The sequence below is a fragment of the Nitrosomonas sp. JL21 genome (genome assembly GCF_009833095.1).
In the GTDB taxonomy this organism is placed as follows: Bacteria; Pseudomonadota; Gammaproteobacteria; order Burkholderiales; family Nitrosomonadaceae; genus Nitrosomonas.
In genome coordinates, this window is record NZ_QRCB01000043.1 from 1 (window position 1) to 57671 (window position 57671).

At 46.6% G+C, this 57671-nt stretch carries 61 protein-coding genes (1 of these 61 running past the window's edge); 35 read left to right on the forward strand and 26 right to left on the reverse strand.

Features of this window, described 5'->3' with window-relative positions:
- Positions 1–308 precede the first annotated feature (308 nt).
- Positions 309–1649, reverse strand: a complete 1341-nt coding sequence (msrA, locus tag ABF87_RS12245; protein WP_160829407.1) for a peptide-methionine (S)-S-oxide reductase MsrA — start codon at positions 1647–1649, stop codon at positions 309–311.
- Positions 1650–1932: 283 nt separating this feature from the next.
- Between msrA and ABF87_RS12250 the strand changes: the two genes are divergently transcribed.
- Positions 1933–2427, forward strand: a complete 495-nt coding sequence (locus tag ABF87_RS12250) for a hypothetical protein (protein WP_160829408.1) — start codon at positions 1933–1935, stop codon at positions 2425–2427.
- A gap of 175 nt (positions 2428–2602) precedes the next feature.
- On the opposite strand, the gene ABF87_RS12255 is transcribed toward ABF87_RS12250, so the two are convergent.
- Positions 2603–3187, reverse strand: coding sequence for a hypothetical protein (locus ABF87_RS12255; protein WP_160829409.1), 585 nt, complete (start codon positions 3185–3187; stop codon positions 2603–2605).
- Between the two features lie 2190 nt (positions 3188–5377).
- Positions 5378–5668: a hypothetical protein gene (locus ABF87_RS12260; protein ID WP_160829410.1), complete on the reverse strand. Its 291-nt coding sequence runs from the start codon at positions 5666–5668 to the stop codon at positions 5378–5380.
- A gap of 292 nt (positions 5669–5960) precedes the next feature.
- Between ABF87_RS12260 and ABF87_RS12265 the strand changes: the two genes are divergently transcribed.
- Positions 5961–6194, forward strand: coding sequence for a DUF2934 domain-containing protein (locus ABF87_RS12265; protein WP_160829411.1), 234 nt, complete (start codon positions 5961–5963; stop codon positions 6192–6194).
- 288 nt (positions 6195–6482) lie between these two features.
- Here ABF87_RS12265 and ABF87_RS12270 read toward each other — a convergent pair whose 3' ends face one another.
- From ABF87_RS12270 to ispB, 4 genes are all read right to left on the reverse strand, one after another.
- Positions 6483–7889 carry a sigma-54 dependent transcriptional regulator gene (locus ABF87_RS12270; RefSeq protein ID WP_160829412.1) on the reverse strand — a complete coding sequence of 469 codons (1407 nt, stop codon included), beginning with the start codon at positions 7887–7889 and terminating at the stop codon, positions 6483–6485.
- Complete coding sequence (locus ABF87_RS15425) at positions 7880–9382, reverse strand: ATP-binding protein (RefSeq protein WP_345789913.1); 1503 nt, start codon at positions 9380–9382, stop codon at positions 7880–7882. Before ABF87_RS15425 ends, ABF87_RS12270 begins: the two co-directional genes overlap by 10 nt.
- Before the next feature lie 153 nt (positions 9383–9535).
- Positions 9536–9766, reverse strand: a complete 231-nt coding sequence (locus ABF87_RS15355) for a PP0621 family protein (protein ID WP_275689469.1) — start codon at positions 9764–9766, stop codon at positions 9536–9538.
- 327 nt (positions 9767–10093) lie between these two features.
- Positions 10094–11062, reverse strand: coding sequence for an octaprenyl diphosphate synthase (gene ispB / locus ABF87_RS12280; RefSeq protein ID WP_160829414.1), 969 nt, complete (start codon positions 11060–11062; stop codon positions 10094–10096).
- 154 nt (positions 11063–11216) lie between these two features.
- On the opposite strand from ispB, the gene rplU reads away from it, so the two are divergent.
- The 9 genes from rplU (at position 11217) to ABF87_RS12325 (ending at position 18112) form a co-directional block, all read left to right on the forward strand.
- On the forward strand, positions 11217–11528 hold the full coding sequence (rplU, locus tag ABF87_RS12285) for a 50S ribosomal protein L21 (RefSeq protein ID WP_160829415.1): 312 nt from the start codon (positions 11217–11219) through the stop codon (positions 11526–11528).
- Between the two features lie 13 nt (positions 11529–11541).
- Positions 11542–11799 (forward strand): 50S ribosomal protein L27, encoded by a 258-nt coding sequence (gene rpmA, locus ABF87_RS12290; protein WP_160829416.1) that lies wholly within the window; start codon positions 11542–11544, stop codon positions 11797–11799.
- Between the two features lie 96 nt (positions 11800–11895).
- Positions 11896–12963, forward strand: a complete 1068-nt coding sequence (gene cgtA, locus ABF87_RS12295; RefSeq protein WP_160829417.1) for an Obg family GTPase CgtA — start codon at positions 11896–11898, stop codon at positions 12961–12963.
- Positions 12957–14066, forward strand: coding sequence for a glutamate 5-kinase (proB, locus tag ABF87_RS12300; protein WP_160829418.1), 1110 nt, complete (start codon positions 12957–12959; stop codon positions 14064–14066). Before cgtA ends, proB begins: the two co-directional genes overlap by 7 nt.
- Positions 14067–14103: 37 nt before the next feature.
- Positions 14104–15234, forward strand: coding sequence for a heparan-alpha-glucosaminide N-acetyltransferase domain-containing protein (locus ABF87_RS12305; RefSeq protein ID WP_160829419.1), 1131 nt, complete (start codon positions 14104–14106; stop codon positions 15232–15234).
- A gap of 107 nt (positions 15235–15341) precedes the next feature.
- Positions 15342–15689 (forward strand): hypothetical protein, encoded by a 348-nt coding sequence (locus ABF87_RS12310; protein WP_160829420.1) that lies wholly within the window; start codon positions 15342–15344, stop codon positions 15687–15689.
- A 123-nt stretch (positions 15690–15812) separates the two neighbouring features.
- Positions 15813–16079, forward strand: coding sequence for a PepSY domain-containing protein (locus ABF87_RS12315; RefSeq protein WP_240143669.1), 267 nt, complete (start codon positions 15813–15815; stop codon positions 16077–16079).
- Positions 16080–16091: 12 nt separating this feature from the next.
- On the forward strand, positions 16092–16775 hold the full coding sequence (locus tag ABF87_RS12320) for a response regulator transcription factor (protein WP_160829422.1): 684 nt from the start codon (positions 16092–16094) through the stop codon (positions 16773–16775).
- Positions 16775–18112, forward strand: coding sequence for an ATP-binding protein (locus ABF87_RS12325; protein WP_160829423.1), 1338 nt, complete (start codon positions 16775–16777; stop codon positions 18110–18112). The genes ABF87_RS12320 and ABF87_RS12325 overlap by 1 nt, the downstream gene beginning before the upstream one ends.
- Before the next feature lie 22 nt (positions 18113–18134).
- Here the strand turns inward: ABF87_RS12325 and ABF87_RS12330 are convergent, their stop codons facing one another.
- Positions 18135–18407, reverse strand: a complete 273-nt coding sequence (locus ABF87_RS12330) for a TMEM165/GDT1 family protein (protein WP_160829424.1) — start codon at positions 18405–18407, stop codon at positions 18135–18137.
- A 191-nt stretch (positions 18408–18598) separates the two neighbouring features.
- On the opposite strand from ABF87_RS12330, the gene ABF87_RS12335 reads away from it, so the two are divergent.
- A complete protein-coding gene (locus tag ABF87_RS12335; RefSeq protein ID WP_160829425.1) occupies positions 18599–19783 on the forward strand; it encodes a DNA-binding response regulator in 1185 nt (394 codons plus the stop codon).
- Between the two features lie 154 nt (positions 19784–19937).
- Here the strand turns inward: ABF87_RS12335 and ABF87_RS12340 are convergent, their stop codons facing one another.
- The 4 genes from ABF87_RS12340 to ABF87_RS12355 all read right to left on the reverse strand — a co-directional run bounded on the left by ABF87_RS12340 (position 19938) and on the right by ABF87_RS12355 (position 25109).
- Positions 19938–22265, reverse strand: coding sequence for a nitric oxide reductase activation protein NorD (locus ABF87_RS12340; RefSeq protein WP_160829426.1), 2328 nt, complete (start codon positions 22263–22265; stop codon positions 19938–19940).
- 64 nt (positions 22266–22329) lie between these two features.
- Positions 22330–23136 (reverse strand): CbbQ/NirQ/NorQ/GpvN family protein, encoded by an 807-nt coding sequence (locus ABF87_RS12345; protein ID WP_160829427.1) that lies wholly within the window; start codon positions 23134–23136, stop codon positions 22330–22332.
- A 115-nt stretch (positions 23137–23251) separates the two neighbouring features.
- Positions 23252–23608, reverse strand: a complete 357-nt coding sequence (locus ABF87_RS12350) for a ribulose bisphosphate carboxylase small subunit (protein ID WP_107803688.1) — start codon at positions 23606–23608, stop codon at positions 23252–23254.
- A gap of 79 nt (positions 23609–23687) precedes the next feature.
- Positions 23688–25109, reverse strand: coding sequence for a form I ribulose bisphosphate carboxylase large subunit (locus tag ABF87_RS12355; protein ID WP_160829428.1), 1422 nt, complete (start codon positions 25107–25109; stop codon positions 23688–23690).
- A gap of 192 nt (positions 25110–25301) precedes the next feature.
- On the opposite strand from ABF87_RS12355, the gene ABF87_RS12360 reads away from it, so the two are divergent.
- The 7 genes from ABF87_RS12360 (at position 25302) to ABF87_RS12390 (ending at position 31778) form a co-directional block, all read left to right on the forward strand.
- Positions 25302–26216, forward strand: a complete 915-nt coding sequence (locus ABF87_RS12360) for a LysR family transcriptional regulator (protein ID WP_160829429.1) — start codon at positions 25302–25304, stop codon at positions 26214–26216.
- Positions 26217–26315: 99 nt separating this feature from the next.
- On the forward strand, positions 26316–26984 hold the full coding sequence (locus tag ABF87_RS12365; RefSeq protein ID WP_345789914.1) for a hypothetical protein: 669 nt from the start codon (positions 26316–26318) through the stop codon (positions 26982–26984).
- 32 nt (positions 26985–27016) lie between these two features.
- A complete protein-coding gene (locus tag ABF87_RS12370; protein WP_160829431.1) occupies positions 27017–27241 on the forward strand; it encodes a hypothetical protein in 225 nt (74 codons plus the stop codon).
- 208 nt (positions 27242–27449) lie between these two features.
- Positions 27450–28796 carry a 30S ribosomal protein S12 methylthiotransferase RimO gene (gene rimO / locus ABF87_RS12375; RefSeq protein ID WP_160829432.1) on the forward strand — a complete coding sequence of 449 codons (1347 nt, stop codon included), beginning with the start codon at positions 27450–27452 and terminating at the stop codon, positions 28794–28796.
- A gap of 13 nt (positions 28797–28809) precedes the next feature.
- The gene (gene earP, locus ABF87_RS12380; protein WP_160829433.1) at positions 28810–29946 is read left to right on the forward strand and encodes an elongation factor P maturation arginine rhamnosyltransferase EarP; all 1137 of its coding nucleotides are present in this window, start codon (positions 28810–28812) and stop codon (positions 29944–29946) included.
- A gap of 82 nt (positions 29947–30028) precedes the next feature.
- A complete protein-coding gene (gene efp / locus ABF87_RS12385) occupies positions 30029–30592 on the forward strand; it encodes an elongation factor P (protein ID WP_160829434.1) in 564 nt (187 codons plus the stop codon).
- Between the two features lie 175 nt (positions 30593–30767).
- Positions 30768–31778, forward strand: coding sequence for a kelch repeat-containing protein (locus ABF87_RS12390; protein ID WP_160829435.1), 1011 nt, complete (start codon positions 30768–30770; stop codon positions 31776–31778).
- A gap of 61 nt (positions 31779–31839) precedes the next feature.
- Here the strand turns inward: ABF87_RS12390 and ABF87_RS12395 are convergent, their stop codons facing one another.
- The 8 genes from ABF87_RS12395 to iscR all read right to left on the reverse strand — a co-directional run bounded on the left by ABF87_RS12395 (position 31840) and on the right by iscR (position 38857).
- Entirely contained in the window at positions 31840–32400 is a 561-nt protein-coding gene (locus ABF87_RS12395) for a NifU family protein (RefSeq protein WP_160829436.1), read from the reverse strand.
- Between the two features lie 120 nt (positions 32401–32520).
- On the reverse strand, positions 32521–33000 hold the full coding sequence (sufU, locus tag ABF87_RS12400; protein ID WP_160829437.1) for a Fe-S cluster assembly sulfur transfer protein SufU: 480 nt from the start codon (positions 32998–33000) through the stop codon (positions 32521–32523).
- The gene (locus ABF87_RS12405) at positions 33000–34259 is read right to left on the reverse strand and encodes a cysteine desulfurase (RefSeq protein ID WP_160829438.1); all 1260 of its coding nucleotides are present in this window, start codon (positions 34257–34259) and stop codon (positions 33000–33002) included. Before ABF87_RS12405 ends, sufU begins: the two co-directional genes overlap by 1 nt.
- A gap of 2 nt (positions 34260–34261) precedes the next feature.
- A complete protein-coding gene (gene sufD, locus ABF87_RS12410) occupies positions 34262–35563 on the reverse strand; it encodes a Fe-S cluster assembly protein SufD (RefSeq protein WP_160829439.1) in 1302 nt (433 codons plus the stop codon).
- Positions 35560–36354, reverse strand: a complete 795-nt coding sequence (sufC, locus tag ABF87_RS12415; RefSeq protein ID WP_160829440.1) for a Fe-S cluster assembly ATPase SufC — start codon at positions 36352–36354, stop codon at positions 35560–35562. The genes sufD and sufC overlap by 4 nt, the downstream gene beginning before the upstream one ends.
- A complete protein-coding gene (sufB, locus tag ABF87_RS12420; RefSeq protein WP_160829441.1) occupies positions 36351–37787 on the reverse strand; it encodes a Fe-S cluster assembly protein SufB in 1437 nt (478 codons plus the stop codon). Before sufB ends, sufC begins: the two co-directional genes overlap by 4 nt.
- A gap of 113 nt (positions 37788–37900) precedes the next feature.
- On the reverse strand, positions 37901–38242 hold the full coding sequence (locus ABF87_RS12425; RefSeq protein WP_160829442.1) for an iron-sulfur cluster assembly accessory protein: 342 nt from the start codon (positions 38240–38242) through the stop codon (positions 37901–37903).
- 153 nt (positions 38243–38395) lie between these two features.
- Positions 38396–38857 carry a Fe-S cluster assembly transcriptional regulator IscR gene (iscR, locus tag ABF87_RS12430; RefSeq protein ID WP_160829478.1) on the reverse strand — a complete coding sequence of 154 codons (462 nt, stop codon included), beginning with the start codon at positions 38855–38857 and terminating at the stop codon, positions 38396–38398.
- 339 nt (positions 38858–39196) lie between these two features.
- Between iscR and ABF87_RS12435 the strand changes: the two genes are divergently transcribed.
- The 11 genes from ABF87_RS12435 (at position 39197) to ABF87_RS12485 (ending at position 48139) form a co-directional block, all read left to right on the forward strand.
- Positions 39197–39919, forward strand: a complete 723-nt coding sequence (locus tag ABF87_RS12435; RefSeq protein ID WP_345789915.1) for an ABC transporter ATP-binding protein — start codon at positions 39197–39199, stop codon at positions 39917–39919.
- Between the two features lie 14 nt (positions 39920–39933).
- Positions 39934–40677, forward strand: a complete 744-nt coding sequence (locus ABF87_RS12440; RefSeq protein WP_160829444.1) for an ABC transporter permease subunit — start codon at positions 39934–39936, stop codon at positions 40675–40677.
- Positions 40678–40692: 15 nt separating this feature from the next.
- Positions 40693–42057, forward strand: a complete 1365-nt coding sequence (locus tag ABF87_RS12445; RefSeq protein WP_160829445.1) for a GldG family protein — start codon at positions 40693–40695, stop codon at positions 42055–42057.
- Positions 42054–42896: a DUF4340 domain-containing protein gene (locus tag ABF87_RS12450; RefSeq protein ID WP_160829446.1), complete on the forward strand. Its 843-nt coding sequence runs from the start codon at positions 42054–42056 to the stop codon at positions 42894–42896. The genes ABF87_RS12445 and ABF87_RS12450 overlap by 4 nt, the downstream gene beginning before the upstream one ends.
- A 27-nt stretch (positions 42897–42923) precedes the next feature.
- Positions 42924–43754 carry a bifunctional DNA-formamidopyrimidine glycosylase/DNA-(apurinic or apyrimidinic site) lyase gene (gene mutM, locus ABF87_RS12455; RefSeq protein WP_160829447.1) on the forward strand — a complete coding sequence of 277 codons (831 nt, stop codon included), beginning with the start codon at positions 42924–42926 and terminating at the stop codon, positions 43752–43754.
- A gap of 98 nt (positions 43755–43852) precedes the next feature.
- The gene (proC, locus tag ABF87_RS12460) at positions 43853–44671 is read left to right on the forward strand and encodes a pyrroline-5-carboxylate reductase (RefSeq protein WP_160829448.1); all 819 of its coding nucleotides are present in this window, start codon (positions 43853–43855) and stop codon (positions 44669–44671) included.
- A gap of 51 nt (positions 44672–44722) precedes the next feature.
- Positions 44723–45298, forward strand: a complete 576-nt coding sequence (locus tag ABF87_RS12465; protein ID WP_160829449.1) for a YggT family protein — start codon at positions 44723–44725, stop codon at positions 45296–45298.
- 8 nt (positions 45299–45306) lie between these two features.
- A complete protein-coding gene (locus ABF87_RS12470) occupies positions 45307–45621 on the forward strand; it encodes a DUF167 domain-containing protein (protein WP_160829450.1) in 315 nt (104 codons plus the stop codon).
- 21 nt (positions 45622–45642) lie between these two features.
- On the forward strand, positions 45643–46089 hold the full coding sequence (gene sixA / locus ABF87_RS12475; protein ID WP_160829451.1) for a phosphohistidine phosphatase SixA: 447 nt from the start codon (positions 45643–45645) through the stop codon (positions 46087–46089).
- A gap of 47 nt (positions 46090–46136) precedes the next feature.
- Entirely contained in the window at positions 46137–46730 is a 594-nt protein-coding gene (locus ABF87_RS12480) for a pseudouridine synthase (RefSeq protein ID WP_160829452.1), read from the forward strand.
- A 218-nt stretch (positions 46731–46948) separates the two neighbouring features.
- A complete protein-coding gene (locus ABF87_RS12485; protein WP_193568013.1) occupies positions 46949–48139 on the forward strand; it encodes a fatty acid desaturase in 1191 nt (396 codons plus the stop codon).
- A gap of 85 nt (positions 48140–48224) precedes the next feature.
- Here ABF87_RS12485 and rpmG read toward each other — a convergent pair whose 3' ends face one another.
- The 3 genes from rpmG to radC all read right to left on the reverse strand — a co-directional run bounded on the left by rpmG (position 48225) and on the right by radC (position 49637).
- Positions 48225–48380, reverse strand: coding sequence for a 50S ribosomal protein L33 (rpmG, locus tag ABF87_RS12490; protein ID WP_160829453.1), 156 nt, complete (start codon positions 48378–48380; stop codon positions 48225–48227).
- A gap of 34 nt (positions 48381–48414) precedes the next feature.
- Entirely contained in the window at positions 48415–48651 is a 237-nt protein-coding gene (rpmB, locus tag ABF87_RS12495) for a 50S ribosomal protein L28 (RefSeq protein ID WP_160829454.1), read from the reverse strand.
- A 311-nt stretch (positions 48652–48962) separates the two neighbouring features.
- Positions 48963–49637 carry a DNA repair protein RadC gene (gene radC, locus ABF87_RS12500; RefSeq protein WP_160829455.1) on the reverse strand — a complete coding sequence of 225 codons (675 nt, stop codon included), beginning with the start codon at positions 49635–49637 and terminating at the stop codon, positions 48963–48965.
- 197 nt (positions 49638–49834) lie between these two features.
- Here radC and coaBC point away from each other — a divergent pair, with 197 nt between their 5' ends.
- From coaBC to ABF87_RS12515, 3 genes are read left to right on the forward strand one after another with little or no spacing between them, the layout of a single operon-like run.
- A complete protein-coding gene (coaBC, locus tag ABF87_RS12505; protein WP_160829456.1) occupies positions 49835–51052 on the forward strand; it encodes a bifunctional phosphopantothenoylcysteine decarboxylase/phosphopantothenate--cysteine ligase CoaBC in 1218 nt (405 codons plus the stop codon).
- A 2-nt stretch (positions 51053–51054) separates the two neighbouring features.
- Positions 51055–51504, forward strand: coding sequence for a dUTP diphosphatase (gene dut, locus ABF87_RS12510; protein ID WP_160829457.1), 450 nt, complete (start codon positions 51055–51057; stop codon positions 51502–51504).
- Positions 51504–51950 (forward strand): DUF192 domain-containing protein, encoded by a 447-nt coding sequence (locus ABF87_RS12515; protein ID WP_160829458.1) that lies wholly within the window; start codon positions 51504–51506, stop codon positions 51948–51950. The genes dut and ABF87_RS12515 overlap by 1 nt, the downstream gene beginning before the upstream one ends.
- A 28-nt stretch (positions 51951–51978) precedes the next feature.
- Here the strand turns inward: ABF87_RS12515 and ffh are convergent, their stop codons facing one another.
- Positions 51979–53328, reverse strand: a complete 1350-nt coding sequence (gene ffh / locus ABF87_RS12520) for a signal recognition particle protein (RefSeq protein WP_160829459.1) — start codon at positions 53326–53328, stop codon at positions 51979–51981.
- Positions 53329–53474: 146 nt separating this feature from the next.
- Between ffh and ccsA the strand changes: the two genes are divergently transcribed.
- Both ccsA and ABF87_RS12530 read left to right on the forward strand, forming a co-directional pair.
- Entirely contained in the window at positions 53475–54314 is an 840-nt protein-coding gene (ccsA, locus tag ABF87_RS12525) for a cytochrome c biogenesis protein CcsA (RefSeq protein WP_160829460.1), read from the forward strand.
- Positions 54315–54587: 273 nt separating this feature from the next.
- On the forward strand, positions 54588–55376 hold the full coding sequence (locus tag ABF87_RS12530) for an SH3 domain-containing protein (protein ID WP_160829461.1): 789 nt from the start codon (positions 54588–54590) through the stop codon (positions 55374–55376).
- Between the two features lie 270 nt (positions 55377–55646).
- Here ABF87_RS12530 and ABF87_RS12535 read toward each other — a convergent pair whose 3' ends face one another.
- Complete coding sequence (locus ABF87_RS12535) at positions 55647–57302, reverse strand: diguanylate cyclase (RefSeq protein ID WP_240143670.1); 1656 nt, start codon at positions 57300–57302, stop codon at positions 55647–55649.
- A gap of 148 nt (positions 57303–57450) precedes the next feature.
- Positions 57451–57671, reverse strand: partial view of a group III truncated hemoglobin gene (locus ABF87_RS12540; protein ID WP_160829462.1) — the 3' portion only. Its footprint extends 205 nt past the window's final position; the window shows 221 of its 426 coding nt (coding positions 206–426); its start codon lies beyond the right edge, outside the window; it ends in the stop codon at positions 57451–57453.

Genomic DNA, 57671 nt, shown 5'->3' on the forward strand with positions numbered 1-57671 from the left:
ACTGATGGGAACGGATATCATTCTTTAATATTCGGTTGCTTGTGAAGCTGTAAAAACTGCCCCGCACTGAGAAGTTACCAGTGTGGGGCAGCAACTTAGATCTATCGGTAATCAAAAAAATCGGTATGTCCCATACCGATTCTCCTCAAGTCAGTTTTCAGTCACTCTTCACTTGATCAAAAATCTGCCGCTGAAGATCCACGCTACAATTGATCGGAACATTTCCTGGATGGCTAGGACAAGTTTAGGCTGATCCCTGAGGAATATACTTCCACCCCAGTAAGTGGGTAAGTTTGCGGTGGGTGTGATCAATCCGGAATGAACTTCAGCACATTACCATTGATGCAATAGCGCTTGTAACTTGGGGCCGGGCCGTCGTCAAAGACGTGGCCTAGGTGAATGCCAGAACTCGCGCTGCGCACCTCGGTTCGTTGCATGCCATGCGAAAAATCTTCGTGGAGCGTCACTGCGCCTTCGATAGGATCAAAAAAGCTTGGCCAGCCGGTTTTGCTGTCGAATTTTGCTTTGCTGAGAAAAAGAGTCGCTCCTGTAATCGGGTCGACAAATTTTCCTGGGCGTTTTTCATCGAGATTGGAAGCAGTGAATGGGGGTTCTGTGCCTTGCTGAAAAGCGATTTTTTGTTGCTCAGGCGATAATAACTGAAAGCCCAGCCATTTCCAGAAATTCTCTTTTTCTCCGTGGTATCCGGTGTAGCGACTGACTTCTTTGCCATGTTTGAAAAATACCATGGTAGGTGCAGCAAACAATGGCGTTGCTAATTCCCAGCCGGCAGGAGGCATGATATTCAAAGTTGCAATCACAGGTACGTCCGCTTGCCAATGATTGAGAATATCGTGATCGAACTGTTTGCAGAATTCGCAGTTTTCAGATTCAAAAACAACCAGTTGTTGGGTAAAATTCAGTGCTTTGCCATCAAGTGGGGGCACAGCGTTAGTAATTGAGTTAGCTGGCAGGTTAGATTGCGAAGTTTTATGATTCAATAATGGATATTTGATTCCGGTACCGCCGAGGCCGCAGTAACCGTTTGGGTTTTTCTTAAGATAATCCTGGTGATAGTCTTCTGCGCTCTTATAATTTTTGAGTGGCAGGATTTCCGTCGTGATTCGGCCATAACCGGCATTGTTCAATGCCTGCTGGTAAATCTTTTCGGTCGCCAGGGCGGCGGCTTTTTGGCTTTCATCCTGATAATAGATCGCGCTGCGATAGTTGCTGCCGATATCGTTGCCTTGACGGTCGCCTTGGGTCGGGTTGTGATTTTCCCAGAACTTCGCGAGCACGGTTTCCAAAGCGACGAGCTTTGGATCGAAGGTCACTTTGATGACTTCAGCATGATTCCGTGCGGTTGTTCTGCCGGTGCGGAGCGCCTCTTCATGACTGAGAATCTGCTGATAACCGGCTCCAGCAAGATCTCCACCGGCATAGCCACTTTCCACATCAATGACCCCAGGAAGTTCTCCCATGCGCTTCTCGGCTCCCCAGAAGCAACCCATGCCCAACACGATGGAATCGAACGATGAACTGATTGTCTGGTTTGATTTTTCTTGGCTTGCTCCCACAACGGTCTCCATTGCAACGATTGTCAAAATGATCAATAAACTGATTATTGTTACACGGCTGGCTTGCATCATATCTTCTCACGACTTGAAAATTTTTTATGAAGTGAAGCATTCTCGCAGATCAAGAAGCTTATCCGCATAGACTCCTCATCGTTCAGGGGAGTTCATTATGACCGAATCCGGATTCAATCGGAAAGAAGGGTATTTCGACAGCTCAAGGCGTTGTAAGAAATCCTGAAGATAATCAATTGTATTGAGGGGAAAAGGTATCTTTATTATTGGCTTGGCCCTAAAAATATTTATGATCAAATGGAATCGTTCACTTTTTAGTAAAACCGACATAGAGGTGGCTGGCATGAAAACAGATAAACAAGTAGGAGCTGAATGTTATTCAGTATTCAATCACTTGCAACGACTGACCGAGTCGTATATTCCGATAATGGATTATGATGCGGTCATGCAGGCGCCTAAAAATGCCTTTCAAGTCCATGCGATCACTTTTTTTCATAACTTACACCTGGCCGCGCTCGAGAATAATTTTGTTGTGTTGTTGACCAATTGCTACTTCGAATCTGCAGATATTGAACAATTCAAGCGATTGACGCCGTTCCTATGTTCCACCAGCCACTTATCGTGCAGCCGTGCGCTAAATCCCTTTCATCAGATTGATGAAGTGAAAGTAATCGATTTCTTCATGGACTTTGTTGCTGAGTTTTCCATGCAGGAAAACCTCATTGAATTCATTCAATTCAAAGTGATTCCTTTCATGCACAACTTCAAGATACACAATGAAGAAATCACTTACTTGATTCCCCGGATGCAACGAACGGCAAATCAATCATTGCATTGAGATAGATGCTGAATTTAGGACAACTTGTTTCATACTGTAACTATGGGGAGAGGGATGGAAAAGCTGAATTGCCCAGTCAAATTTCACCGGAAGTCTTGCCTGGAAATGAACATCCTTATAAAGATACCGAAGTGCCAGTTCGGTAAAAAATTTGAATCCTCAGTTCATCAGAGATTCAGTTCATCGGAACTTTAGTGTGATTGGATCTTATAATTTTCTTTGCAGTTTCATATCGTTCATCATTTTCCTGAATCATTTCACCATCAAAAATCACATATTTTTGATTCTTGACTTCTAAAAAGGCTTTTTGCATGCATTCCTGAGGGGAAAGCTCGAGAATATGTGTCAGTGATGTTAAATATATCAGCAAATATCCGATATCAGCTTTAATGTCTTCATTCGCATTAATATGCTCTGAGAGTTCTGATAAGTACCTCATTGTCATTATCAAAACAAATTGAGGATCAGCTAATCTTTCATCGGTTACTTCTTTCGTAAGAGCCACACAATCGTACAGTGAAATATTGCGCATTCTGCAGATCACGATCATTTGTATCAGCGCTGAACCGATTCCGCTGGTACAGATATCTTTATTTTCAATAAATTTAGACAGTCGAGTCACTATATCGTCTTGATCGACGATTTTAGTCAATTCTTTGCAAGTCGCTATTAATTTGAGAACTTCAGCTTCAATAGTCGATCCTTTAACTATATTTCTATCTTCTGCCCAAGAAATTACTTGCGGTATTAATTTTTCCATTCCTTTCTCTCCCTTACCTAGATGAAGAGTATAAGCTATTTCACATCAATATGAACTTATCCATCGCAAAGGCAGGGTTCATATTATTCAATGAAAGCTAATAGGCAAGCGGATCCACATTTTTTTGTTTTTTGATTTGCCCGTTCTTTGAAAAGCCTCCCTTTTTCAGCTATAGACGGCTCAGTTTGAAGTTTGGAGCACCATTCATCACTAACAAATCAGAAATATCACTGCGGTCGAATTGGCTTTGAATGTTGCATAATAAAAACCAGTGCGAAATACCGGAAGGGGTGATATAAACGCACTGGGAGGAGATAGTCACCAAATGGCATTAATGATGAGATGACTAAGAAACTTTAATCGTACTTTATAACGATTGAACGAATTTTACGTTGACATGATCGGTAAAGAAGTACCCACGTGCAGATTCAGATCAGCATAAGAAAAAGACCAGTACACTTTAAGGGCACACTGGTCAAATAGAAGAAACTTATCTCTTAAGATTTAATGATGGAGTATTTTTTACTGATTTTCTGTGCGAGAACGCACATTGTATTGTTGTCGCTTTCTATGTTGCCTGTGGGGGTGCGGATTATTCAGCGTCAACTTTTTGGATTAGTTCTGCTGAGTCTTGGTCGAGTACTTTTCTTGCAGAAATAACCAATTATAAATAGCGGTATAAAAATAATGGAATGGACGCTCACTACCCTTCACTGCATCGAAGTGCCAACGTAATGAGCGTCCATTCCATTATGTCAATACATGAGGGTCCCATCTTTCTTGCTAAAAGCGACTATTTATATGATGGGATGGGTTTTGATGTTCAAGAGGTGATTGCTGACCGTGGATATGGTCGGTGGTCAACTTACTGTGCATTTAGGCAACTTAAAATATGCACTTATATACTGGTAAACGAGGATCGGTCATCCGATAAAAGATATGATATGCCGCACCCTCTGAGGATGATCTGTTTCCAAAACTGCTATGATTTGGCTATCTGGCTGATCTAATTGAGCATTAGTTCGTCTTGATCGTTTTAACGTACTGCACGATAAAATAATTTAGACCTTTTGAAAGTGTTCATAAGCCTACCCCATGCTATGCTCAGTGCGTAGGTTTCTTGTTCAATATCGACTGAAACGGTGTCAGACAGTCTTAAATTTTTGAATCCATTCTGGTATTCCTAAAGCAAATAGGCTGCAACATTTCTAGCAGGGGGGCTGATTGGATTTGATCAGTTCCAACACTTGGATACATTGGCCGATAACTAATGGAGCAGCTTTCAAGGTCATGACTACACCTCTGCCCGGTAATTAGTCCATCTTGAACAACGCATTTCGTTAGATGTTAAACAGGTCGTCTGAATTATTACACATTAAAAAACTCCCAATTAGCATATTAGCTAGGAGTGTTAAGGCGTTAATTATTTTTTTCAGTTTTTTATTTTATATTCCGGCACCTCGCCCTCTTAGGGCGAGGCAGCTGAGTGAAATACTTAATTTTAGAAACTCTAACTACGTGCAGGTTTAAGAAAAATAGATCGATATAATGATCAAAGCAACTGCCACCACGCCTATGACGCTCATATTAATACCAAGATTTTTAAATGTCTTAACATCTTCTACCTCTAGCATATTCATGTTTACCTCCAACGGTTTGTAATGGCTGAGATAGAATTTTCGGTCGAATCAGGGCTCGAGTTTTTGATTCAGATCAAGAAAAGTGAAATTGAGTCTAAGGCTTATTCAAAAAGAAACGGCACTTATAATTCAATGATTGCACAATACTTCTTCTCCAGGTACCGCCATTTGTGGGGCAATTCAAGGGAACTTTCAAATTTCGTTAAGTTCGAGTTTACGCTGCAATTGTTTTTATCGTGAATAAATCCAAATTCAAATAAATGGATCTGGATTCGTTCAGGTGAGGGCTATTGCTTTGATTATTCGGATATCTCGATCTCTGATATTTTGAGTTTTTGAATCAGGCTGATTTCGAATGACGATTGACTCGTAGTACAGCCTGATTTTTGACAAATGATAGCTGGTAAAAGCTCTGAAAAGCTACTGCGCTCAGTTATACGATTGAAATCAGATTCAAATACTCATTTATCATACATGAACCGCACGTATTGAACCTGACTGTGCGTTGACTGCCTCGTCGTCGTTATCTTTCCAGAGTGAAATGAGGTTTTTATTCAGATGGAAAGTGTTTCTTGGCTTTCTCAAAAGCTTGTTGCATTGATTTCATGGATTTATTGAGTCCATCGCGGATATCTTCCCAGGCATTCTCGGAGTTGTTCTCGAACTGATCCCATTTTTCCTTTGCGTGCGCCAATTCCTCTTCAAGTTCTTCCAAATAAGGTTTGATTTTATCCTGTGCTTCCTTGGCGCCTAAGTGCATTTGCAGTTTGGCTTCATCGACGAGTGACTGCAAATTTGCTAATTCCGTTTCCAACTGTTCCTTTACTGATTTTTCGCTCATTTTATTTTCTCCTTTTTTAATCACTGTGCATCAAAATCAGATTAGTTTGGTCTGATTTTAATAGTGTGTTGAAGTATAGACCAACTAACAATTTTCGGTTTGACAAACTTTCGATATTTATCGACGAGATCTTGGCTGTGAATTGACAGAATTCAAAATAGTATATATAAGAGCACATTAGGTGGTTCCGAGAATCACTTGTTAGTCTTCATTTCGCAATTCATTGAGCTTATATCAGGTGGTCGGATATAAGTATTAACTTTATTTAACAATAAAGAGGAGATAGATTGCAATGCAAACTAAAACGAGCAAATCAGTTAATAAGTTGTCAGCAATTAACGAAAACCCAAGTGAAATAAATCACAGTGAAATTGGACGGCAAGAGAGAATTGCCGTTTTGGCTTATGAGAAAGCTGAAAAACGAGGTTTTGTAGGCACAGAAGCGGATACTGTGCAAGATTGGCTTGAAGCAGAGAAAGAAATAGATGGTTACGACGTTCCTGCTGCCAAGCAGGCGGATTTCTGATTCTGGATGTGATATTGCTGCGAATTCATAACCTTTGCGAGCAAGCATTTATCTGTCTGTTGAGAGGAGTGAGTCTTGCTCGCTCAGTAAAGGTCGAAATAGGACATTATTCCCAAGTGGAAGCTAAATTCTATATGCCTGAGCATCAATTGCGTCGGGGTGAATTGACCTCGAGCGTTGAACGTTTTTTTCAAATGCGGAATGTCCAGTAAAAACTCGCTTAGACTCTTTTTGGAGACCACGCTTTGGATAGTGTCAGAATCGTAATGCCAGATATTGGGAATATTGCTATGTTTGCTCGTTCAATCCCAATCTTTCCATGCGATAACGCAGTGATCTGACAGTGATGCCAAGAGTTTTTGCTGCTTTGGTACGATTGTAACGATTCAGGTTGAGCGCTTTGACGATGGAATCCTTTTCAAGATTGTCCAGAAAATCCTGTAACGGTAATCCTTGATCCTGAATGGTGTCTGCAGGAGGATCGGAGTCCTGAAGAGGTTCGTGAGCCGGTAATTGCAATTCTTCCTTGCCTATGGGAATATCCGGACATAATGCCAATGTGCGCTCAAGGATGTTCTCGAGTTCGCGGACATTGCCAGGATAATCATAATTGATCAGCATTGTCAGTGCATCCTTCTTGAGTTCACAGATAGAACGACTCGTTTCCCGGCAAAGCCGCGTGAGGATGTTTTTCGCGATCAATGGAATATCTTCGCGCATTTCGCGCAGTGCAGGCATGTTCAGTTCAATCACATTCAGACGATAGTACAAATCCTGTCGGAACAGTCCGGATTCGACGCATTGATTGAGTTTCTTGTGGGTCGCACTAATGATGCGCACATCGACATTTTTTTCCTGAGTTTCGCCGATTCTGCGCACTCGTTTCTCTTGAATGACTCGCAACAACTTGACTTGCATTCCCAGAGGCAAGTCAGCCACTTCATCCAGAAATAGCGTGCCGCCATTTGCAGACAGGAAAAATCCATCATGATCTTTTTCGGCACCAGTGAAAGCACCTTTTTTATAACCGAAGAATTCGCTTTCCATGAGATTTTCCGGAATGGCGCCGCAATTGACGGCGATGAATGCTTGCTTGTAACGAGCGCTTTTCTCATGAATCATGCGTGCCGCCAGCTCTTTACCACTTCCGGATTCACCGCTGATATAGACAGAAGCCTGGCTGCGGGAAAGCTTGTCGATCGTTGCGCGTAACTGGCGCATGGGCAAAGATTCTCCCAGCAACAGGCGTTGACCCGGTTGAGCCTGAGAAGGAGCCTCCGTTTGGAGCGGCGGTAAGCTGAGCGCCGATTTGACCAAATCTCGTAATTGTTTCAATGCGACAGGCTTGGGTAAATAGTCATAGGCGCCTGCCTTAAGTGCGGCCACAGCATTTTCCGTGGTGCCGTAAGCCGTAATGATGGCAACCGGTAAATCTGAGCAATGATCGGAAATATAGTTGACCAGTTCCAATCCTTCACCATCCGGCAGACGCATATCGGTAAAACAGAGTTGAAATTGATGAGACTGCAATAACGCCTTGGCTTCGCTGAGAGTGGTTGCGCTGAAAACTTCCATTCCCATACGGGCTAACGTCAGTTCGAGTAATTCGATGATATCGGGTTCGTCATCGACAATGAGTATGGTCGGAGAGCTATTCCGCGAGGTGCTGTTGATGCGTTCTTTATTCATAGACATGGCTGATAACCGGTGCAAATGATCCTGAAATGCCCACCTGATGAACCAGCAATATATTCAAGCGAGGCCTGATTTGCTTCACACAATTCACGTGCTATGTATAAACCCAATCCTGTACCATTGGGTGCAGTAGTGAAGAAGGGTTCAAATAGCTGCTTGATCTGCTTTGGTTTGACACCGGTTCCATCATCTACGATATCCAGCACTATATTATGTTCATTGGTAGGGGCAGTTGTTACTTCGATATGGATGCTGCCAGCTTGTTTGCGGCAATGCCGCCATGCATTACGGCATAAATTCCATATGACTTGATTCAGATGATCGCGATCAAAAGAAATGAAGAGATCTTTGGAAGAGGTAATCACAAACACATCTCTGTCAATGTTCTCGGTATGACAGAAACCTTCGAGGAATTTATAGAAGAATTCCATAATATCGATCGATTCTGGTTTGGAGATATTGCGGCGATTAAGCTGCAATACATCGTGGACGATTTTATTAAGACGTATCGCATTGTCGCAAATGATACGCACCAGACGGGTGTCGGCGTTGTTTTCGAACTGCTCCTCCTGTAGCAATTCAGCGGCATGATTGATTGCAGAAAGGGGGTTGCGTATTTCATGCGCAATATTGGCGGTCAAACGACCCAATGCCGCGAGTTTCAGTTGTTCTAACTGAGCTTGTGCGCGTCCCATATCTTCAAGAAAAATTACTAATCCGTTGCGTGGATCAGATTGTATGGGCAAGAATCGGGTTTTTACTACAGCATTGCTGTGGCTCAATCGCAGGAGTTCGGAGTTTGATGCAGGGTTAATTTGCCAGTTTGCTAATCTGCTCGCAATCTCTGGAAGGTGGGTGGACAGTTCCAATGTGCCTCTGGCCGGAGGAGAAGCGGCTAAATTGAGCAATTTCTCAGCGTAAGTGTTGTATTGCCGGATATATCCAAATTTATCAATGACCAGTACACCTTCATGCAAGTCTTGAATGACAAGTTTATTGACTTCAGCCATATTCGCGAGATCGATTCCGCGTTCTTGGGCAAGTTGCTCGCTCAATAAAGATCGCTTGACCAACTCATGTCCCAGCCAAGCAATGGCGAAGTAAGCAATGCACAGTACTCCAGCTTGAGAGTATTGCGGGGTATAGGAATTGATGGTAAGAACGGCATAGGTTTCCTGCAGCAATACACTAATTGTTGCGAGAGCAGCCAGAAACAATCCGATGCGCCCCTGACTAATCAGTCCTGAAACCGCAAGCGATATCAGCAGTAAGCTGCCCAGACCACTGTGTAATCCACCGCTGGCATAGAGCAGAATTGAAAAAAATACAATGTCACCAATGATCTGGAGGATTAAGTGGCAATTGAAATTGCAATAACGAAACTTGATGAGTAAAAGGGTAATGCTGCTGAAGAGCAGGTAACTCTGGCAGGTATAGATAAATAACTCGTAGTGCTGAGAACCAAAATTAGTGAGATGGAATCTCCAGGTCACGATCAACAATAAGGTTCCGATAATCAGCCGATAACCATTAAAATAAACGAGCGGGCGCCAGTTGTGAGTAGTGTGATTGCAGTCGTGAGTTTCAGGGCTCGTCGCTCTATGTGAAAAACGATCTGTTTGAGATGAAAGGCTTGTCACAGTGAATTACGACGACGAATCGGAATGTTGTTGATAATGCTCATGACAGCAGAAGTATTGGTTGCGATGATTGCTGATGGCTTCGCTTTTGGGGAGATGGATATTGCAGTGGCTGCAACTCACCATATCTTCTATTGGCTTCGACAGCGCTGAAGTAGGGTCTCGTTTCGACCTAAAGCTCCTGATTATCCAATAAATCAGTAGCGCTAATAAAATATAAAAAATTAATTTGCTCATGATGATTTACTGTTTCGTATGGCATAGGTTGAGGGTTCTCTTTTGCTTAGATTGATAAGCGAGGAGCATAGCAAACATTGACTTTAGCGAATTGTAGAATAAACGGGATTTACCCGCCTTTAAATAAGAAATACAGCCTGTGACCCTGCAGGATTTTAAATAAAAGTGTGCTGGGAGTATATCTTTAGAAGAGGTTTGATCGACGCTGCTGAGATTGAAGCGACCGGAGAATTATCCTAGCTCATGAATTGAAGGTGGATTTAGTCTTGCTGCAGGAATTGGCTGGAAGCATAAAACCGAAAAAATCGCGGTGAGCCAATGTATCTATCAATGGTTACGCGTTACTGAAAAATTGGCTAATTGATAAAGACATTTCTTATTTTCCGATTCGGGCAATGATTCAATGGCTGCAATGGCAGCGGCAATCTCGGCTTCGGCGCATTGCTTGGCATAATCCAGCGCTGTAGTCTGCTGGATGACATTGAGAACCGGTTGGAAGCCATCTTTTCCGCCATCTTCAATGGCCTTACGAATAATGGCAGCTTGTTCCGGAGTACCCACCTGCATGGCATGAATCAGCGGCAGAGTGGGTTTTCCCTCGGCCAGGTCATCGCCTAAATTTTTGCCGATGTCTTGGTTATTTCCAGAATAATCGAGCATGTCATCAATGAGTTGAAATGCCGTTCCGAGGTGCATTCCGTATGCAGCCATGGCTTCTTCTTCTTCTGGAGATGCTTGACCCAGAATTGCGCCAAGCCGGCTAGCCGCTTCGAACAATTTGGCAGTTTTAAAGCGAATGACTTGTAAATAATTTTCTTCTGTGACATGAGGGTCCCGGCAATTCAGCAATTGCAGAACCTCACCTTCGGCGATCGTATTAGTAGCATCGGCAAGGACTTGCATGACTCGCATGTTGCCGACTTCAACCATCATCTGGAAAGCCCTGGAATAGAGAAAATCTCCGACCAGAACACTGGCTGCGTTACCGAACAGCGCATTTGCTGTTTCTTTATTACGCCGCAACTCGGATTCATCGACGACATCATCATGAAGTAACGTGGCGGTATGAATGAATTCGATGACTGCAGCAAGGTTATAGTGAAATTTTTCTCTGTACCCAAAAGCGCCTGCCGATAAAATCACCATTGCAGGGCGTAAGCGTTTTCCACCACTATTGATAATATATTCGCTAACTTGACGGATTAGTAAAACCTGAGAATGCAATTTTTCCCGAATTACGTCATCAACAATGCCCATATCCTGAGCAATGAAACTTCTAATATATTCGATTGACACAATGTTACCTTAAAGAAAACGCTATGTTAGGAATGACAACAGTGAGTGTCAAGCACAAAGATGAATTGATTGGGAAGTGCTAATTTTTCTACCACTCTTAAAGCATATTTATGTATAATTCGCGGTTCTGTAAAAGGGAAGTATGGAGTCAATTATGTATGCGGTCATAAAAACCGGCGGTAAGCAGTATCGAATTCAAGTGGGTGAGAAATTAAAGATCGAGCAGCTTAAAGCTGAGAACGGCAGTGAGCTTGTCATCGATCAGGTACTGATGGTCGCTGATGGCGATAAAATTTCGATGGGAACCCCGCTGGTGAGCGGTGCAAAAGTGAGTGCAACGGTTTTAGGGCAGGGGCGGCACGATAAAATCCGCATTTTTAAAATGCGTCGTCGCAAACATTATCAGAAACATCAAGGACACCGGCAGAATTATACTGAAATCCAGATTACCGGTATTTCAGCTTAAGGAGTAATACTAAATGGCACATAAGAAAGCGGGCGGAAGCTCCAGAAATGGGCGCGATTCACACTCAAAGCGTCTCGGTGTGAAACGATATGGCGGAGAATTGATTCCAGCCGGGTCGATCATTGTCCGGCAACGGGGCACTCAGGTTCATCCTGGAGAAAATGTCGGTATCGGTAAAGATCATACGTTATTCGCCAAGATTACCGGAAAAGTAAGCTTCGGCATCAAGGGTGCGTTAAAACGTAAAGTGGTCAATGTGATTCCGGCATAACGATACTGATTCACGTCATTCGAAAGCCCTATCTAATATGATGGGGCTTTTTTGTTTGTAGAATGAATTGTGATGAGCAGATAAAGACCAAAAGCGATGAAGTTTATTGATGAAGCGGTGATTCAGGTGCTGGCCGGTAAAGGAGGTAACGGTGTGGCAAGTTTCCGGCGCGAAAAATACATTCCCAAAGGTGGGCCGGATGGCGGTGACGGTGGCCGTGGGGGTAGTATTTTTGCGATAGCCGACCGGAATATCAATACATTGATCGATTATCGTTTTGCGCGCATGCATCGCGCTAAGAATGGTCAAAATGGACAAGGGTCGGATCGATACGGCAAAAGTGCGGAAGATATCACGTTACGCATGCCCATCGGCACCTTGATCAGAGATGAGGATACTGGCGAGATCATAGCAGATCTGGTTCATGATCAGCAGAAGGTACTATTGGCGAAAGGCGGATCAGGCGGCATCGGTAATCTGCATTTCAAGTCAAGCACCAATCGCGCTCCCCGGCAATTTACCTATGGTGAGCCAGGGCAGGAGCGGGAATTGAAACTGGAATTGAAAGTCCTCGCAGATGTGGGTCTATTAGGAATGCCCAACGCCGGCAAATCGACGCTCATTCGCGCTGTATCCGCCGCCCGCCCCAAAGTGGCGGATTATCCCTTTACCACGTTGGAACCCAATCTGGGCATGGTGCGCGTTGATCAGAACAGAAGTTTTGTCATGGCTGACATTCCCGGTCTGATTGAAGGAGCCGCGGAAGGTGTGGGATTGGGACATCGATTCCTGAAGCACTTGATGCGCACCAGGTTATTACTCCATGTGATCGATATGGTGCCGGTGAATGAAAATAGCAACCTTATATTAGAGACACAGGCATTGGTAGCCGAGCTACAGAAATTTGACGAGTCGCTTTATCGAAAACCCCGTTGGTTAGTATTGAACAAAACGGACATGATGCCGGAAGAACAACGGATTGCATTATGCCAACAATTTATTGACGAACTTGGCTGGAAGGATAAATACTTCATCATTTCAGCATTGACCGGCGAAGGCTGTCAGCAATTAGTGTACGCCATCATGGATCACTTGGAGCAGATGACATCAGCGCTATCCGGCCAGCAGAGCTCAACCGATGATGATTCGATAAGTCCATGTTAACACGAGCACAACGAATTGTTATCAAGGTGGGCAGCAGCTTGGTGACGAATCAGGGAAAAGGTCTTGATCACGCTGCCTTGGCTGGCTGGGCGGCGCAAATTTCTGCGCTGAAGCAACAAAGCAAAGAAATCATCCTCGTGTCTTCCGGGGCGATTGCAGAGGGCATGCAGCGATTGAACTGGGAAATTCGCCCTCATGCGCTGTATGAGCTGCAAGCGGCGGCGGCAGTGGGGCAGATGGGGTTAGCGCAAGCCTATGCTACCGGTTTTGCTCAGTATGGTTTGCAGACGGCTCAGGTTTTGTTGACCCATGAGGATTTGTCCGACCGGAAGCGTTACCTCAATGCCCGCTCGACATTGACGACGTTGTTGAAACTCAACGTCATTCCGATCATCAATGAAAATGATACCGTTGCAATTGATGAGATACGTTTTGGCGACAATGATACCTTGGCTGCTCTAGTGACCAACTTGGTTGAAGCGGATGCGTTGATCATTCTGACCGATCAGGCGGGTCTGTTTACCAGTGATCCACGTCGCGACCCGACGGCAAGGTTATTGAATGAAGTGAATGCCGGTGATCCCGCGCTTGAAAAAATGGCGGGTGGAGTCGGCAGCAGTATCAGCCGCGGCGGCATGCAAACTAAAGTTATTGCCGCCAAGCGAGCTGCTCGGAGTGGTGCGAATACCATCGTGGCCTCAGGTCACGAAACCGATGTACTCCTTCGACTCAGCGCGGATGAACCCATCGGCACGAGATTCTTGGCTACATTGCCAGTGCTGGCGGCGCGCAAACAATGGCTGGCAGACTATTTGCAAGTGCGTGGTTACATTCGCTTGGATCTGGGGGCCGTCCGGGCGGTTTCAAATGATGGAAAAAGCTTGTTGCCGATCGGGGTCGTGAGTGTGGAGGGAGAATTTGAACGCGGAGAAGCGGTGTCATGCTTGGATAGTGAAGGGCGAGAGATCGCACGCGGCCTGATCAATTATAGTGCGGTTGAGACGCAAAAAATTTTGAAACAGCCGAGCAGCGCCATCGAATCGATCCTTGGATATGTCGATGAACCGGAGCTAATTCACAGAAATAATTTGGTATTGTTATAGCTATCAAAGGATCGAAGCATTCGCCCGCAAATGCTCCATGGAAAAACCTGTTACTCTCGAATTTGATAAAACGACACAACGGATTGCCGCCATTGACTGGATGCGCGGTCTGGTCATGATCCTGATGGCCCTGGATCATACCTCGTGGTTTTTCAATACCCAGCGGATTTTTGCGGATTCAGTGCTCTTGTATGAGCGTGGTGATGTATTCGCTACGGAACAATTCCTCACGCGCTGGATTACGCATATTTGCGCGCCGACGTTCGTTTTCCTGGCTGGCACAGCAATGGCTATCAGCACTGCTCAGCAAAGAATGCACGGTGTTGCCATTTCGGTCATTCGTCGTGATCTCTTGTTACGCGGTATTTTCATTGCACTGCTTGATCTGTGTGTTTTTTCATGGGCATCCGGAAAGTTGATCTTGCAAGTTCTCTATGCGATTGGCGTCAGCATGGTGACGATGGTATTTCTTCAACGACTGGGCCCTCGAATAATTTTTTTCCTGGCTGCAGTGATTTTGGTAGGTAGTGAGTTATTACTCATGAAGATCTGGCAACCGGGCAGCGATACTCCCATCTGGCTTGCAATGACGCTGGCACCGGTATTCAGCGAAACGTATACTGTGCTGTATCCGCTTTTGCCTTGGCTGGCGATCATGATGCTCGGCTGGGTGTTTGGTGAACGATTGTTGCTTGCCAAGGGAGCAGGATTCTGGCCGGTAGAACGTTGGTTGGCAGTTTCGGGTATGGTTGCACTGATCATGTTTGTGATGATTCGCGGCATGGATGGCTATGGCAATATGTTCATGCACCTGGAAGGTCATACACTAGTGGATTGGCTTCACATCAGTAAATATCCTCCCAGTCTGGCTTATGTATTTCTTGAACTGGGGTTGATGGCGATTATTCTGGCATTGCTGATACACCTGGAATCAGCCGCAAAATGTGTGAACCTCAATGGCCCGGTGCTGGTGTTCGGTCAAACGGCATTGTTTTTTTACCTGGCGCATTTTGGCGTTTTGGAAGTTTTACGTTTATTATTAGAACGAGGTACCCTTGATCGGGTCTATTGGATCACGTTGCTGGTATTGGCCATCTTGTATCCGATATGCCGAGGATATCGTTTATTGAAATGGCGTCATCCCAAAAGTCTTTTGCGTTTCTTGTAGAGGGCCTGGCAGAAAAATCGGCGATCGTCCCTGGTTGCTCCATTCAGTTTTTATTCATGTTGGTTCCAGTACATTGCTCTCCTAGGACTTCATCAAAGGAGACAACAATGAAAACCGCCACAAAAACACTAACCAGTATCCCCGCAGCGCTGTTGCTGGCAATTACTCTGGCTACTCCAACCTTAACTGAAGCGGGTAGGGGTCATCATGGTCATCGCCATAGCCATCACCATCACCATGATCACCATCGGCAACATGGTCACCATCATCACCGTCATCATATGGACGGATACAACGGCATGTATTACCAACCACGCGGATATTCTCGATCCTATTATTCAACCCCGAGAAACAGTTTGAACTATTACTCGTTGCCAGCTTATCCGGTATATGGCGCACCTAATGTGATGATGGGGATTGATACCGGAGGTGCGGGCTTTATGTTACGCTACTAACGAGCAAAGCAAACGGCACATTCGCACAATTCACCGTGCTGCGCTGGTGGCTTGTTTTATCATTGAATGCTTTGGGTGCGGAGATTGAGGAACAAAATGCGATCAATGTATAGGATATGCGGCATGATGGTCATGATCATCATGCCTGTCAGCGGGATGCCGGCAGATCGGCAAACCACTGTTCTGAATCCATATCGGACTGGCACTTCCCAACCTGCCGGGATTACTGAACAGAAAGCCATTGCCATCGCCCAGCAGCATTTCAAAGGTCGGATTCTCGCCGTCAATCATTCAGATGATACGTATCGCATCAAAATCTTGAGTAATCAGGGAACTGTTCATATCGTCCTGATCAATGCCACGAATGGAGCGATTATTTCCGCTCATTAATGGAGTCTTTAAATGCGCATTCTGGTTATCGAAGATGAGATCAAATTGCAGGATCAGATTCGCCAGCAACTGGAAGTGGCCGGATATATGGTCGATGCTTGCAGCGACGGGAACGAAGGATTGTTTTTTGCGACCGAATATCCATTGGATGCCGCCATTATTGATATCGGTTTACCGGGTAAATCCGGGTTGGAGATTATCAAGGTCCTGCGTGAAAAAGGAATTTTGTTGCCGATTTTGATTTTGACCGCTCGCAGCAGTTGGCAAGATAAAGTGACGGGTCTGGAAATGGGGGCAGATGACTATTTGACCAAACCATTTCAGATGGAAGAATTGCAAGCCCGAATGAAGGCCTTGCTGCGCCGTTCGACCGGTATTCCGCAAACCTTGCTGAAATGCGGTCCTATTACTCTCGACGTGGCATCGCAATTGGTGACTGTCAACGGTGAGAATATCGAGCTGACATCTTTTGAGTATCGCTTGCTGGAAGAGCTAATCCGCCACCATGGCGAAGTCCTTTCCAAACACACGCTCGCCGATTATCTATATCCGCATGACGAAGATCGCGACAGTAATGTGCTTGAAGTCATGGTGGGGCGCTTGCGACGCAAGCTCGATCCCGATGGTGTTCTGAACCCGATTGAAACGATGCGCGGGCGCGGTTATCGATTCACGCTGGCCTGCAATAAATCCTGATGATGTCGCTGAACCAGCGCGTTTTATCCAGCGCGGTGCTGGTATTGCTGATCTTTATCGTCGGCATGGCGTTGACCATGGACCGGGCTTTTTACGATAGCGCCCGATTGGGAGTACAAGACCGTCTGTTTGCAAAATTGCTGATGATCATGGGCGATACCGAAGTAGAGGAATCGGGCGCTTTGGATGTATCCACCAATTTGCTCGATGCGGAATTCGGCCATGTGAATTCAGATGCCTATGCATTCATCCTCGATCATGCTAATACCCTTGTCTGGCGCTCAACGTCATCGTTGAGTGAGCAAATCCCGGCGATTCCGCTTCTCGCCCAGGGAGAGAAACAATTTTCTCAAATTCTAATCAATGGTCAGCCGTACTTCATGTATAGCTACCGGATCGGTTGGGAAACAGAGTTGCGCGAATATCCGCTGACGTTCAGTGTCGTTATCAACACGGAATCGTTTGATGCCCAAATGGATCGTTATCGCGAAGATCTTTGGGGCTGGCTCGGAACCATGGTGATGCTGTTGCTGGCAATGCAAATGCTGGCGTTACGGTGGGGCTTGCAGCCGCTTCGCAAAGTATCAGCCGAGCTTGCCGCGATAGAATCAGGTCAGCAGGAGAATCTTAAGGGGATGTATCCTAGCGAATTGAGATTGTTGACTGACAGCATCAATTCGTTGATCAATCATGAGCATAAACAGCAGAAACGCTATCGGAATGGTTTGGCCGATTTGGCGCATAGCCTCAAAACACCGCTGGCAGTTCTACAGGGCGCTCTCAATAGCGACGAGGATGAGTCGTCGCGCCGCAAGACGATTCACGAACAAATTGAGCGCATGGATAACATCGTGCATTATCAATTGCGCCGTGCCGCCACTGCCGGAAGCTCACCAGGTATGGGTTTGCTCATATTACTTCCCATGGTTAACCGAATCATCATGACGGTGAAAATGGCTTATCGAAGTAAGCATCCTGAGATCAACCTCGATATCCCCGAGACCATCAGCTTACGAATTGATGAAGGGGATTTGATGGAATTGCTCGGTAATCTGATCGACAACGCGTTTAAGTGGTGTCGGATGGGTATCGGCATATCAGCAACTTGTCAGGGAAATTGGGTGGAGATTCAGGTAAAGGACGACGGGCCGGGCATTCAATCCCATGAAATTGCACGGATCCTGGAACGCGGCGTACGCGCTGATCAATCTACCCCTGGACATGGTATTGGCTTGGCGATCGTGCGCGATATCATTCAGGTCTACGGGGGTGAATTGACAATTCAGAACAATCATCCTACCGGCGCTTGCATCACCCTGAGGCTTAAGAAAAAATAAGCGTGGGCGCAGTGCTTCTAACTCACGCTTTTATCAGAGTCCATATTCCAATCAGAATAAACCCAGCACCGGCAATATATTGCAAGTGCTTAGCGCTGATATGATCAGAAATGAAACCACCGGCCAGAACGCCAATGGCTGACGTGGCGATGAGGGCCAATGAGGCCCCTGCAAATATCGTCAGCTTGCTGACCTCCTTATCGGCTGCAAAAAGAAGTGTTGCCAATTGCGTTTTGTCTCCCAGTTCTGCAATAAAAACCGTCATGAAGACGGTCAGCAGCAGTGTGTAATTCATCGTTAATCGACCTCAGTTAATTCATGTCATGCTGTCATATTATCAGCTTGCTTTTAAATGCGTACAGCCATAAAAAATTTTAAAGTTTTAAAGATCTCATCCGAAATAAGTAAAGGCCGCAATATAGGCTAATTATCAATAGGCGATGTATTGAAAACAAATTTAAGTGCGATTAAAAAAGGTAAAGCTATATGACCAACAAAGCAGAGCAGGTACTTTCGGGAGCTTCACATAAAAAAATGGGGGCCGCCAAAGTGCTCGTCGTTATCGATAAATACATAGCCGGAAAAACCTTTAAAAAAATGCTGGAAGAGTGGAATTACCATATCACAGGGGTTTGTGCTGCAGGTAAAGAAGCATTGATAAAAGCACGAGAAAATAAGCCAGATCTCATTTTAACGGATGTTGAACTAAAAGATTGTAATGGCATACGCTTAGTGAAACAGTTGAATTTACAACCGGATCAGTCAAATCTCGGTATTTATTTTACCGCCTACGCTACTGACCTGATTGTGCAACGCACGCTCAACGCAGCTAGTGCATTAGGTTATTCAATCAAATCTCCGACGGATAAGTTCGCGCGAAATTTCGAAGCGAGTTTTTGCCGATATTTCGGTATTGATCAGACAACTATTTATAGCAAAAAGAAAGAATCCGCTACTAAACCGATTCAAGTGCTACTAGTCGATGATCAACAAATTGTGCTGTGGGGGTTAGAAAAGCTGATTGGTAATGAGCAACCAGCCATGGAGGTGGTGGCAACCGCGACTAATATTTCTGATGCCAAGCAACGGGTCATGGAAAAGCAGCCAGACATTGTTGTTCTTAATATCTCTCTGGGAGATGAGGATTGCATCAATTTGATTCCTGAATTCACCCATAATGGAAACACGCGCGTGGTTATTTTCACTGAAACGCATGATAAGGAAATCATCGATCGCGCAGTCCTGAGTGGTGCGAGAGGCGTGGTGCACAAGAAAGAACCCATGCACACCATTGTGAGGGCGATTGAAAAAATCCACGATGGTGAGCTGTGGCTTGATCGGATTACCACGGGTCGTATTTTTCTTCAGAATTCCCGTTTTCGCGGAAAAATGGCACACGACCCCGATGCTGAAAAAATTTCAACCCTTACTCGAAAAGAATGCATGATTCTCCGAGCTTTCTCGGATGGGGTGGGAGGAGAACAGAATAAACAGATTGCGGCAAAGTTATGCATGAGTGAGCATACTCTCCGCAATCATTTGACATCGATCTTCAGTAAGTTGGGCATTAAGAACCGATTCAGTCTCTTTGCCTATGCCAAGCAACATTTTCAGCAGCCTGTTGGCTTGCCGGATCCCTCTAAACTACCCTTTGAGAGTTTCTCCCGGTAGGTAAATCTTAAGAAAAAGTAATGATTAGGCAAGGCGAAACCAGGTTCAATCCCTGCAGTTCTTGAAGCTCTGAGCAGATGATGAGCCTGGTTTCAACGCCAAGTGGTACATATTTGAGCTGGTGGAACGCAGTATTTTTTAGTGTGATACTGGTTTATCTCGTCAATCCCGCATACAACACCGGTAGTTTTTCCGGTAGCCGCTCCACATGATCGACCACCAGATAATTGCGCTCACCGAAAATGCGCGATACATATTGATCCGCGCGTGGATCCAGGCTCATGCAATAGGTTAGGATACCGGAGCGGCCGGCTTCTTCGACGGCTTTTTTAGTGTCGTGGCGCAGGTATTGAGGATCGCGCACATCCACATCGGCTGGTTCTCCGTCAGTAATGACCAGCAGTAGTTTTTTTGCCGATTTTTGCAGTTTCAGGTAGTGCGTGGCGTGGCGCATGGCCGCGCCCATGCGGGTCGAAAGCTGTCCTGACATGCCGGCGAGTTTGGCTTTGGGAATTTCGTCGTAGGGCTGATCGAAATCCTTGAAGCGGAAGTATTCGACATCGTGCCGACCATCTGAGCAGAAACCGTGAATCGCAAACGGGTCGCCGATTTTGTTGATGGCGTTGGCGAGCAGCACAGTTGCCTGGCGTGTCAGGTCGAGTACGGAGTAGTCGTGTCCGGCGACTTTTTCATTCGTCGATTCGGACAGATCGAGTAGCACCAGCACGGAAATATCGCGTACCTTGCGTACCGACCGCATCATGATGCGCGGATCGGGTTGCATGCCCATGCGAATATCGATCAGCGAGCGGATCGCAGCATTAATGTCGATTTCGTCACCATCTTCGAGCTTGCGAATGCGGCGGGTGCCTTGCGGCTGCATCGCGTCGAGCAGGAATTTCATGCGTGCGATTTCGCGTTTGTATTGGTTGGCGATGTCGTCGATGCACTGCATGTCACCCAGTTTGGCGCGTTTTTCCTGAACGGTGGCCCAATCCGGACGTTCAAGTTGAATTTGATAATCCCATTCGGAATAGTGGTAGGGGGCCGATACCGGTTCCTTGCCTTCCATATCGTTGTACGAGACGCCCATGTCTTCGTACGGGAAGAATTCGGTGCCCATGACCCAGATTTCCTCTGCGTCGTCTCCGGCGGTTTCGACGTCGAGTTCGTTGGCAAATTCCATGACGTTGACGTATTTGCGCACTTGTTTCGGCGCATCGTAACCGGCCGACAGCGATTTGTTGAAATCGAACTCTTCGAATTCCCAGAAATAGCGATTGTCATCTCGATACGGCGCGGTGAGTATGTCGGTGCGGGGGTTGTACGGAATCCGTTTGTCTATGAAACTATGGGCAAGTTGTACACCGATTTCCCACGAGGTTTTGTGGCTATGGAGCTGGTCTTTTGCCGCTTTGAATAGTTTCCGTCCTTCGACGATCCATGGGTCCTTGTCTTGGTAATCCGGGTCGAGCAGTGCGCGCGCCAAGCGGTTCAAATAATCGCCCATCGATGCATTCATGTCCGGTGTGGCGCTATGCAATGCCGACCACGTTTGGCGCAAGCCAGGAAAACGCCGGATCGACAGCTCTTCGATACGCGCATCTTCAATGACCGAAATCACGGCCATTTGCATCGGATTTAAACTTTCCGCAGAAATCGGTTGCTGGGTTTCGACCAGATGTGCCGCAGCATGCGCTGCAGCGGCTCGGTACACTTCCGTTGCCGATACATCGCCATAGGCGTCGTAGGCATCAGGCAGATTAATAAAATAATTTTCGATGAAAGGCTTGTAACCCTCGCGCGTTTCAAAGTCGCCCGATGTTGGTTTCATGAAAAAATCCCGTCCCCACAATGCGCGCAGATACATATTGATACGGCGTTGCACGTCGACGAACAAGGTACCTTTGCGTTCTTTCTGCAATACTGCGAGGGATTCTTTCGATTCCAAACCAAAATAGCGGATTTGCTCTTCGTAATTGGTGCGGTGCGCATGTGCGCCCCACATGGCCCAGCGGCGCAAGCCGCCCAGTGTCAATTGTCCGAACAGGATATCCAGTTTGCCGAGCATCGGGCGGATGCCGCGCGGCGCTTGCGCGATCAAGGTATTCAGGAATTGCAGATAATTCTGAAACAGATGGGTATCGCCCAGTCTTTTGGCAGCGGTCGGCGAGGTTGCCAGCACCAGTTCGATGACGGCGCCGGATGTGCGTGAAGCGAGACTCAATAGCGAGGTGGCCAGATCACCGACCATGTCTTCGCCGATTTCCTTAGCGACCAACGGAACCTCGTCGATCCAGCAATCGACCAAGCTGCGCCCCCGTCCCAAGCCCCGGATCGCCGATGCTCCTTTCAGGTAATTATCCAGGCCGCGCGGCGAGAAGATCTTGACAGCTTCTGGCCAGGCATGATGGAGCAATTCGACCGATTCCGGTTCCAGATCTTCAAGTAATTCTTTGTAATCATCCAGATTGATACTCATGGCGGCACCTGTTAATGAATTAAAACATTCTCAGCGGGGTAAAACGGAGTAATGATCTACTGGATTAGTTGAAGAACGTGCTAACTGCGGCATCGAGTGCATCGCGCATATCCGGGTCGTCGGTAATCGGACGCACCAACGCCACGCGGCATGCGGCATGCGCATCGACTTTCTTGGCGATCAAACTGCCAGCATAAATCAACATGCGAGTGGAAATACCTTCGTCCAAGCCATGACCTTTCAAATTGCGCGCACGTTCAGCGATCGATACCAGTTTTTCGGCAATCTCATTAGATACGCCAGATTCGTGAGCTACAATTTCGCTTTCGACTTCATGATTGGGATAATTGAAGTCCAATGCACCAAAACGTTGCTTAGTCGACTGTTTTAGATCTTTCATCAAACTCTGATACCCTGGGTTGTAGGAAATGACGATCTGAAAATCCGAATGTGCTTGGACCAATTCGCCTTTTTTCTCCAGCGGCAGTACGCGGCGATTATCGGTGAGAGGGTGGATGACTACGGTAGTATCCTGGCGTGCTTCCACCACCTCATCCAAATAGCAAATTGCGCCGTAACGTGCAGCCACTGCCAACGGACCATCCTGCCAGCGTGTACCACTAGCATCCAACAAGAAGCGACCGACCAGATCGGAAGCGGTCATGTCTTCGTTACAGGCTACGGTAATGAGTGGTTTTTTTAGTTTCCACGCCATGTATTCGACGAAACGAGTCTTGCCGCAACCGGTCGGGCCCTTCAGCATCATGGGCATGCGCACCGAATAGGCTGCTTCGTACAATTGCACTTCATCGGCTACCGGATGGTAATAGGGTTCTTTAGTAACACGATATTGATCGATGATATCGCTCATGATGAGCTCCTGTGATAGTTATCTTAGAAACATGGTTCCACGAATTCCGGTCAAAAAAAACCCCCGGCCCTGTGATAGGGGTAAGGGGGTTTCAGGGTTCGAAACCCGTTATGACTTATACGGTCTTGCCGCGGTATATCACCATCGCTGTACCTTGCGATTGGTTGAAATTATTATAACCAATCAACCGAACATGATTATTTGGATTAGCTTTATGACATGCGGCAGCTTCTGCCAGCACGCGTTCTACATCCGTTTCACCAAACATTGGCAATTTCCACATATACCAGTAAGAGTCCATAACATACTCAGGTTCGGTATGTTCGATGGCTGGGTTCCAGCCTTTACTGATTAAATATTGCACTTGTTTCTTGATATCTTTGTCGGCCATGGCAGGCAGATAGGAAAATGTTTCAAATTTACGGCTTGCTGGATCACTGACACGTGATTTGTAATCGATTACTTCGCTCATTATTTTTCCTTAACTTTAGTGAGATGAAGGAGAAAAGCAGTGTTTAATCATCAGCCTTTCTCCTTTGGCTATGTATTGCTTACTTGTGGGCTACGTCCAGTTTGTCAACAGTGTCAAACTCGAACTTGATCTCTTTCCATGTTTCCATGGCGATTTTCAGTTCTGGACTACTTTTGGCTGCCTTGGTCAAGATCGCTTTGCCTTCTTTCTCGATTTCAATACCTTGGTTACGTGCTTCTACGCAGGCTTCCAATGCAACACGGTTAGCCGCAGCGCCCGCAGCGTTACCCCATGGATGACCCAGGGTACCACCACCAAACTGCAAGCAAGCATCATCACCGAAGATTGCAACCAGTGCTGGCATGTGCCAAACGTGAATACCACCCGATGCAACTGGAAATACACCTGGCATAGAACCCCAATCTTGGTCGAAGAACAGGCCGCGGCTGCGGTCTTCTTTGACGAATTTGTCACGCATGGTGTCGATCCAGCCGAGGGTTGCCGCACGGTCACCTTCCAGTTTACCAACCACGGTACCGGAGTGCAGGTGATCACCACCAGACAAACGCAGCACTTTGGTTAAAACGCGGAAATGAATGCCATGGTGCGGATTGCGGTCAAGCACAGCGTGCATAGCACGGTGGATGTGCAGCAGCATTCCATTATTGCGGCACCAGTTAGCCAATCCTGTGTTGGCTGTTAAACCACCGGTCAAGTAGTCATGCATAATGATCGGTGCGCCCAATTCCTTGGCAAACTCTGCGCGCTTGTACATTTCTTCTGGGTTTGGTGCTGTTACGTTCAGGTAGTGGCCTTTACGTTCTCCGGTTTCACGTTCTGCTTTTTGGCAAGCTTCCACTACGAATTGGAAGCGATCGCGCCAACGCATGAAAGGCTGGCTGTTAACATTCTCATCGTCCTTGGTCAGATCCAGACCACCGCGCAGACATTCATATACGGCACGGCCATAATTTTTGGCAGACAGACCCAGCTTAGGCTTGATGGTGCAACCTAACAGTGCACGGCCATATTTGTTCAAACGATCGCGTTCCACTTGAATACCTGTAGGAGGGCCGCCGCAGGTTTTGACGTAAGCAATCGGGAAGCGCACATCTTCCAGACGCAGGGCGCGTAACGCTTTAAAACCAAACACGTTACCGACCAGCGAGGTCAGTACGTTAACGACAGAACCTTCTTCAAACAGATCAATCGGGTATGCCACGAAAGCATAAAAGCAGGTGTCATCTCCAGGTACATCTTCAATCTTGTAGGCGCGTCCTTTGTAGTAGTCCAGGTCGGTCAGCAAGTCGGTCCACACTGTGGTCCAGGTACCGGTGGAAGATTCTGCGGCTACTGCAGCAGCGACTTCTTCACGAGGTACGCCGGGTTGAGGGGTAATTTTGAAACAGGCCAGAAGATCCGTATCCAACGGGGTGTATTCAGGTGTCCAGTAGGTTTGCCGGTATTCTTTAACACCTGCGTTATATGTTTTTACTGCCATGATATTTTCTCCTATTAGATTCCACTCAACTCCAGCTAACTGATCAGACCGAAAAGAGAGGACATTGCGTTACGAACATCAAACATCGCTACTACATGGAACGCATGATAGCGCTAATAATCTATAAGAACAAATCAGTAATTCTGATATTTATGATAAGGTGATGGTTATGAGAATTGCCTAGAATATACCATGCTACATCTTACGTTGCGACAATTAAAAGTATTTGAATCTGTGGCCCGACACTTGAGCTATTCACGCGCCGCGGATGAGCTTCATCTGACTCAACCGGCTGTTTCAATGCAGATTAAGCAGTTGGAAGACAATATCAGTTTACCGCTGTTCGAGCAACTGGGTAAGCGGATTTACCTGACAGAAGCGGGACGCGAACTTTATCAATACAGTCGTGCCATTTCTCAGCAACTCGCGGATATGGAAGTTGCGCTGGATGAGTTGAAAGGAATGGAACGAGGCAAATTGAATATTTCGGTCGTGACGACGGCGAATTATTTTGCCCCGCATTTGCTGGCAAAATTTTGTCAGCGTTATAGCGGGGTGACAGTGAGTCTGAACGTTTCAAATCGTGAAACCGTCTTGAAACAGCTATCGGATAATTTGGTCGACCTCGCCATCATGGGGCAACCCCCGGAAGACTCGGATATCGATAGTGAGTCATTCATGGAAAATCCATTGGTGGTCATTGCACCGCCGGATCACTCGTTGTGCAAGGAACGCAATATTCCGGTCGAGCGCTTGCAGAAAGAAATTTTTTTAGTGCGCGAATCCGGTTCCGGGACACGCAGCGCTATGGAACGTTTCTTTGCCGAACATCACATTCAAATCAAGAAAGGCATGGAAACGGATACCACGGAAGCCATCAAACAAGCTGTGCAGGCGGGAATGGGATTAGGTATTATGTCCCGTCACACTGCGGAATTGGAACTAGAAACCAAGCGGTTGAAGGTTCTGGATGTCCAAGGCTTTCCGATCATTCGCTATTGGCATGTGGTGAACAGGAAAAATAAGCGCCTATCCGGTGTGGCCAATGCGTTCAGGGAATTTTTATTGAAAGAAGCTGAAAAGTTGATGCATGAATCTAAAAAATAAATTGATGTGTGATTTAAATCACATCCTTGTTCACTATTCTATGTAAGATTCATCCTACTCTGTGATTGTATGAGGAACCCTAACCATTCCGAGGGAAAAGTGAATGATCAAGAGATCGTAGACCGCAGCGTTTATCTGGCATGCAGCCTATTATCGATCATCATTCTGGCGGTGGATTTCATTACGCCTCTCGGCGTTGCCAGTGGGGTACCTTATATTGTCGTGGTGCTGATGTCATTAAAATCCCCGGAAAAGTATTTCACGCTGATCGTTGCGGTGGTTTGTACCGTATTCGTAGGAATCGGATATTTGGGGTCGCCGCCAAGTCTGTCGCCCACGTATCAAGTCATTGCCAACCGGGGATTATCAATTTTTGCAATTTGGATTACTGCATTATTGGCGTTGATACAAAAAGTGAAAATGGATGAACTGCATCGCGAACGGATTAACCATTTGCAATCGATCAAAGAATTGGAGTTGCAGGAGGAGAAACTCAAAGTGCTGAAAGCTACCATGAGAACCGTCCAGGATATCATGGGAAATTTCTTAAACAACCTGCAATATTTCAAAGCTCGAATCAATAAGAACAAGACGTTATCGCCCGAAGAGATCAATCAATTGAACGTGCTGATTCATGATGCATCATTATGGTTGAATAAAATGGGAAATACGGAAGAGGTGCGCGAAAAGAAAATGGCGGGTGATATGATAGGCATAGATTTGGAATATGAGCAGGTTCGATCGAATGACGATACAATCGCCAAATAAAGCCATTTAATAATTATCACTGAGAGAATGTAATGACAGGACAAGGATCTGGCGGCAATGTACTTGCAGCAGTATGTAGTTTCTTTATCCCCGGTTTGGGACAGTTGGTGCAAGGGCGGATTTTGTCGGCATTTTTATTTTTCGCAATTGCCGGGATTGGCTACTTCTTTGCGGTATTGATCATTCCAGCGGTCATTGGCGGGATTTTTCATCTATGGTCTATCATCGATGCCGCACGATTCGTCGGCGCCGACTAATCCGCATCGACAGAGTATTTTCATTCAGTGCCTGCTTTTTACCTTCAGGATTGTCATTCAATGAATATCGTCAGTGGAGCACTCTCTCGTCATCGAACTCCCGGCAGGTGATTTCATTACGTTTATTCCCGATAATAATCTTTTTGAAAGATTGAAAATTTAATTGAATTCGCTCAATATCATTCACTAGTCATAGTTTTTTACGTTCATGTCCTCATCCAAGAATGCTGCACAAAAAGTAGGCTTTATTTCACTGGGTTGCCCAAAAGCACTGGTCGATTCCGAACACATCCTCACCCAATTGCGAGCAGAAGGCTACGAAATATCACCTTCTTACGAGGATGCGGATTTGGTGGTAGTCAATACCTGCGGATTCATTGATAGCGCCGTCGAAGAATCACTGGATGCGATCGGCGAAGCGCTGGCGGAGAACGGCAAGGTGATCGTGACCGGTTGTCTTGGAGCCAAAGAAAATGGCGAAGTCGTCAAAAAAGCGCATCCACAGGTATTGGCTGTGACAGGGCCACAGGCTTTGCCCGAGGTGATGTCGGCAATCCATGAGCATCTGCCTCAGCCGCATGATCCTTTCACCAGTTTGATACCCCCGCAGGGAATTCGGTTGACGCCCAGGCATTATGCCTACGTCAAAATATCCGAGGGTTGTAATCACCGCTGCACATTCTGCATTATTCCATCGATGCGCGGTGATTTAGTGAGCCGACCGATACACCAGGTATTGCAGGAAGCAGAGCACTTGGTCGATGCTGGCGTCAAGGAATTGTTGATCATTTCGCAGGACACCAGCGCGTATGGAGTCGATATCAAATATCGAACGGGTTTCTGGCAGGGCAGACCCATCAAGACTCGCTTGACCGAGCTTGCGCAAGCATTGGGTTCGTTCGGTGTCTGGGTGCGCTTGCATTATGTCTATCCGTATCCCCATGTGGATGAGGTGATTCCCTTAATGGCAGAAGGAAAAATATTGCCGTATCTGGATGTGCCGTTTCAGCATGCCAATGCGCGCATACTCAAAGCAATGAAACGGCCCGCCAATGCTGAGAACAATCTGGTGAGAATACAGCAATGGCGTGAGGTTTGCCCTGATATCACGATCCGCAGCACATTCATTGTCGGTTTTCCTGGCGAGACCGAGGCGGAATTTGAGGAGTTATTGAATTTCTTGCAGGAAGCCCAATTGGATCGAGTGGGATGTTTCGCCTATTCCCCCGTTGCAGGGGCAGCAGCCAATCAGTTGTCCGATCCTGTGCCTGAGGCGGTGAAAGAGGAAAGGCGCGCCCGGTTCATGCAATTGCAGGAAGATATCAGCCGGCAGCGTCTCGCGACCAAGGTTGGTCAACGGATGACTGTATTGATCGATGCAGTGACAGACCAAGGTGTGATTGCGCGAAGCAGCGCTGATGCGCCTGAGATCGATGGATTGGTCTACGTTGAACACGTTGTCGATGCGCAACCAGGAGATTTGATCGACGTTGAGATCAAGGCTGCTGACGCACATGATTTGTTCGCTACCGTGGTCAAACAGGCGCATGACTGATCATTGATCGTTCATGCGCCGTTCCTGGGATATTTTCTGTACGGTCATTGATAACTATGGCGATATCGGCGTTTGTTGGCGCCTGGCTCGGCAACTCGCGGCTGAACATCATCGGTCGGTGCGGCTTTGGGTGGATGACCTGACGAGTTTTGCCCGTATCGCTCATGACGTTGATCCACAGCGTCAGCAGCAGCGACTGCACGGTGTTGAGATTTACCTTTGGCAGCAACCGGTGATTGCGCACGCTGAGCCGGCTGATGTCGTGATTGAGGCCTTTGGCTGTGAACTTTCTGCGGATTATATGCAGAAGATGGCCGTAAAAAAACACCCGGCCGTTTGGATCAATCTCGAATATCTGAGTGCGGAATCATGGGTGCCTCAGTATCATGGATTACCTTCACCACATCCTGTCCTACCGCTGACGAAAAGATTTTTCTTTCCTGGTTTCATGCCGGAAACGGGCGGATTGTTGCGGGAATGTCATCTGATCTCGCAGAGGAGAGCATTTGATGCTCGATCTGAGCAGAAATTCTTGCAGCACCATAGTTTCCTCGAGCGGGCATCGGCAGAAATAAGGATTTCGCTTTTTTGTTATGAAACGGCGCCTGTGGAAAGGTTGATTCAGATTTTCTGCGAATCCTCTCAGCCTGTAGTATTGTTTGTACCAGAGGGTAAAGCGGCTGATCGGATCTCAATTTTTCTGGACGGACGTGCTCATCATGAGAAACTGCTGAAATGTGGCCCTCTGACGGTGCAGATTTTTCCTTGGCTTGAGCAAGCCGAATATGATCGATTGTTATGGAGTTGTGATATCAACATTGTGCGCGGTGAGGATTCATTCGTTCGTGCGCAGTGGGCTGCCAAACCCTTTATCTGGACGATTTATCCGCAAACCGAGGGTGCGCACTGGAATAAATTGAATGCATTTCTCGATCTTTATACTGCTCAGATGGAAATCGAAACGATGAATGCGGTGCAAGCCTTATGGACTGGCTGGAACGGAAAAGATGATTTCAATTTCAATATTTGGATGAACTTCGTGGCGTTGCGGAAGTCTTTGATGCAGCACAATAACGATTGGGTTGATCAATTGCTGAAACAGAATGATTTGACATCCAATCTGGTGCAGTTTGTCGAAAATCAGCTATAATTCGCCGTTTATAAATTAGGCATTGATGAGTTTCAATGCTTTCATCTTGTTAATTATTTTTTATTTGGAATAGAACTACACTATGAAAACCGCAATGGAACTGCGCTCAGGTAATGTCGTCATGATAGGCAATGACCCTATGGTCATACAACGAGCGGAATTTACCAAATCGGGCCGTAATGCCTCAGTGGTCAAGATGAAGCTGAAGAATTTATTTTCCAGCACTACGACGGAAACTGTCTATAAAGCTGATGAAAAATTTGATCTGGTCGTTCTTGACAAAAAAGAATGCACCTATAGTTATTTTGCCGATCCATTGTATGTATTCATGGATGCAGATTTCAATCAAATCGAGGTAGAGGCGGACAACATGCAAGATGTCCTGAACTATCTCATCGATGGCATGGAAGATGTCTGCCAGGTGACTTTTTATGAAGGCAAGGCGATTTCAGTGGAATTGCCGAATTCGATCGTCCGTGAAGTTGAATATACTGAACCGGCTGTCAGAGGCGATACCACCGGCAAGATCATGAAACCGGCACGGTTGCTTGGAACAGGCTTTGAAATTCAAGTCCCTGCATTTGTGGAAATCGGCGACAAAATTGATATTGATCCGCATACCAATGAGTTCAGGAAGCGTGTGTGATGGGTAATTGAGCATTCTTTACCAAAGGCGGCTAAAAGCCGCCTTTTTTATTTTGTAAGTATGATTCTCTCGCTTACGAGAACGATGAGAGTCATCTCGAACTCAAACCAAGAACCCCGTTTTGGATGAGATCGCTGAGTCCATTGATTGATCACTGCTTACAGGGAGTTTTTATATGATTATCTCGAGATCTTCTGTCGCCTTAGCCTTATTCATACTGCTTGCTTCACTGACTTCCACTCGATCCGTTCGAGCGGATGATTCTCAAGTAGGTGCGTGGTCGATTGCTTCCTCCGCACCGACCGAACGGACCGAAGTCGCTGCTGCTGCCATTGGCAGTAAAATTTATGTGGTCGGTGGATTTAATAAGCCGAATTTGCAGAATGCGTTGAAATTCGCTATCAGCACGGATGTTGAGATCTATGATACGGCTGCGGATTCTTGGTCGATTGCCACGTCATTACCAGAAGGCCGGCATCATGCCGGGATCGCATCGCTGGATGGTATGTTGTATGTGATCGGCGGATTTACTAAATCAGGACTATCAGTTTGGCAAGCAGCGGCTACAGTGTATCAATACAACCCGGCAACTCAGGAATGGCGCGAGCTAGCGCCGATGCCCACCGCTCGTGGAGCCCTTGGGGTTGCTGTGCATCAGAATCGCCTATATGCGCTCGGCGGATATGATGGCAAGCGCAATTCTGATGCAGTGGAAGTGTTTGATCCGAAGACCAATACATGGTCATCGGGTGCGCCCATGCCTACGCCACGGGATCATCTTGCGGTCGTCGCGGCTGATCTTCGCTTGTATGCCATCGGCGGCCGCCCGGAACTGGATTATCACCGCAATATGGCGACGGTTGAAGAATACGATCCACAAACTCAGCAGTGGCGAAGCCGTGCGAAATTGCCAACGCCACGAAGCGGCATTGCTGCGGGTGTCATTGATGAGTGGATATATGTGGTTGGTGGCGAATCGAAAGAAGGTACATTCAGCGCCAACGAAGCCTACCATCCGGCGACTGATCAATGGCGCAGCATGGCGCCGATGCCAACAGCACGGCATGGATTGGGTGCAGCAGCTGTGAACGGACGTTTATATGTCATCAGTGGCGGTCCGACGCCGGGTGGATCGTTTAGTCAGGTCAATGAAGTATTTACCCCGCCTGTGGTTAAACCCAGATGAACCGGCCTGGATTATGGGCGGGATTACGCTGCACATGCGAATGAGATAGCACAAATGGGCGTTAAATCGCCACGACCTGGATATCAGGCTCAATCGTTTTCAGCATGTTTTCGATTCCGCGCAAGGTGCCGGAAATGGAACTGGGACATGTACCGCATGCGCCTTGATAGTGGATACGCAGAATATTGCCTTCGAGCCCTAGAATATGCAAATCGCCGCCGTCGTGTTGCAGGTAGGGACGCACTTCTTCATCGAGCAGGACATTGATTCTTTCCAGGCGAAGTTGATCTTCCGGGCCGAGTTCTGCAAGAACGCTATTGGCCGCAGCGACTGTTTCCGCAGATTGTGCGGTGGCGGCAGGTGCAGCACGGATCGGATCGGCGATTTCGCGCGCCAGATCCTGCCAATTGGCTTCTCCATCCTGAGTGACGGTGATCCAGTGATCGATGTAGAAAACATTGGTTACGTGATCAATATCAAATAATGCCGATGCCAAGGGATCATCTTGGGCGGCTTCGGCGTTATCATAAGATCGAGCGATTCCCCAGGTCAAAGGCTCTTTGAGAATGAATTTCAAGGCATTTTTATTTGGCGTTCCTTCAATATCAGCAATTTTAGGCATTTTTATACTGATTCCTGTGATTGATCTTCAGCAAAGGTTGTTATGGCAGTGTCCGAAAGAAGAAGTTCTCAGTTTTGCATCAAAGCCTATGCAAGCATGTTGTTGCCGTCATATGACAAGCTAAGAATTGCCCGATAAAGCCTGCGTTTCATCATGGGTTTCGGTGGAAGTATTGGCAATGGCGTTGAGCGCGGCATGCAGCGTATGCCACGGCAGAATGGCGCATTTGACGCGTGTCGGCAGATCGCGTATGCCTGAGAACACGGTTAATCTACCCAAGTGATGTGGTTGGTTGGTATCCAACTTGCCCGTTGCCAGTTCCCGAAATTCTTGAATCAGGGTTTCGGCGTCGTTGCGGGATTTTCCTTTCACAACTGTCGTCATCATCGAAGCAGATGCTTTGCAGATCGCGCAGGACTCTCCCTGAAATGCAATGTTGTGGATGTGATCATTCTCAAGCTGCAGCGTAATGTCCAACCGGTCGCCACAGAGCGGATTATGTCCTATGGCATGATGACTGGCGGGATCCAGTTGACCGTAGTTTCTTGGCTTGCGATTATGGTCAAGAATGACCTCCTGATACAATGAGTTCGTGTGCATTATAGGAAAACCTTCTGAACAGTCTTGATACCGGTTGCCAGAGCATCAACGTCTGTTTTTTTATTATAGAAAGCAAAAGAAGCACGTGAAGTCGCTGGCACTTTGAACCGTTGCATGACCGGTTGCGCGCAATGATGCCCGGTACGGACTGCAATTCCATCTTGATTCAGAATCGTGCCGATATCGTGCGGATGAATTCCGTCCAGCGTGAAAGAAATGACTGCGGTTTTTTCTGCTGCCGTGCCAATAATTTTGACACCCGGTATTTCGGATAAGATTGCTGTAGCATAGTCAAGAAGCATGTGCTCATACGCGGCGATCTGATCAAGCCCAATGGTTGTCAAATAATCAATGGCCGCGCCAAAACCAATGGCGGCAGCGATAGGCGGGGTGCCTGCTTCAAATTTATGCGGAATAGTGTTGTAGATGGTTTCTTCAAACGTGACTGAAGCAATCATGTCGCCGCCGCCTTTAAAGGGTTGCATGGCTTCCAGCAAGGTCGCTTTACCATACAATATGCCTACACCGGTCGGGCCACATAGTTTGTGCGCCGAAAAGGCATAAAAATCACAATCGAGTGACTGCACGTCTATCGTCATGTGAGGCGCTGCCTGGGCGCCGTCGATCAGTACTGGAACACTGTATCGATGGGCATATTCAATCATTCTCCGAATCGGATTGATGGTGCCCAGCGCGTTCGAAACGTGGATTAATCCGACAAACTTAGTGCGCTCATTGAACAGATTTTCATATTCATCAATGTCCAATTCGCCCTGGTCATTGATGGGAACCACGCGAATTATTGCACCTTTTTCCTGGGCCAGCATTTGCCACGGCACGATATTGGAGTGATGTTCCAGCGTGGTGAGAATGATTTCATCGCCAGCCTTGATGAATTTGCGTCCGTAGCCATGCATGACCAGGTTGATGGAGTCGGTTGTGCCGCTGGTGAAAATGATTTCCCGGTCTTCGCGCGCATTGATGAATTGCTGCAGTTTGCAACGTGCATTGTCATATTCCGTCGTTGCAATCTCTGATAAATAATGTACAGCGCGATTGATATTGGCGTGTTGCGTCGTTTGGTAGCGCACCAGTCGGTCGATCACTGGTTGAGGCATTTGGCTGGACGCCGCATTATCCAGATAAATCAATGGTCTTCCATTCACCTTGAGTTGCAGAATAGGAAAATCGGCGCGGATTCGATCGACATCGAAAACGGAAAAATCGTCGGCTTGCCGAGAAATAGTGACTGAATTCATGGCTAATTGCTTTGAGTCTGATTTAAGACTATTTGTTCTAGCTGCTGCTTGAGCGAAGGAATGGAGATACGACTGATGATCTCTGCGCCAAATGCGTAAGTTAGCAGATTGCGTGCAGCCACTTCAGATAAGCCACGGCTTTTCAGATAAAAAATTTCTTCTGGATCGAGCTGTCCTACGGTTGCGCCATGCGCACATTTGACATCATCCGCAAAAATTTCGAGCTGCGGTTTAGTATCGATCTGTGCGGTTTTGCTCAGCAACAGATTACGGCTCGATTGCGACGAATTGGTACGCTGAGCATGTGGTCGGACAATGATTTTTCCATTGAATACCGCATGTGCGGCTCCATCGACGATGCATTTGTGCTGCTGATGGCTCGTGCCATTCGGTTTGACATGATCGATGCAGGTATGGGTATCCGCTAATTGACGGTTTGAAATCAATGTAAGCCCATCGACAGAGCATTCGGCCGCTTCTTCCGCCAAACGGATATCCAAGTTATAGCGTGAAATCTGCGATCCGAGTGACAGGCTGGTTGATTGGTAGCGGCTGGCATGGTCAAGCGCAACTGAGCAATTTGCCAAGTGAAACGCTTGCTTGCTTTCACGTTGGATTCGCACGTGATTGGCATGCGCATTGGCTGCAAGAGCAATCTCGGTCACTGAATTGGTGATATAGGCGGATTGCGCAAGTGTCGCATATTCTTCGACCAGCGTTACGCTGCTTCCCATTTCACCGATCAGTAAACAGCGCGGATAGCTCGTGACTTCAGGCTGTATTGCGATGAATAGTAGATGAACAGGATCTGCGACGGTCGTATTCTTGGGAATTATCAACAATGCACTATCTCGCAGAAATGCGGTATTCAATGCAGTAAATATGTTATGGTCGAATGCCGCATGCTGGCCTAGATGTGATTCCAGAATCGATGAATGCGACGCTGAAAAATCGGGTAAATTGCCGATGATCAGCTCATCCGGATTTTTAAGGGAGGATAGCTGTTGATGAAAATGACCATCCACAAACACCAGGCGATTTTTTGCTTCGGGCAGAAATAAATGATCGATATCCTGGAGCTGAAGAGATGTTTCTGGTCGAGACGGTAAGTAAGGCAAATGGGTCAACGTTGAAATATCGGTAAACCGCCACTCCTCATCGCGCTTGGTTGGGAACGCTTGTTTACTGACACGATCGATCGCCTCTGCACGTAATTCATTTAACCACGACAAGGGTCGAGTGGGTTTTTCAGACCAGGATCTCAATAGACCTGCCAGGTAATCAGCATGAGGTGATTCAGTCATGCGAGAACTCCAGCAATTGATGAGTTATTTTCATTAATCCAGTCATATCCACGGGTTTCCAGCTCGAGCGCCAGTTCCTTGCCTCCTGTTATGACGATGCGTCCTGCTTGCATGACGTGGACGTAATCCGGCACGATATAATCCAATAAGCGTTGATAATGTGTGACTAAAATAGTTGCATTATCTTTATTGGTGATTTGATTGACACCCTGTGCAACGATTTTGAGCGCATCAATATCAAGTCCGGAATCGGTTTCATCCAAGATGCTCAGCTTGGGTTCAAGCAAAGCCATTTGTAGAATTTCATTACGTTTTTTTTCGCCGCCCGAGAAGCCTTCATTGACGCTACGATCAAGAAAATCAGGTTTCATTTCGAGCAATTTCATTTTTTCCCGTACGAAATCGTCAAACTCAAGTGGATCGAGCTCTTCCTTGCCGCGCTGTGCTTGTACTGTGTTATAGGCCAAGCGGAGAAATTGTGTGTTCGCTACGCCCGGGATTTCAATGGGATATTGAAAGGCAAGGAACAATCCGGCACGGGCACGTTCTTCTGGGGGTAATTCCAGCAGATCTTTATCTTCGAATTGTATCGATCCGCCAGTGACCTCATAGGCCGAATGACCAGCCAACACCTTGGCGAAGGTGCTTTTGCCTGATCCATTCAACCCCATGATGGCGTGAATTTCTCCACTTTTAACCGTAAGATCGATGCCTTTTAGAATTTCTGTACCGTTGATGCTGGCGCGTAATCCTCGAACAGTAAGAATAGGCGTGCTATTTGGGTTAATCATCCGACGCTGCCCTCCAGTTTGAAGCTCAATAATTTTGTAGCTTCAACGGCGAATTCCATCGGTAATTGCTGAAATACATCTTTGCAAAATCCATTGATAATCATTGAAACAGCCTCTTCTGCGCCAATACCACGCTGAGAAAAATAAAACAATTGATCTTCGCCGATTTTTGAAGTCGAAGCTTCATGTTCAACCTGGGCGCTATTGTTATGTACCTGAATATAAGGAAAGGTATGTGCACCACATTGATCGCCGATCAGCATGGAATCGCACTGCGAATAATTTCGCGCGCCTTCCGCCGTTGGTGCAACCCGAACCAATCCGCGGTAACTGCTATTGGAATGGCCTGCTGAGATCCCTTTGCTGATGATGGTGCTGCGAGTGTTCTTGCCGATGTGGATCATTTTGGTTCCCGTATCGGCCTGCTGATAGTTATTCGTGACTGCAACGGAATAAAATTCCCCGACGGAATTTTCACCCCGCAAGATACAGGAGGGATATTTCCAGGTGATTGCCGATCCTGTTTCAACTTGCGTCCACGAAATTCGCGAATTGATACCCTTGGCTAAGCCTCGTTTGGTAACGAAGTTATAGATGCCGCCGATGCCTTTTTCATCGCCAGCGTACCAGTTCTGGACGGTTGAATATTTGATGTCGGCGTTGTCCAATGCGACCAGCTCAACCACTGCGGCGTGCAATTGATTGGTATCGAATCGTGGTGCAGTGCAGCCTTCCAGATACGAAACCGAAGCGCCTTCTTCCGCGATGATCAGCGTGCGCTCGAACTGCCCGGATCCTTCGGTATTGATCCGGAAATAGGTCGATAAATCCATCGGACACTTAACCCCTTTGGGAATGAAGCAGAACGAGCCATCGGTGAATACTGCGGAGTTCAACGCTGCAAAATAGTTGTCACCCACTGGCACTACGGTGCCCAGATATTTTTGGATGAGTTCGGGATGCGTATGCACCGCCTCTGAAATCGAGCAAAAAATAATGCCTACTTCCGCAAGTTTCTGCTTATAGGTCGTAGTGACAGAAACACTATCAAAAATGACGTCAACAGCTACGCCGGCAAGAGCTGCTCGTTCATGCATTGGCACGCCGAGCTTTTCGAAAGTACGCAGCAGTTCCGGATCGACTTCATCCATGCTGGCTAATTTCTTTTTAGGTTTCGGAGCTGAATAGTAACTGATGTCCTGAAAATCAATTTTTGGATATCGAACATTTTGCCATTCCGGCTCAGTCATGGTTAACCAGTGCTGATAAGCCTTCAGCCTGAAGGCAAGAAGCCATTCAGGTTCATTCTTTTTCGCCGAAATCAGGCGAATAATTTCTTCGCTCAGTCCTTTAGGAGCAATATCAGATTCAATGTCGGTAACGAAGCCATGTTTGTACGGTTGATTAACCAGACTCTGCAATACAGCGCTCATTTGGTTTTTTCCTCTTTTAATGAGTATCTTTAGCTTAACGCTGATACTTTAATTATCTTCTCGATGGATCATGCACAGCTTGCATCATCTATCTGTTGGCATTTTATTAGGGGCTAGATCTTAACAGATTCTTTTACGCTGAAACTATCACCACAACCGCAGGTGTTATCAATATTCGGATTAATAAGCTTAAAAGTGCTATTGAGCCCTTCTTTGGTGAAATCAATTTGAGATCCATCCAGATAAGGCAAGCTTTTGGAATCGACTACAATCTTGGTTTTATGGGATTCGAATAATTGATCATCAGTTTTAATGCCATCTGCATAGTCAAAAGTATAAGAAAATCCCGAGCAGCCTGATTTTTTAATTCCGACTCGTAATGCAGCTCCTCCACCTCTTTTAGACAGTTGTTGTTGAATGTGTTTAGCGGCGTTTTCAGTTAATGTAATGGACATAATATTAATGAAATAGAGTTACAAAAAAAGAATAATCGCTTACTACAAATAATTAACCAATTAGTTTGACGACATACCATACTGATTGTTCTTCACAATATCTGATCTGTTACGCATTAAAGGTTTTGCATTACTCGCTCGAGCATATCACTGTTAAGCCATAGATGTTTCACGCATATCAATCAGGGGTACGATATCACTCGGCAATTGATTTTTCTGGTTGTCGACCAATTCTTGCAATGTGACTGCACCAAGGTAGTCGAAAATGAGATCATTCAATTTTGCCCATAAATCATGCGTCATGCATTTGCTGTCATTATGGCAATTTTCTTTGCCACCGCATTGAGTTGCATCGATGGGTTCATCCACAGCCAGAATAATGTCAGCCACTGAAACTTTGTTTAAGTCCTTGGCAAGGCAATAACCACCTCCCGGACCACGAACGCTATCCACCAATTCTGACTGGCGAAGCTTGGCAAATAATTGCTCTAAATAGGAAAGAGAAATTTTCTGTCGTTGGCTGATATCCGCGAGCGTGACAGGATGACTGCTTTGTTGTAAAGCAAGATCAAGGAGAGCTGTTACTGCAAATCTACCTTTTGTTGTTAATCGCATCATTAACTCCTTTAATAAATGAGAAGTAGAACAAGAGCTATCAGAGAAACATCAATAATACCTGATTGATTTAGTCAACTATACAATACCTGATCGATTTGGTCAACTAATATATTTAATTTAACTATTGAGCGAGAATTTGATAAATTGTTCTCCGGCAGGTAGTGATAATGAGTTAGTAGGCAATGATTTTTTCAAATGATTTATTGAATAAATTAATAATAGTGGATACTTGGTTAGATATTCCAGTCTGTTCAAGAAAACAGATCACTAATCACTATCTTGTTGTTAGCAGTGCGGTGGGTATCAATCGATCGTTAGAAAAATCCTTACATGAGTATGAATACTTCAGTTGTGACTCTGTCAGCGGTAAACCTTCGTCGTAATTATCAGTCTCATACAGTGGTGCGTCAGGTGAGTGTTCAATTAAAACGAGGCGAAGTGCTGGGACTACTCGGGCCCAATGGCGCAGGAAAAACGACCACGCTGCGGATGCTCGCTGGAAATCTCGCGCCGAGTGCCGGTAACATTGAGATATGTGGTATTGATCTCTTTGAACAACCTCTGGCAGCCAAGGCGAATTTAGGTTATTTGCCAGAAATTCCACCGTTATATCCGGAAATGACAGTTGACGAGTATCTGCTTTTCGCTGCTCGCTTGCATCAAATCGACGACAAAGTAATCCACAGCGCAGTGGATAACACTAAGCAACAATGCGGTTTGCGGCAACGAGGTAAGCAGTTGATCGCAACTTTGTCGAAAGGATTTCAGCAGCGTGTAGGCATTGCCCAAGCCATTATTCATAGTCCGGCGGTGATTATCCTGGATGAACCGACAGTTGGATTGGATCCCAATCAAATGCGCGAGATTCGTGAATTAATTGCCGAGCTCAGAACGTTCAGCAGCGTGATTCTATCGACTCATATCCTGTCGGAAGTGCAGAGTATCTGCGACCGTGTGCAGATTATGCACCGCGGAAGCGTAGTGCTTGACCAAACGCTAAATGAGTTGAAGCGACAACAATTTGATCTGGAAGCCATGTTCTCCCAGCTTACTCAATAAACAGGAATTTCGGCATGATGACTGTGATCCTCCGCAAGGAATTGAAGATGCTATTCATCTCTCCCATTGCCTGGATATTATTGACACTGAGCCAGCTCATTTTTACCTGGGCTTTTCTCGGGCGGCTGGATGCATTTTTGGAGATTCAGCCGCAATTGCTGCAACTTGCCAATCCGCCTGGAGCTACCGAAGTGATTGTTTCCCCGCTGTTTGCATTGGCTGCCATTGTATTGCTGATGATTACCCCAATTTTAGCCATGCGATTATTGGCCGAGGAGCGACGCCAACATACGCTGCAATTATTACTGTCAGCCCCAGTTTCCATTACCGATATCGTCATTGGAAAATTTCTGGGGCTGTTGCTTTTCTTTTTAATCATCATTGTTTCAATGATCGTATTGTGTTTGTCGTTGCTTTTGGGCGGCACATTGGATTTTGGCCTTCTGGCGAGCAATGTCCTGGGTCTGATGTTGATTGCCGCATGCTTTGCTGCAATAGGGCTTTATCTTTCAAGTTTGACAGCCCAGCCGGTAGTGGCTGCGTTGGGGGCGTTAGGTGTGCTATTGAGTTTCTGGATCATAGATTTTGCCGCGGATGAAACTCAAGCCTGGCTTCATCATATTTCTTTGTTGAAGCATTTTGAGCGTTTCAATCAAGGATTGATTGACACTTTCAGTATCGCTTACTTTATTTTATTGATGACGGCATGTTTGGCGTTCACGATTCATCGTTTGAATGCCGAGCGTTTACCTCACTAAACGATGGTTTGAGCAATGCATATTTTCAACAGACCATCGCGATCTCTTGATCGGCTGCACAGTCATCTTTTTGTTGTGTTGCTGATTGCTCTGATTTTTCTGTTGGGCTATCTAGCTGCACAAGTTCGATTTCAATGGGATGTCAGTCAGAATGGACGCAATAGTCTCAGCGAAGCCAGCTTATCAATACTCCAAAGTCTGCAAGGGCCTGTTCACGTCACTGTATATGCTACTCAGAAAGACGCTCAATTCGGTGATATTCGGGAGATCATCCGTGATTTCATCGCGCTGTATCAACGCGCCAAACCCGATATATCAGTAGCATTCATTGATCCCACTGAGCAGCCCGCCCTCACCCAGGAAGCAGGTGTGCAAATGAACGGAGAAATGGTCATCACGTTCAATCAGAAGCGTGAGTATCTGACGGTCATCAATGAGCAAGTGTTCTCAAATGTCCTGATGCGGTTGGCCCGTGCGGAAGAAAAACAAATTGTTGCGCTGCAAGGCCATGGCGAGCGTAAACTGGATGGGCATGCGAATTTCGATGTGGGAGAATTCGGTAAGCAATTGCGCACCAATGGATTTCGTATCCAATCTTTGAATTTTTCCGTTGCAGAGGATGTCCCGGCGAAGACAGCCGTGTTGATGATCGCGTCTCCCCAAGTCGACCTGTTGCCTGGGGAAGTCGATAAAATCATCGATTTTGTCGACCGAGGCGGCAATTTGCTATGGTTAGTCGACCAGGAATCATTGCGCGGTCTATTGCCGTTGACAGAGAAATTACGACTCACTTTGACACCCGGCGTCGTGGTCGATCCTCAGGCAAAACAACTCAAGGCGCCGCTGACCTTTGCCCTTGGCGCGAGTTATGGACAGCACCCAATTACCGATGGTTTTGACTATATGACCGTATTTCCATTTGCGCGCCAGATCACCATCAATGAAAATGCCGAATGGCGCAGTGTGGCACTGGTTGAGGCGGCGCAGCAAGGTTGGGTTGAGACCAGTGATCTGGATGGCGATATTGCTTTTGATCCAACCATGGATGTGACTGGTCCAGTCAACATTGCAGTCGCATTGACACGCACGGTTCAGGACCGTGAGCAACGCATTGTTGTGGTCGGGAGCGGGCATTTTCTGGCCAACACCTATTTGGGAAACGGTAGTAACTTGGATTTTGGTATGAATCTGATCAATTGGTTGGCAGGTGATGAGGAATTAATGGTGATTCAACCGCGCTCAACGCGCGATAACAATTTGGTTTTCACTGAGTTTGAGCTGGCCCTGGTGGTCATCGTTTTCATGATCGTCCTTCCTTTGATTTTCCTGTCCAGCGGAGTAGCCATTTGGTTGCAGCGCAGAAGAGGCCATAAGTTATGACCCATCATGCACGCCTCAATGTGATCATGCTAGCCACCATCATCGTTGCGTTGATCTTCTTATATTTCAAGCCCTACGACGAGCAGGCTCAGGAATATTCTATTTCAGCGCTTTCCAGTGACGCTGTGCGGAACATGCGCATCGTCAAGCAACATGATGACATCATGCTCTCGAAAACGAGCGGCCACTGGCACATAGTCCAACCTATTCAAGCACGAGCTGATGAAAAAAGAATTTCAGAAATGATGCAGTTTCATGGGGCAAAAGCCCGACAGCGGTTCCCATTGGAGAATCTGGAACGTTTTGGGTTGGATCGACCATATGTAAAATTGTATCTCGATGATCACTATTTCGGCTTTGGAAGCTATGTGCCCATCACCAATCAGCAATATGTCGCAAACGATGAGTATGTCTATGTGATCTCTCCACGCTACGGGCTTGTATTTCCTGCCGATGCGATGGATTTGGTGAGCAGGCAATTGCTGGAGCCCGAGGAGATTCCAGTGAAGTTCGAATCGGATCAATTTGTCGTTGAATTTCAGCAGCCGCGGTGGCATGTCAAAAGTCAACGATCCGGCCAGCCGCCTGATGAGCAAGTGCTCAAACAATGGGTGACGTCCTGGCACACAGCTCGGACAGAGAAGATTCTGCTCGCCTCTGGCATGGAGGCTGGTTTTGTAGATTTGGGGCGCATCAATATCAGCTTACTCAATAATGAAAACATCGCACTGAACATTCTGCACAGCGCAGATCAGATTGTGTTTGTGCGGTTGAACGAAAAGATCGGCTATGCTTTTCCCCAGGAAGTCGGGCAACGACTGCTGACCCCATGGCCTTGATGTCATTTCTTTCCGCTGATACTACCTATGCCCGAATTACCTGAAGTAGAAACCATACGATCAGGTATCGCGCCGCATCTGGTTGGTCAGACGATTACGTACGTCATTGTTCGAAATCCTCACTTACGTTGGCCGATTCCCAGTGATCTGCCGCAACTTTTGCCCGGATTGACCATCACGGCAGTGACGAGGCGGGCGAAGTTCTTGTTGCTGGATTGCGATGTCGGTACATTGATCATTCATTTGGGAATGTCGGGCAGTCTGCGCTTGCTCCATCCAATTTCAGGGTTTTCTGCATCGGCACCTCAGAAACATGACCATTTCGATGTGATCTTCAATGAACAGATCATATTGAGATTGCGAGATCCGCGCCGCTTTGGCGCAGTGCTGTGGCATTGCGGGGATATTGCTCAGCATCGCTTGTTTTCATACTTGGGACCCGAGCCGCTGACGGATGACTTCAATGCACGGCGGCTGTATGACAAAACCCGAGGGAGCCGGATCAGTATCAAGCAAACGTTGATGAATAACCGGATTGTTGTCGGCGTCGGGAATATCTATGCTAATGAAGCTTTATTTCATGCGAAGATTAACCCTACGACCGCGGCTGGAAAAATTGGCATGATGCGTTATCAAGTGTTGGTTCAGGCGATTAAGTCGATTCTGCAGAGAGCCATTGAAACTGGAGGAAGCAGCTTGCGTGATTTTGTAAATTGTGAGGGTGATCCGGGGTATTTTCAGCAGCACTATGCGGTGTATGGACGGGGAGGTGATTCTTGCAGGCAATGCCAGGACATCATTCAGCATATCCGGCAGAACCAACGATCCAGTTTTTATTGTCCTCGCTGCCAGCGTTAGCGGAATCGGCCGATGAGGCGAGCTTTTTTCTGAGCGCAGGTTTTGCAGCTCAATACAATGAAGCTGGTCAAATTTCAATCAACGATGAGTAAGAGTAGATGAATATTGTATTTATTGGCGGTGGCAACATGGCTACAGCGATGATCAGTGGGATGTTGCAACAGGGGTATGCGGCTGATCAGCTTCGCGTGGTTGAAATTGATGAAAAGCAATGTGGGAAACTCAGACAAGCCTGGGGTATCCGGGCATCGACCGATATGGGTGAGGGGATCGAAGGAAGCGATGTCATCGTTTTGGCCGTCAAGCCGCAACAGCTATTTGAGTTGACAAGAAAGCTAGTGCCATTGCTGGATGGACAATTGATCGTATCGATTGCGGCGGGAATCCGCGCAGAGGATCTCGCACGCTGGCTGAATGGTTACCGGCGCGTGATCCGTGCGATGCCCAATACTCCTTCTCTGGTGCGCTCAGGCGTCGCGGGACTGTATGCAATGCCCGAGGTCAGCGAGAACGATAAGAAAAACGCTGAATCCATTCTTTCTGCTGTCGGGTCGATATTATGGGTAGATGACGAGGACATGCTGCACGCGGTGACGGCCATTTCCGGCAGTGGCCCGGCCTACGTGTTTTATTTTATTGAATCAATGCAACAAGCGGGGATAGAATTAGGGCTTTCCATTGATCAAGCTCAGCAGCTTAGTTTGTTGACGTTCATGGGGGCAAGCAAGCTAGCTAGCCTTAATGATGAAGATGCGGCGATTTTGCGTGATCGAGTCACGTCAAAAGGTGGCACCACTGAACAAGCGATTCTGACGATGGAAAGAAATGATGTGAAAGCTAAGATCATATCGGCCATTCATGCTGCAAATCAACGCTCACGTGAGATGAGCAATGAATACAGTAAACCCCAGGTCTAGAGAAATCAGTGAGCAATTCATTTATTCATCCTCGTTTTCGGGAAAATTGTTATGTCCAATCAGATTCTGATTTTTCTTCTTGACACCCTACTCGGCTTATTCTCCCTAGCCTTGTTATTACGTTTCTATTTTCAATTGCTGCGCGTGCCTTTTTACAATCCCATCTCTCAATTCTTGATTGCAGTCACCGATTTCATCGTGCGCCCAACCCGGCGCCTCATTCCCGGCTGGGGAGGAATCGATTTGTCGACGCTGATCTTAGCCTGGTTACTGGAGTGTGCGATTGTAACCAGCGTTTATCTGGTGCAGGGATATAGCTTTGAATCCAATATCATCGCAGCGATTGGCGTGATGGGTTTATTGGGTATTGTTGAGATTATCAAGACGACGCTCTATATCATTTTGGTCATGATCATCATGCAGGCTATTTTATCGTGGGTGAATCCGCATAGCCCAATGGCGCCGTTACTCGACAATTTTACCCGTCCTTTCCTGGATATTTTTCGCAAGCGGATCCCACCCATTGCCAATGTCGATCTATCGCCCTTATTTGTGTTGATCATCATCCAGTTATTACTGATGGTCGTAGCCGGGGTTTATCTGGAAATCACTGCAATACTTCGTTGATTATAAAAATGAATGCCGTGAACTGGTATCGTTACGATGAAGCCAACCATCTTGTGATTCATGTGCATATTCAGGCAGGTGCAAAACAAACTGCAGCCGACGGGTTGCACGGTAATGCGCTGAAAATACGGCTTGCTGCGATGCCGGTCAATGGCAAAGCCAATGCCTTACTGGTGAGATTTCTGGCTCAGCAGTTTGCGGTGCCGATCAGTCGGATTGATATTAAGCGTGGCGATAAATCCAGAGACAAAGTCATTGTCATTCATCAAACTGATTTAGATCCTCAGAGACTGTTGGACGATGATAGGATTAGCTCGGTTTAAATCTTAAGAAGGATAGGCACGATGGATTTAATATTGTGGCGTCATGCGGAAGCCGAAGATGGCTTTCCCGATTCAGCGCGTAACCTCACTAAGAAGGGCATCGATCAAGCACGGCGCATGGCTGATTGGCTCAGATCTGAAATGCCCGATGATGCACTGATGCTTGTCAGTCCTACTCATCGTACTCAGCAGACTGCAAAAGCGCTGAGAACCGATTTCATAACCAAGGATGAAATCGGGCCGGGAGCCAGTGTCAGGAGTATTCTCGACACGGTTGACTGGCCGAATGCTTCTGGCACTGTCATTGTGGTAGGTCATCAACCAACGCTGGGGGAAGTTGTGAAGGAATTGATCCCAGTTATCCCGTCCGGATTGCGAATGAAGAAAGGTTCTGTATGGTGGATCCGATGCGAAGAAGAGGATGCTGAGCCGGTTCTGCGTGTCGTTAAGTACCCGGACATGGTGTAACCCGATCAACCCGTGTTTGTTTAATGAGTCATGCGATTAAAGCTGGTATGTCCCGATTGATCTTATTCAACAAACCCTATGGAGTGATTTGTCAATTTACACCGGAAGGTGGTCATCGGTCATTGAAAGACTTTATTTCTATGCCGGGTTTCTATCCAGCGGGTAGATTGGATACCGATAGCGAAGGTTTGGTGCTATTGACCGACGATGGCAAATTGCAAAATAAAATCAGTGCCCCGGAATTCAAGCTTCCCAAGACGTATTGGGTGCAGGTTGAAGGCATACCGGATGAGGCAGCGTTGAACATGTTGCGTCAGGGTGTGAGGATTAGGGATTATAGAACTCTTCCGGCTCGAATTGATCCAATGGTCGAGCCCTTTTATCTAGGGTCGCGGACTCCACCAATTCGTTATCGTAAAAACATTCCTACTTCCTGGATCTGTATGATTCTGAATGAAGGCAAGAACCGGCAAATAAGGCGCATGACAGCAGCGATCATGTTTCCTACCTTGCGTTTGATTCGGTACGCGATCGGTCCTTATACGATACAAGGGATTTCTCCGGGAGAATGGCGTGTAGTGGATGAGCTGTTTCCGATAGATAAGATTCGTCTGAACGACAGGAACAAATTGGCTAAATAAGTGCTATAAAAAATGTTTTATTTTTTTCATATTCCATTTTGGAAGGCATTATCATAGAATGAAAAAATAAAATAAGATCAGATGAAGAAAAGTGCAAATAACTGTTTTATGGGCTGTAAAGCGACAGCCATAAAGCTGGTTAAGAAGGAGTAGGGAAGTTAGTCGGTGTTTTGTCTCAATAATCTACATAAGTAGATTTTTAAAAGGAATGTAATTAAATGATTCTTGATTTATTAAATTTGATCTCTGGTGTAATTGACATGCCGTGGTGGGGGTATGTCGTTACTACATTGATTCTAACGCATATCACCATTGCGTCTATTACCATTTACCTTCATCGCCATTCAGCGCACAGAGCGCTGGAATTGCATCCGATACCCAGTCATTTTTTTCGTTTTTGGCTGTGGTTGACGACTGGCATGGTGACGAAACAATGGACAGCCGTTCATCGCAAGCACCATGCAAAATGTGAAACCCAGGATGATCCTCACAGTCCGGTTATTTTTGGTATCAAAAAAGTGCTTCTTGAAGGCTCGGAACTTTACCGGAAAGAAGCAAAGAATCCAGAGACCTTGAAGAGGTATGGCTATGGAACGCCAGAGGACTGGATGGAGCGTAATATTTACAGCAAGCATAGTGCCAAGGGTGTGGCTTTGATGCTGATCATTAATGTCATACTGTTCGGTCCGATTGGGATTACGATGTGGGCGGTACAGATGATGTGGGCGCCGGTTTTCGCTGCGGGTATTATCAATGGAGCCGGTCACTATTGGGGATATCGCAATTTCCAGGCGGAAGATGCAAGCCGCAATGTCCTGCCGTGGGGGATTTTGATCGGTGGGGAAGAGCTTCATAATAATCATCATGCTTATGCTACATCCGCACGGTTGTCGAACAAGTGGTATGAATTCGATATTGGCTGGTTGTATATTCGCCTTCTGGAAATGATGGGATTGGCGACGGTCAAGAAAACCGCACCAAAACTGCGTATTGAAAAAGGTAAAACGCAATGTGATTTAGATACGCTGCAGGCGGTGATTTCTCATCGTTATGAAGTGCTGGCTAAATACACTAAATCGCTCAAAGAGACTTTTGCAAAAGAAATGGTACATTTGAAGGAAGCCGCCATTCAATACAATATTGATAAGCCTACCTTGAGACGGTGGATTCTGGCTGATTCAAAAACTCTGCAAGAGCATGAACGTGAGAAGCTCAGTCAAGTGTTAAGCAACGCAAAAACATTGGATAAGGTTTATACCATGCGTGATGAGCTAGCTGAAATTTGGCAGCGCTCCACCGCTTCAACGGATGAACTCGTAAAACAACTGGAGGATTGGTGCCGTCGAGCAGAAGAAAGCGGTATCGAAGTATTAAGAACGTTCTCACAGCGGTTGCGTTGTTATGCTTAATTAACGTTAGGCGCGCAATCAATATTTGAGTACAAAAAAAAGAAACCCGCAAATGAGCGGGTTTCTTTTTCTTTGTTTCTGGTGTTTATTTTAGCTTGGTTTCTTTGTACATGACGTGTTTTCTAATTACAGGATCGAATTTCTTCAGTTCCATTTTTTCTGGCTTTGCGCGCTTGTTCTTGGTGGTAGTATAAAAGTGTCCGGTTCCCGCTGAAGATTCAAGCTTTACTTTTTCACGCATAATGGCGATTCCTTATTTCATTGGATCAAATGAATCAAATTTTTTGGCCTTGCGAGCGTAATTTAGCCAGCACCGCATCAATGCCATTTTTGTCAATTGTGCGTAAAGCCGCATTCGACAACCGTAAATTTATCCACCGATTTTCACTTTCGATCCAAAACTTACGCTGTTGCAGATTGGGTAGAAAGCGCCGTTTGGTTTTATTGTTTGCATGAGAAACATTATGGCCTGACATCGGTTTCTTGCCGGTGATTTGACATACTCGCGCCATCTGAGTGCACTCCAAAATTCTAAAAGGGCGCATTATATCCTGAATGAGCAGTTTTGTTCAAATGGATATGGCACTTTAAATGCTGGCGGATAAATGAATATTTTGCTGGCAACCCTCTTGAAAAGGGATTCGAAGTAAACTCCAGGTTGTGGCTGGCAGTCGAGATTGCGTTGAGGCTTTGAAAAAGTAGTCAACGTAGCTGACATGATGAGATCCTCGCAAAAGCCCAACCTCCCAGAAACATTTCTGAATCTGATTTTCTAATTTCAACGCAACCTGACCGAGCGCGAGTGCAATAATTTTCAATCTTCTTAGATGAGGCCATGCTCGGCAAACGACAATGTGGTGCCATTGGCCACAATGAAATGATCGAGAACCTTGACATCGATCATAGCGAGAACTTGCTTCAGATCATGGGTCAGTGTTTTGTCGGCATGACTGGGCTCAGCAGTTCCGGACGGGTGATTATGCGCAAAAATCAGGGCAGCGGCATTATGGTATAACGTGCGCTTGATGATCTCCCGCGGATAAACGCTGGTTTGTGTAAGGGTTCCACTAAACAACTCTTCAGTGGCGATGACATGATGTTGCGTATTCAGAAAAATTCCAATGAATACCTCGTGATGTTTATTCGCGAGGCTAAGCCGTAAATAATTTCTGACCAAATCCGGAGAATTCAGTGCGCTGCCGTTTTTAAGTTCTTCCCCCAAGGCGCGGCGAGCCATTTCCAATACCGCCTGCAGCTGAGCATATTTTGCGCTGCCCATGCCTGGCAATTGACAGAAACTGGCGTGACCGGCGGCAAATATATTCGTCAAGCTGCCAAAATGTGAAAGTAGTTCTCTGGCTAAATCAATGGCGCTTTTTCCGGTAATGCCCGTTCGCAAGAATATGGCCAGCAATTCGGCATCGGAAAGAGAAGCCACACCTTTCTGTAGCAGTTTTTCACGAGGCCGCTCGGATATGGGCCAATCTGTAATCGCCATATGAATATTGCCGGTAATTTAATGATGTAAAATGAGGCTCTGTCGCTGCTTAGGGCTTCAGAAATTCCTATTCATTACGGCAACGAACAAGGTAACATTGAGCGGCTCGAAAAACATGTACTTAGGCTTATTTTAAACTGATCCACGATGTGACTGATGATCCTTCGTATTCTTCTTATCCCGGAAAACCTGTTGTCATGACAATGCAACATTCTCTCACAGCAAAAAAACATCTGTTGCTAGGCATCTCGGGCGGCGTAGCTGCTTATAAAACGGCTGAGCTGGCGCGAGTATTGACCCAGGACGGCATCACTATACAGACGGTAATGACGGCGGCTGCGTGTCGTTTTATCGGCCCGGTGACGTTGCAATCACTGACGGGCAATGCGGTATATACTGATTTATGGGATACCAATGCTGCGAATAATATGGCGCATATCAATCTATCGCGTCAGGCCGGCATGATCCTGGTTGCACCCGCAAGCGCAGATTTCATTGCCAAGCTTGCGAATGGCATGGCGGATGATTTATTGACGACGATCTGCCTGGCACGTGACTGCCCGCTTCTGATAGCGCCTGCGATGAATCGCCAAATGTGGAGCAATCCTGCAACTCAACGGAATTTATCATTATTGCGGCGCGATGGCGTAACGATACTCGGACCTGCCGCGGGGCAGCAAGCTTGCGGAGAGACAGGGATGGGGCGTATGCTCGAAGCCAGTGAACTGGCAGAAGCTGTTCAACAGGCCTTTCGAGTTGATGATGCGCCATTGCTGAGGAACAAAAAGGTACTGGTGACTGCCGGGCCTACGTTTGAAGCGATTGATGCGGTGCGGGGCCTTACCAACAAGAGCTCCGGAAAAATGGGGTATGCATTGGCCCAGGCAGCGGTGGAAGCAGGTGCAGAGGTGACCCTCGTTTCCGGCCCGACTTGCTTGCTGCCGCCAGCGGTTCATAAATGCATCGAGGTAATCAGTGCGGACGATATGCTGCATGCGGTTGAAACAGAAATATCGCAGATTGATATTTTCATCAGTGTGGCGGCGGTAGCGGATTATCGGGCGGCCACCATCAGTCAGCATAAAATAAAGAAATCCGATGAAAAGTTGACGTTGGAATTAATTCCAAATCCCGACATATTGTCGACCGTCTCCCATCTGCCTTCACCACCATTCTGTGTCGGTTTTGCCGCAGAGACCGATCAGCTTGAAAAGAATGCCGCGCTGAAACGCCGCCGTAAGAAATTACCGTTATTGGTGGCAAATCTAGCCCAGGATGCGATTGGTTCTGATGAGAGTGAACTGATGCTATTGGATGATCATGGCAAGCACATGCTTGCCAAAGCGCCTAAAATAGAACAAGCGCGGCATTTGATCAAACATATCAGCGCATTGTATGAATTGAAGAAGTACTGATCATGAAAAAAATTGATATCAAAATCCTTGATGCACGCTTGAATGAACAATTACCTGCTTATGCAACTCCCGGATCGGCTGGATTGGATTTGCGAGCCTGTATCGATCAATCGATGACGATTAATCCTGGGGACACTTGTTTGATTCCAACAGGTATCGCCCTTCATCTCACCGATCCAGGATTGGCCGCCTTGGTTTTACCGCGCTCGGGCCTTGGCCATAAGCATGGGATCGTTCTGGGCAATCTGGTGGGTTTGATCGACTCGGATTATCAGGGGCAGATTTTGGTGTCCTGTTGGAATCGGGGTCAAACCGCCTTTGAATTGAATCCGTTGGAGCGCATCGCACAGCTTGTGATAGTGCCCATCATCCAAGTGGAATTCAACATCGTCGACAATTTTGATCTGAGCCATCGCGGCGAAGATGGTTTCGGCAGCACGGGGAAACATTGATGCGCTTAGCTAGCCTACTCTTCCTTCTGACTGGATTGCTGACCGCACATGCGGGTGCATCCGGTAACGATAATCCACAAATCTCTCTGCAAATTTCCGGGCATACGGTTTCAGCGGAAATTGCTCATACGCAATGGTCCCGATCGCAGGGGCTGATGTACCGCGAATCATTGGCAGAAAATAGCGGCATGCTATTTGTTTTTACCGAGGCGAGTTACTATAGTATGTGGATGAAAGATACCTATATTCCGCTGAGTGTCGCATTTATTGATGAACAGGGTGTCATCCTGAATATTGAAGACATGCAGCCCGAAACCAGGACTGCGCACGATTCCGAAGGGATGGCGAAATATGCGCTTGAGATGAATAAAGGATGGTTTGCGGCCAGAAAAATTGCCGCCGGCGCGCGGGTGACCGGCTTGAATAAGGCCCCCGCGGCTGAGTGAAGTAGGTTACGGGAGAAAATGAATTGTTTTACTGAAAACGCGGAAGGATGCCTTTCAATCCACGCATCATTTTGGCTATTCCTCCTTTGTTCATCATTTTCATCATCTTTCTGGCCTGCTCGAACTGCGCCAGTAAACGATTCACTTCCTGAACTGAAACACCCGCACCCGCTGCAATCCGCCGTTTGCGCGAGGCCTTGAGAATGTCTGGCTTGGCGCGTTCCTGCGGGGTCATCGAGTTGATGATTCCTTCGGTTCGGTTGATGATCTTGTCATCCACTTTCACATTTTGTGCTGCCTGGCTGATCTGCGCGGGTAACTTGTCCATTAACGCGCTCATGCCGCCCATGTTTCTCATCTGCTGAAACTGTGCTTTGAAATCATCCAAGTCAAATGACTTGCCGGATTTCATTTTTTTCATGAGCTTCTCAGCTTCTTGCTGATCGGCACTTCGCTGAGCCTCCTCGATCAAGCCGAGCACATCACCCATACCCAGGATACGGGATGCCATACGATCAGGATGAAAAGCTTCCAATCCGTTTAATTTTTCCGCAATCCCGACGAACTTGATCGGCTTGCCTGTGACCTGCTTTACGGATAGAGCCGCGCCGCCGCGCGAATCGCCATCGAGTTTGGTGAGAATGACGCCCGTGAGCGGCAATGCATCGGAAAATGCCTTGGCCGTATTGACGGCGTCTTGCCCTTGCATCGCATCAACAACGAATAGCGTTTCAATGGGTTTTAATAATGCCTCCAGTTCGCTGATTTCGCGCATCATGGCTTCATCAATGCCCAACCGTCCGGCAGTGTCGACTATGACGACATCATGATGATGGCGGCGGGCGTAATCCAGTGCCGATGTACCGATCTCCCCAGGCCGTTGTCCATCCTGAACAGGAAAAAAATCGGCGTTGATTTGCTGCGCCAGGAGTTCAAGCTGCTGAATAGCAGCCGGCCGGTAAATATCGCAGGACACCAGCAGCACTTTCTTTTTCTTTTGATCCATTAGCCATTTGGCCAATTTTCCGCTACTGGTGGTTTTACCTGCGCCCTGCAATCCTGCCATCAAAATGACCGCAGGTGGGGCAGTGCTGAGATTAAGGTCAGCCTTCATGCCCCCCATGATGGAGATGAGTTCCTGATGAACTATCCCTACGAGCGCTTGACCTGGCGTCAGGCTTGCCATGACTTCGTGGCCCACCGCTTTGTCTTTGATGCTGGCTATGAAATCTTTCACTACCGGTAGCGCCACGTCAGCTTCCAACAACGCCAGGCGGATTTCACGCAACGCTTGCTGGATATTGCTTTCAGTGAGTCTGGCCTCACCCCGTAACGTTTTGATGACACCGGCAAGCCGGCCCGTCAGATTTTCAAACATTCTGTGAACTCCGATAGAAAATAATGGATGCAGAACAATGTGATGATGAAATTAAATAATTATCAAGATTAGTACTTTGAATTTATCAAAGTGACCTGTAGACTAAACAGTTATTTCTTCCGCTTTTTAAGATATTTGTGATATCGATGACCAGCATTTTAACTTATCTTGTAGCTATTTTGCTTTATATCCTGATTGGTTGGTATTTTTGGAGAAATACTTGGAATTCACAACCATCCGTCGATGGTGAGCCCGGATTCGTTAATTTGAACTGGATGCATTATATGATGCTGGCACCGCTGGCGTTGCATGCAGTCACACTGTACCAGTCGATGTTTATCGGTGCTGGACTGAGCTTTGGTTTAGGCAGCGCAATTTCAGCTATCGTCTGGTTGACTGCATTCATTTATTGGTTCTCGGGGTTTTTCAATCGCCTGCAGGGACTTCAAACGCTGGTGGCACCCATTGCCGCCGCAGCTGCGATAGCGCTCGTGCTGCCATTGGTCTTTCCATCGGTGCGTCCATTGGAGAATACCGAGTTACCTGCTTTCAGAGCCCATATGCTGGTCGCTATGATGGCCTACAGCTTGTTGACCATCGCGGCTTTGCATGCTTTATTGATGATCGTCGTCGAACGTCACTTGCACCATCCCGCCGCGCACTCAGTCTTAACCAATTTGCCGCCGTTGCTGGCGATGGAGAAATTATTGTTCCGCATCATCTGGGCCGGATTCATTCTCCTGACACTGACATTGCTGAGTGGTGTAGTGTTTTCCAAAGAAGTATTTGGTCAGCCGCTTACTTTTTCGCATAAGACGCTGTTTGGATTTATTTCATGGGGCGTTTTTGCGGCCTTGCTCACTGGCAGGCAACTGTATGGATGGCGGGGAAGAATTGCGATCCGCTGGACGCTCACGGGTTTTGTAACGTTATTGCTGGCGTATATTGGCAGTAAGTTTGTTCTGGAAATCGTTCTGAATCGCTAGAAAGCCCTGGAAAAGCTATCAGTGATAGTCATCACGCAAGGCAAAATGGGTTGGGTCTGAGCAGTTTGTCAATGATCAATAACCACGTTGAAGCAATTTTACGAAACATGGCCTGATCTTGTAGTATCCAGACCTTCCTCAGAGCTTTCTTAAGCTGGATGTGAAGCATGCTGAAGAACTTTTAAAATTATGTGTGAACTCGGAAAACGTGCCGCTATAAAAATGATAGCAGCAAATTATTTGATCAATTACTGGAAATTGTGGAGAGATTGGATGATAAGATTCTTGCCGGTGACATCGTTTTCTTCATGCAGATCGGATCGTCTCACGCATTCATTTCTTTTTTTACTGCCTATCTTGATCTTGGCAGGATGCGCTCCTCAAAAACCCATATTGATTCCCGTGGTGGAATCTGTCCCAGCGCCTGAACCGCAGTATGAAGAGTTGAAGAATGAAATCGCTCGGCTTGAAAAAATAATCGCAGAAAAAGAAGAGGTCATTAAAAATCAGCAACTGCGTCAGCAGAGCCAAGCGCATGTGCTGAGAGAAACCAACAAAGAAGCTGCTCGTGCTCAAGTCAAGCTTCATCGGTTGGCCACAAAACCGAGCACGGCGTCGGCTATTGCAGAGGTCGAGGCTTCATTGGAACATCTGAAACAGACCAGACTCTCGTCGTTTGATCAAATCCTGCAAATGCAGGCGCAACGACTATTGGATACCGCAACATTGTTTTATTCGAAAGAGCAATATGCAGCAGCCATGAGCCATGTGGCGCAAGCAAACAGCTTCATTGGATTGATTCAGGATGAGAAGCGTAAAAAAATAACGCATGTCGATCCCTTGTTGCTTGAATTTCACGTGCCGGTCAAATTACGAACCACGAAGAATGTGAATTTACGTAAAGAACCGAATTCACATGCACGCGTATTGAGCACACTCAAGAAAGACACTCATCTGATTGCCAATGCAAATCAAGGGCCATGGGTACGTATCCAAATCGACAAAACCCAGGGCTGGGTGCTTTATACGATGCTGGAGCGGGATGAAAGCCGAACTCCGTAAGGAGTTGCTGTTTAATTGACTGCACGAACGAATTGTACCGTTGCGAAGTTACTCATTCTCTCGTCTATCGTGCTGAGTTGCCCTGACTGCTGCGTTCCGTGCGTCTATCGCTGCATCTCCTTTGCCGATGATTAGCGTTTCCTTAGAAAGGAACGTTGAAAAAATACCGAAGGGGCAGGGTGAATGATCAGTACATGTCGATCTGCATGGTCGAGCGCTGAATTCTTCGGAGCTCTTTAAAAGGAATAGAGAAATAGTGCAGCGCTAGTCTTATGCTGCGCTGGGTTTGGGTTGCATGCAGTAGGCTTGATTGCGTCCAGCATGTTTTGCTTCGTATAGAGCACTGTCGACCCGCGACAGTAGTATGGTCAACGAGGTGTCTTCGGGTTCACTTTGAATGATACCGATGCTTAATGTCACTTGAACTGTATTATTGATGGCATTGCAATAAATATTGGCTACATGCGAGCGTATCCGCTCAGCGGTTTTCATTGCTTCATCGACGGTTGTTTCTGTCAATATCAGTATGAATTCATCCCCCCCATATCGCGCAGCGAAATCGACGCTACGAATGCAATGAAAAATTTTCTTGGCTACCGCAGTCAGGATTTCGTCACCCGCGACATGTCCCAGGCTGTCGTTAAGCGCTTTAAAATAATCCACGTCGATCATCAGCACCGCAAACGGACGTTTATTTCGCGCATAACGGGCGAGCTGATCATTGATGATCAAGTTGAGTTTGTTGCGGTTATAGAGTCCGGTCAGACTATCCGTGATCGACAGGGTTTCCAGTAATTGATTCTTCAATTGCATGGCAGTGCTTGCGGCATTGATTTCAGCTTGATTCTGACGCAGTTTATCCGTCATCTGATTGAACATCTGCGTGAGTTGGCCCATTTCATTTTGTTGAGTGGTGTTCAATTCGACGTTGAGATCCCCTTTGACGATTCTTTCCGTCGCACAAATGAGTCGTTGCAACGGCACGACAATCGCATGACCCATCCTAAAGGCGATGGCTGCAACTATCAGCAGAAGTGTACTGATGAAACCGATGAAGAGATTACGCTGTTGTATCCAAGTCGCGTAGATGGATTCGTGGCTTCTGCTGGCAATGATGGTGATGGGAGGTTGTTCCGACGTGTAGGCCAAACCGATGGCTTTTTCCTGATGCAATCCCGGAAACATCTCAAACTCACCCGGATTATCCTGCAAGCGTTGCAGCACCTCGGGGGCGAGCGATAGCGAAGGATTTGTCTCGTCGTGTGCCAAGGTATGACTGGCCAACATGACATTGCCGTTCTTATCCAATAACAGTACATCCCCAGGGGGCGATTTCACTGAATCCTTCAAGCTGGGTTGAACATACCGCAAGTCAAACGTTACGATGAGCGCACCCAAAATATAATCATCGATGGACAATACCGGTACCGAGATGCTCAGCGTTGCTGTTGAATAGGCATCATCCCAGTGAGGAGGAATCACGACATTGCCCTGAATCGAAGCGCTTTCAGGCCAGTTGGGTGGAAGTGACTCAATGACAGGGGTGGCCATATTGCTTGCAATGATCTTGCCCTCTGTATCGATGACTGTTAATTCGAGCACCGTGTCTAATTTATTGTGTACGGATTTTAGATAGTGCTCCAATATGATTTGTTGTATCAGTGGTTTATTATCAGCCTGATTGAGCTGGGATAGGCCTTCAATCAGAATCTTGGAAGTGGATAATTCTCGGGCAATGTAGACTTGATCCTTGGTCCACAAATCCAATTCACGACTGGCATGATTGGCTAATGCGCGCAGTTCTCGCGTTACATTCTCACTGATCATCGTTTCATTTTGCTGAAACGCGAGTATTCCCAACCCTAATGATGGGATTAAAGTGGCTAAGATAGAAAAAACGATGATTTTGCTTTTAATACTTTTCAATGCAAATATCCTTATAACGAAGGAATTTTACAGTGTAGCCAAGTTGAGAATATAGTCGAATAAGGATACTTTATTGTCTCTATTTAATCTTCCGAATCCAATGGCATCGTTTAGACGGTTGGGTGAAAAGCGAGAATTCTGGATAGAACTAGGCGGTATGAAGCGCTACCAATTGTCGATCCGGATAATTGTTCATTTGATATCCTTGCCATAATCTCGTGGCAATGAATGACGCCACTGCATCAGCGTGTTGTTGCAGATCAGGATTTCCGAGTTCTTCCGTTGTTTGTTTGAAAAGCTGCAACCAACGCTCGAACAATTCTGCCGTGAGTTCGGGCAATGCAATGTGTTTGGGCATGGGAGCGCCAC

Bases quoted from the DNA above. Each gene is read 5' to 3' on its own strand.
- msrA (WP_160829407.1), bottom strand. From the start codon at position 1,649: ATGATGCAAGCCAGCCGTGTAACAATAATCAGTTTATTGATCATTTTG.
- ABF87_RS12250 (WP_160829408.1), top strand. From the start codon at position 1,933: ATGAAAACAGATAAACAAGTAGGAGCTGAATGTTATTCAGTATTCAAT.
- ABF87_RS12255 (WP_160829409.1), bottom strand. From the start codon at position 3,187: ATGGAAAAATTAATACCGCAAGTAATTTCTTGGGCAGAAGATAGAAAT.
- ABF87_RS12260 (WP_160829410.1), bottom strand. From the start codon at position 5,668: ATGAGCGAAAAATCAGTAAAGGAACAGTTGGAAACGGAATTAGCAAAT.
- ABF87_RS12265 (WP_160829411.1), top strand. From the start codon at position 5,961: ATGCAAACTAAAACGAGCAAATCAGTTAATAAGTTGTCAGCAATTAAC.
- ABF87_RS12270 (WP_160829412.1), bottom strand. From the start codon at position 7,889: ATGTCTATGAATAAAGAACGCATCAACAGCACCTCGCGGAATAGCTCT.
- ABF87_RS15355 (WP_275689469.1), bottom strand. From the start codon at position 9,766: ATGAGCAAATTAATTTTTTATATTTTATTAGCGCTACTGATTTATTGG.
- rplU (WP_160829415.1), top strand. From the start codon at position 11,217: ATGTATGCGGTCATAAAAACCGGCGGTAAGCAGTATCGAATTCAAGTG.
- rpmA (WP_160829416.1), top strand. From the start codon at position 11,542: ATGGCACATAAGAAAGCGGGCGGAAGCTCCAGAAATGGGCGCGATTCA.
- cgtA (WP_160829417.1), top strand. From the start codon at position 11,896: ATGAAGTTTATTGATGAAGCGGTGATTCAGGTGCTGGCCGGTAAAGGA.
- proB (WP_160829418.1), top strand. From the start codon at position 12,957: ATGTTAACACGAGCACAACGAATTGTTATCAAGGTGGGCAGCAGCTTG.
- ABF87_RS12305 (WP_160829419.1), top strand. From the start codon at position 14,104: ATGGAAAAACCTGTTACTCTCGAATTTGATAAAACGACACAACGGATT.
- ABF87_RS12310 (WP_160829420.1), top strand. From the start codon at position 15,342: ATGAAAACCGCCACAAAAACACTAACCAGTATCCCCGCAGCGCTGTTG.
- ABF87_RS12315 (WP_240143669.1), top strand. From the start codon at position 15,813: ATGATGGTCATGATCATCATGCCTGTCAGCGGGATGCCGGCAGATCGG.
- ABF87_RS12320 (WP_160829422.1), top strand. From the start codon at position 16,092: ATGCGCATTCTGGTTATCGAAGATGAGATCAAATTGCAGGATCAGATT.
- ABF87_RS12325 (WP_160829423.1), top strand. From the start codon at position 16,775: ATGATGTCGCTGAACCAGCGCGTTTTATCCAGCGCGGTGCTGGTATTG.
- ABF87_RS12330 (WP_160829424.1), bottom strand. From the start codon at position 18,407: ATGAATTACACACTGCTGCTGACCGTCTTCATGACGGTTTTTATTGCA.
- ABF87_RS12335 (WP_160829425.1), top strand. From the start codon at position 18,599: ATGACCAACAAAGCAGAGCAGGTACTTTCGGGAGCTTCACATAAAAAA.
- ABF87_RS12340 (WP_160829426.1), bottom strand. From the start codon at position 22,265: ATGAGTATCAATCTGGATGATTACAAAGAATTACTTGAAGATCTGGAA.
- ABF87_RS12345 (WP_160829427.1), bottom strand. From the start codon at position 23,136: ATGAGCGATATCATCGATCAATATCGTGTTACTAAAGAACCCTATTAC.
- ABF87_RS12350 (WP_107803688.1), bottom strand. From the start codon at position 23,608: ATGAGCGAAGTAATCGATTACAAATCACGTGTCAGTGATCCAGCAAGC.
- ABF87_RS12355 (WP_160829428.1), bottom strand. From the start codon at position 25,109: ATGGCAGTAAAAACATATAACGCAGGTGTTAAAGAATACCGGCAAACC.
- ABF87_RS12360 (WP_160829429.1), top strand. From the start codon at position 25,302: ATGCTACATCTTACGTTGCGACAATTAAAAGTATTTGAATCTGTGGCC.
- ABF87_RS12370 (WP_160829431.1), top strand. From the start codon at position 27,017: ATGACAGGACAAGGATCTGGCGGCAATGTACTTGCAGCAGTATGTAGT.
- rimO (WP_160829432.1), top strand. From the start codon at position 27,450: ATGTCCTCATCCAAGAATGCTGCACAAAAAGTAGGCTTTATTTCACTG.
- earP (WP_160829433.1), top strand. From the start codon at position 28,810: ATGCGCCGTTCCTGGGATATTTTCTGTACGGTCATTGATAACTATGGC.
- efp (WP_160829434.1), top strand. From the start codon at position 30,029: ATGAAAACCGCAATGGAACTGCGCTCAGGTAATGTCGTCATGATAGGC.
- ABF87_RS12390 (WP_160829435.1), top strand. From the start codon at position 30,768: ATGATTATCTCGAGATCTTCTGTCGCCTTAGCCTTATTCATACTGCTT.
- ABF87_RS12395 (WP_160829436.1), bottom strand. From the start codon at position 32,400: ATGCCTAAAATTGCTGATATTGAAGGAACGCCAAATAAAAATGCCTTG.
- sufU (WP_160829437.1), bottom strand. From the start codon at position 33,000: ATGCACACGAACTCATTGTATCAGGAGGTCATTCTTGACCATAATCGC.
- ABF87_RS12405 (WP_160829438.1), bottom strand. From the start codon at position 34,259: ATGAATTCAGTCACTATTTCTCGGCAAGCCGACGATTTTTCCGTTTTC.
- sufD (WP_160829439.1), bottom strand. From the start codon at position 35,563: ATGACTGAATCACCTCATGCTGATTACCTGGCAGGTCTATTGAGATCC.
- sufC (WP_160829440.1), bottom strand. From the start codon at position 36,354: ATGATTAACCCAAATAGCACGCCTATTCTTACTGTTCGAGGATTACGC.
- sufB (WP_160829441.1), bottom strand. From the start codon at position 37,787: ATGAGCGCTGTATTGCAGAGTCTGGTTAATCAACCGTACAAACATGGC.
- ABF87_RS12425 (WP_160829442.1), bottom strand. From the start codon at position 38,242: ATGTCCATTACATTAACTGAAAACGCCGCTAAACACATTCAACAACAA.
- iscR (WP_160829478.1), bottom strand. From the start codon at position 38,857: ATGCGATTAACAACAAAAGGTAGATTTGCAGTAACAGCTCTCCTTGAT.
- ABF87_RS12435 (WP_345789915.1), top strand. From the start codon at position 39,197: ATGAATACTTCAGTTGTGACTCTGTCAGCGGTAAACCTTCGTCGTAAT.
- ABF87_RS12440 (WP_160829444.1), top strand. From the start codon at position 39,934: ATGATGACTGTGATCCTCCGCAAGGAATTGAAGATGCTATTCATCTCT.
- ABF87_RS12445 (WP_160829445.1), top strand. From the start codon at position 40,693: ATGCATATTTTCAACAGACCATCGCGATCTCTTGATCGGCTGCACAGT.
- ABF87_RS12450 (WP_160829446.1), top strand. From the start codon at position 42,054: ATGACCCATCATGCACGCCTCAATGTGATCATGCTAGCCACCATCATC.
- mutM (WP_160829447.1), top strand. From the start codon at position 42,924: ATGCCCGAATTACCTGAAGTAGAAACCATACGATCAGGTATCGCGCCG.
- proC (WP_160829448.1), top strand. From the start codon at position 43,853: ATGAATATTGTATTTATTGGCGGTGGCAACATGGCTACAGCGATGATC.
- ABF87_RS12465 (WP_160829449.1), top strand. From the start codon at position 44,723: ATGTCCAATCAGATTCTGATTTTTCTTCTTGACACCCTACTCGGCTTA.
- ABF87_RS12470 (WP_160829450.1), top strand. From the start codon at position 45,307: ATGAATGCCGTGAACTGGTATCGTTACGATGAAGCCAACCATCTTGTG.
- sixA (WP_160829451.1), top strand. From the start codon at position 45,643: ATGGATTTAATATTGTGGCGTCATGCGGAAGCCGAAGATGGCTTTCCC.
- ABF87_RS12480 (WP_160829452.1), top strand. From the start codon at position 46,137: ATGTCCCGATTGATCTTATTCAACAAACCCTATGGAGTGATTTGTCAA.
- ABF87_RS12485 (WP_193568013.1), top strand. From the start codon at position 46,949: ATGATTCTTGATTTATTAAATTTGATCTCTGGTGTAATTGACATGCCG.
- rpmG (WP_160829453.1), bottom strand. From the start codon at position 48,380: ATGCGTGAAAAAGTAAAGCTTGAATCTTCAGCGGGAACCGGACACTTT.
- rpmB (WP_160829454.1), bottom strand. From the start codon at position 48,651: ATGGCGCGAGTATGTCAAATCACCGGCAAGAAACCGATGTCAGGCCAT.
- radC (WP_160829455.1), bottom strand. From the start codon at position 49,637: ATGGCGATTACAGATTGGCCCATATCCGAGCGGCCTCGTGAAAAACTG.
- coaBC (WP_160829456.1), top strand. From the start codon at position 49,835: ATGACAATGCAACATTCTCTCACAGCAAAAAAACATCTGTTGCTAGGC.
- dut (WP_160829457.1), top strand. From the start codon at position 51,055: ATGAAAAAAATTGATATCAAAATCCTTGATGCACGCTTGAATGAACAA.
- ABF87_RS12515 (WP_160829458.1), top strand. From the start codon at position 51,504: ATGCGCTTAGCTAGCCTACTCTTCCTTCTGACTGGATTGCTGACCGCA.
- ffh (WP_160829459.1), bottom strand. From the start codon at position 53,328: ATGTTTGAAAATCTGACGGGCCGGCTTGCCGGTGTCATCAAAACGTTA.
- ccsA (WP_160829460.1), top strand. From the start codon at position 53,475: ATGACCAGCATTTTAACTTATCTTGTAGCTATTTTGCTTTATATCCTG.
- ABF87_RS12530 (WP_160829461.1), top strand. From the start codon at position 54,588: ATGATAAGATTCTTGCCGGTGACATCGTTTTCTTCATGCAGATCGGAT.